This is a genomic window from Candidatus Parcubacteria bacterium, from assembly GCA_023131895.1.
GTDB lineage: Bacteria > Patescibacteriota > Minisyncoccia > Minisyncoccales > JAGMDC01 > JAGLYZ01.
In genome coordinates, this window is record JAGLYZ010000003.1 from 1 (window position 1) to 57,671 (window position 57,671).

Sequence of the window (57,671 nt, forward strand, 5' to 3'; positions counted from 1 at the left end):
GGTAAACAAATTAGGCTATCCAAGATTCGTTCAATCCATATTTCACTGGAAAGATTCTATCCTTTTTCTATCAAACACAGCAAACCTTGTCAATAGTTTTGACCCATTTTTGGAGGTCTGAAGGAAGTTTAATTTCTTGAATTTCTTGGATTTCTTTTTCAATTCTATCTGGTGTCAACTGCTTCAAAATTCCTGTAACCACAGGATATTTTTTCTGATCCGTTTTGCTAAAACCGTAATACGAAAGCAATGAATTGTCTTTCTTTGTTTTCATTCTTTAATTCTACTAAATTTTCTCTGAAATAACAATGAAAACCCTGCGGTTTCAACACAGGATTGGTTTGATTTGAAATTTATAAATAAATATTTATTTCTCGCGGGTGATAGTGAATTCGGTCATTTCCTGCAAGAGACTATTCCATTTATTCTTTGGCAAAAGCCCTAAATTACTTTTCGCTTTTTGAACATATTTCTTTCCAAATTCTAGAGACAAATCACCGGCATTTGTTTTTTTAATTATTCTAACCGCTTTTTTGATATCTTTTTGAGTAATTTTTTTCTTTTTCAAAATATTGGAAAGCTGATTTTTATCAGTAGAGTTTAGTTCTTTTAAAGCCAATAAGATGACTATATTCCCTCTCTTTTTTTCTTTAATATCTTTGCCAATTTTTTTACCAAATTTTTTCTCTTCGCCAAAAATATCTAAAATGTCGTCTTTAACTTGAAAAGCTATGCCCAAATTAAGCCCATAATTCTTTAAAGCATTTAATTGCTTATGGCTTGCTTTGGCGCAAACTCCTCCAAGCTCGCAAGTATTCTGAAACAAAACCGCTGTTTTCTTTTTGACCATATCAAGATAATCTTTCTCGCTAATAGTTTTATAGCGGTTCTCTATAATATACGGTTCATCTTCTCTGCCTGATTTTTCAAATAAAATATCTAAAATTTCGCCATCTACAATATTCTTTAAACTTTTGGCGAAAAGTTCAGAAATTTTGATTGGCGCTTTTGATTTGTTTGCTGCCTGGAAAATAGCAGCTGCATAGTCAACACTGATACATTGAGCGATTGATTTGCCAAATTTAGCCCAACAAGTCGTCTTTCCTCTTCTAACTCTGTCATTATCAATTATATCATCAATAATTAAAGAATAATTATGGAGAATTTCCAAGCCAGCAGCAGGATACAGTATATCCTTTACTTTTCCTCCAAGCATTTGACAGTTAATTATAGCTAAAGCAGGCCTTAATCTTTTTCCACCAACAGAAACTTGATAATTAACAATCTCTCTATTACTTTTACTGACATAAGAAGTTAAAATTTCCTTAACCGCCGGGTCAATAATTTTCACTATTTTATTCAAATAAGAATTTATTTCTTTTGAATTTTTCATAGAATTGATTTATAACCAAGATGCATTTTCTGTTTTACTAACTCTAATGTCTTAGCTGCTTCTTTTTCTGTTTTTTTATTTCCAGCATTTAAGACATCTTTAATAATGCCTTTTTGCTTGTTATAATAATTTCTCTTTTTTCGAATCGGCTCTAAAAATTCATTTATTGCCTTGGCGATTCTTTTTTTACAAGCAACGCAGCCGATCTCCCCTTTCTTGCATTGTTCTCTAATCTCATCTATATCTTTATTAGCAAATGCTTTGTAATATTGGAATATATTACAAACTTCTGGATGGCCTTTATCAAAAGAATGTATTCTTTTAGGATCAGTAATGGCTCTGTTAATTTTCTCCTCTACTGCTTTTTGAGAATCAGAAAGATTAATGGCATTGTTAAAACTTTTTGACATTTTTCTGCCGTCAAGACCTGGAAGACGCGCTACTTCGCTTGTCAACGCTTCTGGTATAGGAAAAACTCTGCCGAACAAGCGATTAAAATCCCTGGCTATTTCTCTTGTCTGTTCAATATGGGAAAGCTGATCTTCTCCTACTGGCACCAAATCTGCCCTGACGCAAAGAATATCAGCTGCTTGAGCAATCGGCCAGCCAATAAACCCATAGCTTGCCTTTGAAATGCCTCTGGTTTTTATTTCTTCTTTTATGGTCGGGTTTCTTTTTACTCGAGGCAAGCTCACAAACATTGAGAAAAGAAGCATTAACTCGGCAATCTGAGGAATTTTTGATTCAATAAAAATAAAGCTTTTCTTAGGATCTATTCCCAAAGATAAATAATCAAGAACAAGCCCATTTATGTTTTTCTCAAGCTCTTTTGTTCTGGATAAATGGTCTGTAAGAAACTCATAATCAGAAATAATAAAAAAGCATTCATATTTGTCCTGAAGCTTTACTCTGTTTTCCAATGAACCTACATAATGTCCGAGATGTAAAGGGCCAGTGGGCCTGTCGCCTGTCAAAATTCTTTTTCTATTTATTGTTTTTGTCATTTTTATTCTTTGATTACGCGCAGAACTTCCTCAATACTGGTAAGCCCTTGCGCCGCCTTGACAAACCCATCCTCAATCATTGTTACCATTCCATCTCTCTGCGCCTGCTCCTGAATTTGGTCAGAAGTGGCTCCTTTTATAATTAGTTCTTTTATACTTTCAGTTATAGCAAGAACCTCGTAAATGCCAATTCTTCCTTTATACCCATCCTGACAATCCTTTGATGAAATTGGCTTGTAAAACACAATGTCTTCAATACCCTGATTCTTTTTTGCTATTTTTTCTTTTTCCAAAATTTGCTGAATTTTTTCTAAATTGCAATATTTCTCTAGGTTTTTAATTTCTGACGCTTTTAATTTGTATGCCTGTTTATTGGAGCAAAACCGCCTAACTAATCTTTGAGCAATAACAACATTTAAAGTAGAAGTAATTAAAAACGGTTCTGCTTTCATATCAATAAGACGGGGGATAGCGCCAGCTGCGTTAGTAGTATGTAAAGTAGATAATACCAAATGGCCGGTCAAAGCGGCATTAATAGCTAATCCAGCAGTTTCTTTGTCTCTGATCTCACCGACCATAATTATATCCGGGTCCTGCCGAACTAAAGAACGCAAGCCGTTAGCAAAAGTTAATCCGATTTTCGGCCTTACCTGGGTCTGATTAATTCTGGGAATTTGATATTCAATAGGGTCTTCAACAGTAGAAATATTCACCTCTGGCGTGTTTAAAATGTCTAAAACAGCATAAAGGGTGGTGGTTTTTCCAGAACCAGTAGGACCAGTTACTAAAATCATTCCTACCGGCCTCCTGATATTAAACTGAATATTTTCCAAGGTATTTCCCCTTAAACCTAATGACTCTAAATTGAAGCTTTTTGATCCCTCTGGCAAAAGCCGCATAACAATCTTTTCTCCGTTAAAAACCGGCAGAATAGAAACCCTGATAGAATACTTATAGTCCTCACTCTCAATTTTAAAACGACCGTCTTGCGGAAGACGGTGTTCATCCAACTTCAAATTAGATAAAACTTTAATTCGAGCGACAATTCCAGAAGCGGCCTGCTTAGGAAGAGTCATAGCATCGTGAAGAATACCGTCAACCCTATAACGGATAATAATTTCTTTTTCTATTGGCTCAATATGAATATCAGAAGCTCTCTGTAAAATAGCATGCTTTAACAGAGTATCTACAATTCTTATCACAGGCAGCTCCTCTGCCGCTTTTTTAAGGTTCTCTTTCTCTATGCCTATTTCCTTTTCTTTGATTGATTTTATAGCTCCAAGTTTTCCCTTGCCAGTAATGGTCTTTGCCTGGCCTATTATAATATCGCCAAATTCGGCTCTCAAGGTTTTCTGATACTGCTGCAAAACCTTTTTTATACTATTAGCAGTGGTTAATCTTGCTAAAATTTTCAAACCTGCCTTTTTTTTGATAAACTCAATTGTCTGTAAATCCTCTGGATCAAGCATAGCTACCTCAAGATTGTTTTCTTTTTTTCTAAAAGCGACAATATTATGGGTTCTGGCAATTGGTTCAGGAATAATCTTTAAAACATCTATAGGAATACTCTCTTTTTCTAAATTAACAAAAGGTATCCCTAAAATATATGCTTGAAGCTTGATTAAATCGTTCTCGCTGATAAATTCTTCAGCAACTAAAATATCACCAATTTCTTGACCTGTCTTCTCAGCTTTTTTCTTAATTTCTTTAAACTGAGCTTCATTAACAATATTGGCATCGAGAAGAAAAGATTTTAATTGTCTTGCTTCCACTCTCATATTTACTCGCTGAGTGCTTGCTTTACTTTTGTTATTACTTCTTTTAAACTGTAGTTTGCTTTTACTAAATAAGTAGTTGCGCCAAGCTCAATAGCTCTGTCAACATTATCCATTGTTTCTAAATTTGTTAAAACAATAATAGGAATGTCTTTTATCTCTTCATCTTCTTTAATCGCTTTTAAAACATCAAAACCATTTTGCTTTGGCAAGATAAGGTCAAGTAAAATTAAATCCGGTTTTTTTAATTTAGCTAATTTGAGGCCAACATCCCCGTCTAAAGCTGAAATTACTTTAAACCCTTCTTCTTCTAAAATTTTTCCAAAGGTTTTTTGAAGAGCAGCTTCGTCTTCAACAAATAGAACAGTTTTCATAAAACTAAATCATTTTAACATCTTAACATTTTAACATATAAACATTCTGAATTTGAATTTTGTTAATACGTTAATACGTTAGTATGTTAATATGGTTAGGTTATTGGTATTTTAAACCAAAAAGTTGAACTTTTCCCTTCATAGGACTTAAAACCTATTTTACCGCCCATTTTATCTATTACTGATTTAGCAATAAACAAACCTAATCCGCTTCCCTGGGTTTGGTATCTTAAAGCATTGCTTGCCCTGAAGAATTTCTGAAAAATATATTTTTGGTCTTCTTTAGGGATACCAACACCTTGGTCTTTAACTTCAAAATAAATATTGTTCTGGGATTGCTTTAATTTTACTTCCACCGTGCCTGCCTTTTTAGTATAACGGACAGCATTATCTATAAAATTCTCTATAGGTAATTTAATCTGGCTAGGATCAATATAAATCATTGGCAAATTCTTCTGGCAATCAAATTTTACTTTAATATTTGAAGCATCAGCAAGGGCTTTAAATTCGAAAACAAATTTCTTGACTATTTTTTCTAAATCAGTCCTTTCTTTCTTTTCAGGTATTCCATCCTTTTCCATTCTGGAAACAATTAATAAATCATTTATTAACTCCTCCATTCTAGCACTGTTCTCTTTTAACATTTTTATAAAATTCAATAAATTTTCCTCTTTAACGTCTTCAATGCCTTCAGATATTATTAGTTCAATTCCCCACTTCAGATTAGTTAAAGGAGCTCTTAACTGATGAGATACTATGCTGATAAACTCTGATTTCATACGACTGGCTTCTGCTAATTTTTCTAAACTATGGTTGATCACAAAGGAAATAATAAACAAAACTGTTGATAATCCAAGAATAATTAAGGCTACTGTTTCTGGATTATCAAAATAACGAGTACCGATTAAATAAGTGCCAATGGCTGTAATAACAATAATACCACCCATTACCACAAAAAGAAATTGTGGACATTCCCAAGTAGCCAAACCATATTTTTTACATTGCTTGAAAATATTTAATTGTTCTGAAATCTTTTTTTGTTTTTTATACTCTGATATCATATTATTATATTATATCATAATATTTTATTCTATCATATAGTATATCAAAGAATTGACTAAAAGCCAAAATTTTATTAAAATAAAGCTATTACGGGGTATAGTGCAATGGCAGCACGAGTCCTTTGGGAGGATTTAATCCCAGTTCGAGTCTGGGTACCCCGACGCGGGTGTAGCTCAATGGCAGAGCTTCAGATTTCCAATCTGGTGATGAGGGTTCGATCCCCTTCACCCGCTCATAATCTTATATCTAAAAAACCGCGCCTATAACGCGGTTTTTTGTTGGTTATTTTACTGCTTCCTTTAAAATTTTTCCTGGTTTAAATTTAGGAACCTTAGCTGCTGGAATTTTAATCTTTTCTTTAGTTTGTGGATTAATACCCATTCTTTCCTTTCTCTTATTCACTACAAACTTGCCAAAACCAGTTAAGACAACTTCTCCTCCATTAGAAAGCTGCTTGGTAATTTCTTCCAAAACTACTGTTAAACTTTCTTCAGCATCTCTTTTTGAAATGCCTACTTTTTTGCTTATTATTTCTGTTAATTCTTTTTTATCCATAAATTTTATTTCGCGTATTCTATTACTCTTTTTTCTCTAATTAAAGTTACCTTTATTTCGCCTGGGTATCTCAATTCCTCTTGAATTCTTTTCGCAATCTCCCGCGCCAGTTTATCAGCAGCTAAATCATCAACCTCTTCCGGCCTGACAAAAACCCTGATTTCCCTGCCTGCCTGCAATGCCCATGCTTTTTCCACTCCGGAAAAAGCATTAGCAATATCCTCAAGTTCGCCGAGCCGTTTAAGATAATTCTCAACTGTGTCTTTTCTGGCTCCAGGTCTGGCTCCGGAAATAGCATCAGCTGTCTGGACTAAAACCGCTTCTATACTTTCTACCGCGTATTCTCCGTGATGGGATTTCATAGCATCAATAACTTCTTTTTCTATGCCAAATTTTTCTAAAATCTTTATGCCTATTTCAGTATGCGAACCCTCAACTTTCCAGTCAAGCGCCTTCCCAATATCGTGCAAAAGACCTGCTTCCCGAGCTACTTTGGCATTGGCTCCAATTTCCGATGCTAAGGCGCCTGCTAAATGAGAAACTTCTATAGAATGAAGCAAAACATTTTGGCCGTAGCTTGTTCTAAAACGGAGCCTGCCTAAAAGCTGAATAATTTTTGGATTTAGGCCAACAATGCCTGTTTCATATACTGCCTGTTCGCCTGCTTCTTTTATTTGTAAAACAATTTCTTCTTCTGCCTTAGATACTGCTTCTTCAATTTTCACTGGCTGAATCCTGCCATCTTGAATCAATCTATCTAAAGCTGTTTTGGCAATCTGCCTGCGGACAGGATCAAATCCTGAAATAACTACTACTCCCGGCGTTTCATCAACAACTATCTCTACTCCAGTTAAAGATTCTAGAGTTCTAATATTTCTTCCTTCTTTGCCGATAATTCTCCCTTTTATTTCATCATTAGGCAAAGAAACATTTGTTGTAGTAATCTCCTGCGCTTGAGAAATAGAGCATTTTTGAATCGCTGAAGCTAAAATTTCTTTTGCTCTCTTTTCAAATTTCTCCATTCCCTCCCTTTCTAGATTCCTCATTCTTTCCAAAATTTCCAACTCGTTTTCTTTTTCAACCTGTTTTAATAATTCCTTTTCTGCTTCCTTTTGAGATAATTTAGAAATTTTCTCCAGTTTTTCCACAATCTCTTTCTTATAATTCTCTAAATTCTCTTTTATTTGCTTCAGTTTTTCTACTTTTAGATGAAATTCCTTTTCCTTATCCTCGAAATCAGAAATTTTCCTGTCTAAAATATTTTCCCTTCTCAATAAAACCTGCTCTGTTTTTAAAATATTTCTTCTTCTTTGGTCTTCCTCTTTTTTTACTGATTCTAATATAGCAGAAGATTTTTCTTTCGCATTAGATGTTAATTCTTCTGCTTCTTTCTTGGCTTGGGCAATCTTTTTTTGGATTTTTTCCTCCAAGCTGCCAATTTGCTTTTTGGCAATTGACTGGCGCGCATAGTAACCCAAAAACGAACCAACAGCCAAGCAAACTATGCCCACTAAAAGTGAGATTAATAAAGTCATAATTTAAAATGAGAGATTGGTTATCTAACATAGTAATAAATAAAATGCGATACCAAAAACCATATTATTCTTAATATCTATAAAATCATTATAGCAAAAACTAATTTTTTGTCAAAAAAAAAACGAAGGTCGGGCCTTCGTTAATTTAGAAATTCAATATCTAAATAAATACTTGCATTGATTTTTAATGAGGTGGAATTTCTTTCCAATCAGGATAAGGAAGTTTTGGTTCAATATCTTTAGAAATAACACAAGGACCAAATCCATCTTTATCAATAATAGAAAGTATTATTTCACCAGATGAAAAAAGTTTAACCTTAGGATTTTCAAATGTTTCACTTGTGCCGCCTACAAAGATACCATCACAGTCAGAGATATCCCAAAAAAATGTTCCTCCTGAGCAGGAAACTTCTTCATTATTTATATCATAGCAAACACTCACATCTAAATCACAAAGCCCTAGTTCCTCAACTGCGCACAATTGAATAGATACATCTACTACTGGAGGATCTGGTTCCAAAGTGAAATCAGGCCATGGAGAAGCATGAGCATCAGTAAAGAAAGAAGGACCAGCCTTCCATCCTGAATCAGCTCCTTTACTATCAAAAACTTTTACCCACCAATAATAAATAGTATTATAGGTAATTTTATCTTCTACAATAGGACTCATAACTATTATTGCTTGACTATTATCAGAGCCATCAGGATTACTAAGCCCGTCAAAACTTTTATCAACCTCTGGACTTAAATCATTAACATTATTGATATTGTTCACCCGAAAATCAAACCTTGATTCAGTGTCTCCGTCAGTATCTTTATATGTCCATTTAAAACCAATTAAACCAACGCCTGAACCAATTCCGCAATAGACCTGATATTGAATTGTTTGTGACCCTAACTCAATATATGGACAATCATTATCACAAGCTCCCCAAACGCAAGAAGAACTGCAGGTTTGTTGACCGCAACCTCCATTACAATCCTTGGTCGCTCCAGGAGAACAAACGCCTTCGCCAGCGCAGGAACCCCAGATACAATCTACTTGACAGATTTGGCTACCGCAGTCCCCACAACCTTGGTTCGCTCCCGGAGAACAAACGCCTTCGCCGGTACAAGAATCCCAAGCGCCCCAAATACCGTTAGCTTGGCAAATTCTATCTTGAGTACCACAATTACCGCAGGATTGAGATTGAGTAGAACCTGGCGGATGACATTCAACTACTATAAACGATTCCTTAGAAGTTGCTGTATAATTAAAATTATTATCAGTTGCTGTCGCCTGGTATTCAATTAATGTTCCTGCTGAATAAGGTCCAATAGTAATGAAATGGGTACCGCCGGTTGGCCATTCATCTACCGGCGAATGGAGCGCGCCATTAACCCAATATTTTATTTTATGATTTTGAATACCGCAATCATCCCAAGCAGTGGAAGAAAAAGTAATAGTATTAACATCATAGACAGTATTCAATGGACTTCTGGAGAGATTTACACCATCAATAATAGCGTCGCAACTAGGCTCGCAGGCGCAATCGCTATCAGCGCAATCTGTTTGTCCGTCGCAATCGTCGTCTATGCTGTTGTGACAGATTTCGAGGGGGACGCCCACATTGACTGTGTTAGTGGCGCTACCATACCAAGATTCTATCGGAGGATCGTAAGCATCTACTCTTATTTTGGCATCACTCGCCCAATCGCAACCTAGGGTGACGGAATAGGAACAGGAGAGAGAATAACCGTCTCCTGAACAGGACATTTTTTGGAAATTCACTTTAGTGGTTCCTGCTGGAGATTCTATTGTAATGTTAACTTCGTTCGGGTCCGCTGTTCCAAACGCCTGTGTCACTGTTGCCATAATAGTATTGCTTTGATTCTTTGTCATATCACCAGAGGTTATTGAAACAACTATGGGAGCCCATGTGGCTAAGGACACATCAGCGCCAATCAAAAACATCCCCAAAAATCCTAAAAGAGTTATTGATAAAATTATTCTGGTTTTTGTTTTAATCATATTACTTTTCTCTGATGCTCACCCCGCCTTCGCCGACAGCTATAATCTCAAAAACGTCTTTGAGCGAAGCGCTAAAAACTAAATTATAATAATCATCTTTTTTTTCAAAAAGAGGAGTTTGATATCCTTTATCGGTTTTCACTATAAAAGATAAAATTTCACAATCACCTTTGGTAACTACACTTGTTTTAATTTCTAACTTGCCATTCTCGTATTTTTTCTCCAAGACCTCTGTCCATCCCTTGCATCTCTCCCTTGCTTCTTTTATTTTTTCTTTATCCGGTTTTGCCTGTTCCTTAACAATTGTTTCGTTCTCTCTGTCTTTAATTAAAATCCCGTATTTATCTCCGCAGTCATAAACACTGCAAGAAAAGAACTCTACTCCCTCGCAGAGAAAATAATAAGAGCAGTTCTTATCTAAACAGGAATCTGTTAGAAGCTGACAATTTTCAAAAGGAATCGGTTTTTCAACTGGACCAGGAACTTGCTGACCAATAAAATAAAAAACTATGAGTAATAAAATTGTAAGAGAGAAGCTAATCCATATTATTAAATTTTTTTTCTTTATTGTTGCCATATTATTATTATAAATTATTTTATTATCTTTTTTTATTATATCAAACTATAGAAAATAAAAAAGGTAAACTGTGGATAACTCAAAAACTAAAAATTGGAATTATTATCTTAATAAGCTATAATAAAATAATGAAATCAGGATTCACTTTAATAGAGCTTTTATTAGTTGTTGCTATTATCTCTATTCTAACTGCTATAGTTACAATAGATTATAGAACAGCAGGAAAAAAATTTTCCTTAGAAAGGTCTGCTAATAAATTAGCCCAAGAAATGCGAAAAACGCAGCAAATGACTATGTCAGCTGAACAAATTGGTTTACCTGGAGCAAAATTTTATCCGGAAGGAGGATATGGAATTCGTTTTGAAGAACCAGACGCTGGATCCCCCTTGGGTCAGGCATTTATTTTCGCTGATTGCGATAATAACGATCAATTTACACCCGGAAATGACATATGCAATGGCTCATTCTCTGAAAAAATTAAAGATATAGAATTAGAAAAAGACATTAAGATAAAGTCCCTTTTTCCTGTCTCTAATCTTGATATTACTTTTAAATCACCTGGCCCTACTATTATCTTTTTTTCTGAAAAAGCTGAATCGCTAGTACCTGAAGCTACAATAACCATTTCTTTTTTAGAAAACGGCAATACCAAAACTGTAAAAATCAACAAAGCTGGTTTAATAGAAGCAGAATAACAAAAATATAATTATCTTTATGAAAAACAAAGGTTTTACTATATTAGAGCTTTTAGTAACTATTTTTATTATTAGCATAGGCATATTAGGAGCTTCCGCGGCTATTAACAAAACCATGAGTTTAACATCAAATTATTCCTCTAAACTTATTGCTGTTTCTCTTGCCCAAGAAGGTATTGAAATTGTTAGAAATATAAGAGACGGCAATTTTCTTGAGCAAAGGGCTTCTCCAGCTACACCTTGGAATGATGGATTTGTTACTCCTGGAGATTATGAAGCTGACTATACAATGGCAGATGGATTAGATAATTGGACTAACAGATATTTAAAAACCAATAGCAACGGTTTTTATTTTTATAGCGATAATCCTATTTATTCAGAAACTAAGTTTAAAAGAAAAATTACTATTTCGGAAATAGCCGATATTATAGACCCAAATTCCAGAGCAATCTTAGTTGAAGTATCTTGGCTGGAAAAAGGAGATACTAAAACAATTACTGCCAAAGAATATTTATGTAACTGGGAATAGCAAGTCATACTAACATACTAACATTTTAACATTCTAACAAAATTCAATATAAAATGTTTATATGCTTACATGTTAGTACGTTAATATGTTTAAATGTTAATATGTTAAAATGCTTAAATGTTAAAATGACGAAAAGGGGTTTTACTTTAATGGAAATAATGGTTTCAGTAACTGCTTCTTTTTTGATTATAGGAGCTATCATCGGACTTTTTATTTCTATAAATCAATCTCAAAAAAGAATATTATCTACTTATGAACTTGTAAACCAAACCGGCTATGCTATAGAATATATGAGCCGTGCGTTAAGAACAGGAGAAAAAGAATCAGGACAGGGGTGTCTTGCGTCTTCAGGATTGAATTATGAAATTCCAGTTATATATCAAATTGGAGGAAATGAAAATTTAGGAACTGGCTTGAAATTTATAAATCATTTAGAGAATAATGACTGTCAGGAATTTTTTCTTGATGGAAGTCAACTAAAATACAGAAAAGGTATTGGAACCGTGAACGAACAAATATTAGCTTTAACTTCTAATGATCTTCAAATTATTGATTTTAAGTTTAAACTTTCAGGAAAAGACCATGAAGACAATATTCAGCCAAGAATAACTATGCTTTTTGTTATTCAAGCTGGTGAAGAAGGGGCAAAAATCAATATTCAGACCACAGTGTCGCAAAGAAACATTGATACATATCAAATATATTAAAATGGCAATCCAAAAATCAGAAAAAGGCGTTATTTTTTATTTAGCTTTAATAATACTGACTATTTCAATGGCTATTGTTTTAGGATTGAGTCCAATTTTAATAGGACAAATTAAAACAATCCAGCAAATGGAAAATTCAATGAAAGCATTTTTTGCGGCTGATACAGGGATAGAAATAGCTCTTTATGACAAAAGCGAACCTGAATCAAGTTATTCAGGTTCTTTAAATGGCGCAACATACGAAGTAACAGTTGTCTGCAATGAGCTTTATTTAGACTGCCCTTTTGGAATATGGGATAGTGACTGCAACGGTCATTTCTTTTGCTATGAGTCAATTGGCAGTTACAGAGAAATTAAAAGGGCAATTGAAATTATAAGATAAAAAAAACAGACAATTTTTTTATGCTTTTTTAAAAATCACCTGGTCAATGATGCCGTATTCCTTTGCGTCCTGGGCTGATAAATAAAAATCTCTGTCAGTATCCTTTTCAATTCTGCTCAATGGCTGGTTTGTATGTTTAGCTAAAATTTTATTTAGCTTTTCTTTTATTTTAATAATCTGTTTTGCGGTAATTTCAATTTCTACTGCCGCCCCGCTTATGCCTCCACCGGCAACCTGATGAAGTAAAATTTCAGAATTAGGCAGGGCAAATCTTTTCCCTTTAGCGCCAGCGGCTAAAAGAATAGCGCCCATTGAAGCAGCTATGCCGATGCAAACCGTGGAAATAGGCGACTTAACATACTGCATTGTATCATAAATTGCCAAGCCGGAAGTTACTACTCCGCCAGGAGTGTTGATATAAAGCTGGATATCTTTTTTCGGCTCCTGCGAAGCCAAAAAAAGCATCTGGGCAATAACTGAATTAGCCACTGAATCAGTAATCGGTCCTGCTAAAAAAATAATTCTCTCTTTTAATAATCTAGAATAAATATCAAATGCCCGCTCTCCATATTTAGTTTTCTCAATGACAGTTGGAATCAAATTCATAGTATTTAAATTTTACTATTTAGATTTATTAGATGTTTTTTTCTCTTTTGTCTTTTTCTCTTTTTTTTCTTCCTTGTCCGCCGTAGTCCCGCGTGGCGGGACGGGTTTTCCTTCTTCCGGGCTTCTAACATCTATTTTCCAGCCAGTTAATTTGGCTGCTAAACGGACATTTTGGCCATTTTTGCCAATAGCTAAAGAAAGCTGATCTTCCGGCACCAAAACCAATGCCTTGTTTTTCGGCATAATCTTAACCTCTAAAACTTTGGCTGGAGACAAAGAATTCGCAATATATTTTTCAGGGGCATCAGAATATTCAATAATATCAATCTTTTCTCCGCCTAATTCATTAATCACTGCTGTAACCCTTGTTCCTCTTTGGCCAACCATAGCGCCAATAGGATCCATGCCTTCTGCGTCAGAACTAACAGCAATTTTTGAACGGGACCCAGCTTCTCTTGCAATTGACTTTATGAAAACCTGATCAGTTGAAATCTCTGGCACCTCCAACTCAAAAAGTTTTGAAACCATTTTGGGATAAGCCCTGGACAAAATAATCTGCGGTCCTTTAGGCGTGAGCTCCACATTTAAAACATAAAGCCGAAACCTCTGGTTAAGACGGTAAAATTCCCCTAAAATCTGCTCCTCTCTTGGCAAAATGCCAACTGTCTTGCCAATATCAAAGAAAACTGCTCTTTGCTCAATTCTCTGGACTAATCCAGAAATTATTTCTCCTATTTTTGATTCAAACTCCTGAAGAATTGACTCTCTTTCTACTTCTTTAATCTTTTGTAAAATTACCTGCTTGGCTGTCTGCGCCGCAATTCGGCCATAATCATCCTGTGTTTCTAAAGATAGCTCTAATTCATCCCCAACTTTTATCTTCGGCTCTATCTTTTTCGCTTCTTCAAATATAATATGCTTTTCTGGATTAAAACGGATTTTTTCCTCCTTGTCCGCCGAAGCTTCAGCAGAGGCGGATTCCTTTAACTCCTCCAGTTCATCTTCAGAATAAATCATATCCTCTGAAACAACCATCTTTATCTGCCAAAATTTTACACTCCCTGTTTTTGGAGAAAGCTTAGCTTTAATAATCTGCCCTTTTTTACCATAATCCTTTTTATAGGCAGCAGCCAATGCCTGCTCAATAACCTCAATCACTTTTTCTTGAGGGATGCCTTTTTCTTCAGCAATCTGTGTTACAGCTGATGTAAATGATTTAATTTCAAACATAAAAAATTTTTAGAAAAGTCCGTTGAAAAGAACGGACTGTTTTTATAATAGCAAATCTAATAACTTTGTCAACTATTTGGTGGTGTTTGTTGGACGAAATCCGAACTTTCTTTGAGCAAAATCCAGAGGATTTTGCGGATTGAATCCCGCCCAGCGTTTCCGCCCGCCTTTGCTTCGCTACGGCGAGCAAAACAGAAAAATTTTCTAAACATTTTTTAATCGCCTGCCCCAAATTTTTTTCAATTAAGGAAAAGAAAATTTTTCTGTTTTGATATTCTACTAACGCAGAATTGCGGAAACGCTTTCCCACCCCATAGTCCCGCTTTGCGGGACTGGCAAGCTGGCAAAAATTCATTTTCCCTACACCCCTTTTTCTTTTTGCCCGCCTGTTCTTTGACTCTGTCCTGAAAATTTTTTTGGCTGGCGTCGGGGATATATTAAGAGAGAGCAAACATAAGGTTACAAACCCAGCCGTTCAATCATATCTTTTTTCAGATTTATTGCAAAATTTCTCGCATCTTCTAAATCTTTTTTATTAGGTCTGCCTTTGTTTAGTCCACCAGTAAATTTCAAAAATGGAATGTATCTATCAAAAAGATATGTATCAAACCCTCTACAAGAAAACTTCCCTACAATATCAAACCCCTTTTCTAACAATTTTTTAAAAAGTGGCCGATGATAAAACCATACAGGACCTATACCTCTTGTTGAAAAAATAAATGCCTTTTTGTTTTTCATTATAGGTAGATTATCAACAAGAGCAAGTAATGCTTTATGCTGTTTAAAAAAATAAATTCCTGAGCCAAACCCAATGAGGTCGTATTTGGAAAGAGTATTCACCTCAATCTTATTGGGTCTCAATAATTCTGCATTAAAGATTTTAGCCATTTCTTTAGCAATTTTTTCTGTATTACCATTATGTATTGATATGTAAATAATTAGAGTTTTCATATTAACATTTCTAGATTTTTAAACTCCTCTTTTGCGTGTTTTTCAAGCGCCTCTTCAAATGCTTTTGTAAGATAAAATTTTTTCAAAAGCAAATCGATTATTTTACCGAATAATCCTTTGTATCCAACCTCTATTTTATGAATTACTTTCGCGCCTGTGTTCGTAGATTCGAAAGCTAACGAAAAATAACCAGAAATAAGCGATTTCCATTTATAAAGCAAAAATCTATTTGGTTCAACCTTTACAAGTTTTCCAGTAAGTTTTAATCTGAAGTGGTTAAATTGTTCATCTAAATAGACAATACTTCCCATTTCATTGGGTGTTCGTTTAATAGTCTTCCATGCTTTATGGGCGGGGTGCCACTTCTTATATTTCTCATCATCCAAATCGAGAATCCAGTTATATATCTGTTCTGGAGTTTTGCCTTTTATCTCAATTTTCGTAATTATAATAATCATATTATCTCTCCCTCATAAGTTTATAGATTTTTTTATTTATTAGATTTTTCTAAAGCGAGGTTAGGAATTTCATTTTATTAAATCGCCAATATCAACCTTTAATGCTTTAGCGATTTTCGTTAAAGTTTCAATAGTGGGATTTGGATTTTCACCAGATTCAATTTTTACAATAGTATTATAAGCGACATCAGCAAACTTAGAAAGCTTATCTTGAGAAATCTCAAGTTTCTTTCTATAATGCTTGATATTTTTCGCTATTGTGGATAATCTTCTTGTTGACATTTGACTAATAATTTAATACTATTATAGTAGATGTTAGATATTAGATATAGTATATTTTTTCTCATTAACTAATATAATGATACTAAATTATTTTAGTAATGTAAAGCAGCAAATTTATCTTTTTCGATTTGCCCCGACGCCAGCCAAAAAAATTTTCAGGACAGAGTCAAAGAACAGGCGGGCAAAAAGAAAAAGGGGTGTAGGGAAAATGAATTTTTGCCAGCTTGCTTATTCACTCTCTGATTTAGAATTTTATTGCTCCTGATTTTTCTCTATAACGAATCGAGGATAAAAGAAATTCTGCGAGGCAGAATTTGGACGGAGCAAAGCGGAGTCTTTTATCCTCTGTTATCGGAGTCTTGGCAAGCTGAGACCGAGCCACGAAGTGGCGAAGAGTTGCGGGGCTTTAATTTTTGTCATTAAAAGTTTTTTTCTCTTCACTCAGTTGTAGGATATAAAAGTCTTTCCCCTGATGCGACTCTCTTTACTAAATCTAAATTAACAAGTCTACAAAGGTCTTCTACTTTAGATTTAGCTGAATAGAAACCTAATGGATGATTTTCCATTGGAGGTATCCAAGAATCCTTATAGATAGTAACCCTAAGTTGTTCTATTTCTTGAATTTCATCATTATTGAGTTCATGATCAAAATATAAGAAAAGTTTCATTTCGTCTGTGATATTTTTTTGCATGGCTTGCATTACAACTAGACTTTCAAATTTTTTGCTGTCTCTAATATCTTCTAGGTCACATTCAATTATAGATGGTTTTGCCTTGCATCCACATTGTTTACTGTTTTCCTCTGTAATTAAATCTGAATTTGAAATCCATGGACAGGGTTCTGATTCGTTTTTGGCTATTGCTTTACAATACTCTTCACAGTTAATTTCTCTTTTTACCGTGCATTTGTTATCAACGCAAATAGGTGTGAATTTCTCTAAATTTAGGCAGTGAGAACATTGTGGTGGTGAGTAATAAGGGCAAGTTGGCGGGCACTTTGCTTTCATCTCCTGTTCGATTTTTTCTTTACTCTCTTTATTCACAACATTTGGTGATTCTCTTTTACATGGGTCTGGAGGTGGACAACATCTAATAAAATCCAAAAATACACAATCTGAATCTTTTTCACAATATTTTTCATTATCTATGACTTTTGTCTTTTGGCTACAACAATCAAAATAACATGTCCAGTCATATCCAAAAACAAAATTGCCTGATTTCCTTTCTTTTACAGAAGAAGCTTTAATAAATTTACAATCGCGATCAATAAGATTAATATTTTTATATCTTTGCCATTCATCATACCAAACAGAGTCTTTTCCAATCTCCTTAGAGCACATCACTTGGATAAAATCCTTTAATCTATTTTCACACAATCTTTTTTGTTCTTCTGCGTTGGCTGGAGGACCTGCCTCATCGCCGGCACCCATTTCAAAGTAAATATTACTACAATCTACCTTTACCTGTTGAGTTGGTTGACTGCTCCAAAGCCACAATCCACCAACTACAACAATTCCAATTACTAAACAAACTATTCCAATTTTAATTTTCTTTTCCATAGTCATAATTTAATTGTATTAAAGTTAATAAATATTTTCAAAAGCCTCGCCATTTCCGATAACGTATCCCAGATATACGAAGTCCCGAAGGGATTTGAGCGTAACGAAGTGAAGCCGTATATCTGGTGTTAGATGTTGTAAATTTTTAGGGATTTTGCGAATCTTCTCTCCCTGTACAACAACATACCGGCATAGATAACGCTTACATTTAAAACAATTTGGGAAACTATTTCTATAAAAATTATCAATGGATTAAATCCAAAGAATATGACATAGTCAATCGTTCCATCTAATAAACCATATACTGGTGGTACCAAAAGAAATGTCTCAAGCCACATATAGATAAACGGTATCATAGCAATGCTAAATAATGTTGCTCGTCCTAACCAGTTGTTTTTTATATCAAAATGTAATGCTAACAATATGTTCAGCAGCATAAAAATAACGGGTATCCGAATTGAAGTTAATATAAAAACGAATTCTTCTAATCCCATCAGGTCCCCTAAAATATATGAGCCAAACCACAGTGTAAAGGCGGGGAATAATCCGGGATGCTCTAATGCCATTTCAGGTGTCAATGAAGATGTACTTAAAGCGTCTATAGCCCCCCATGATGTTAAAATCACAAAAAACCAGATTGGAACCCCAATCAGACCACGATATAAGTCCCACTTATACAATTTTTTAAGATTACCTTCTGGTGGTTTACTCATTAACATACTGATAAACAGAATTGTAAAGCCAGCAACAATAAATACCATTCCTAATGCGCCAATACCCGCTTGATCTTCTGTAATTTGCGGCTTTGACATTGTATCCAAAACCATGAATATACCAATAATTCCTAAAATCAAACCAATTGCAAATATGATTTTTTTCATAATTAATCCTATTGAAAATCTTTATTAATAAAACTTTTCCCGAGCAAAATCCCGTTAAGAAAATTTATTGCATCTAACATCTGGGATATACGAAGTTTTTCTGGAACGAAGTGGAAGAAAAATTTGGGTGAGGGGCGAGCCGAGCCCCGAACCGTATATCCTCTTGTTGTACGCCCCGACGACTGAAGGGAGGAGAGCGCAGCGTGGCTTGAGTTCAAAAAATATTTTTCGTTCTTATCCATCAAATAGGCTTTCGTTTATTTCTTATAAATTTGATTTTTTCCTATTTTAAAAATGGAAGAGGGGTTAGGGGTGAATTTCATTTTTTATGGTCAACCATATCATTATATTATTGATGTTTATCAAGATTAACAACTTCAAACTTTGGATAATGAACTACAAATTGCGGAACACTAACATTTGAGTCCAATAATATTTTTTTTGTCTTATCAATAAATTCATTAAACTGCGTTTCATCCACCAGTATTTGATAATTTCTCAGGTAGTTTTCTCTAAGTATCTTTTTAAATTCTCCACCAGCGGCTTTTAAATTCATCATTTCAACAATGTAGTAATCTGCAAAATTTTTTGTTTTTGAAATCAATAATTTGATATTGATTAATTCAGGAATTACTGGGGATATAAAACAAAAAGTTTTAATCCTATTATTTTTTAGAGTTTTCAACGCCTTTATTCTTTCTTCATTACTGGGAGAATGCGGTTCAAATAAATCTTTTGTATTTCCTTCAAAAGTATTAATTGTCAAACCGACTTCTATTTTTTTGAATTGTTTTAATAAATCAATGTCCCTTGTTATTAAATCTGATTTTGTTAATATTGAAAGTTCTGTGCGTTTGTCCATGCTTTGCAAAATACGGCGTGTCAACTGCAATTCTTTTTCTGCTGGCTGATAAGGGTCGGAGACAGAAGACATAATGACTTTTCCATTAACAATTTTTTTTGCGAGTTCAGGAGCATTGATTTTCGCTTCTACCCAATCACCCCATTTCCCGTGATTTTTCCACCGGCACATAAATTTTGCGTAGCAATAAGTACAAGCATATTCACAGCCAATATATTGGTTTATTACATACTTTGCACTAGGAGTTTTCGTTTTTGTAAATATACTCTTTGCATTAATTTTAATTATTTTGGCAGTCATAGTAATCACTTAGAAGCACTTGCCTTACAGAGAGATCTCATTTTGCATTGAGAGCATCCTTTCTTTCTTCCGAATTGGTTTATTATCATAATCACAATAAAACCCAATAGAGAGATTCCACCAGAAATTAAAAATTCTCTATTCAAAAATATAGCAATTGGAATAACAATAATTGGAATGAGTGTTAATAATCCCCAAGTCATGCCTGCTAATTTCATTCCGAGTTTGTAATCTCCTGATTTTTGTTTAAACTGGCATGAACTTAATTTGCTCCAGCCACTTCCGCATAATTTACCATAATAATAGCAATGTGTGCAAAGATGTTTTCTTAGGACAATTCCCAACATTACTAATGCAAATGACAAATAGAGTATGGAAATAATAGGGAATCCTGCAAATTTAAATGCCGACATTCCGTACGCCGCTAATCCAAACCATAATAACAACAGCGTGTTGGTTAAAATTACTGATGATTTTGGATAATTCTCCAATCCTTTTTCGTATAGTTTTTCCATAATTACTTTTCTCCAAAGCGACCAATAAAATAACCCATCAAACTTCCGATAATAAGATTTGTAACCAGCATTGGAACTAGTTCTTGGGGACTGCCAGCAACTACTACAATCATCATTGGAAAGGCTATTAAAAAGAAAATTAGCGTTCCTTTTAAAGTATTATTCAATTTTAGGTTTGATGTTGATATGAGAAAACCGCCGATAACACACATCAAAAATGCTGATACTAATGTGTCCCAAGTCATTTTCATAAGCATCATAGGGATTATATCAACTATACCAAAAATAATACCAATGATAAGTCCTACTTTTGTTTTGCTCATTTTTTCCATAATCTTTACCTCTTTATTAAATATAAATATCGTTATTATATAAGTTTTGTTTTTCTTTTCAATTTATAAGTTGTTTTCGTAACGGAGTGGAGAAAACACAAATTATCCCCCTCTTTTGTTTCAGAAAAAATCAAATTTATTTCCCTTTTTAGAAAGCCCGTCATTCTTTTGTCTTTTAGAAAAATATTTTTTGAATTGCGTATAACATATAGTGCTAAAAGAAGTTGTTGCGTAGCAACAATTTGGATGGAACGACCGCAGGGAGTGAAATCTTTTAGCACTTGTTAAGTGAAGTATGACGCAGCCGCCGAGTTAAAATCTATTTCATCTTCTCGAGTTCCATTATGTTGTTAGGAGGTGTGGTAGCTTCATGAACTGTTATTTTACCTGTGAAGTCCACAAATACGTATCTGCATGGGTGTGCCCAGTTGGCCCATGGAGCGTCATCAACGAAGAAGAACCAACCCTCCTTCTGTGGGAGTTCAATTGAACTGTGCCAACTTTCTATGGTTGTGCCAGCTTTCACTGGTTTGGGACCTACATATACCCATTTCCCTTCGGTACTTCCATTCAAAAGCTCTGATATGACCAGATTGTAAGCATCCGTCTTGGATATGTTTTTATCTGCTTCAAATTCTTTCCATTCCTCAACTTGATCTAGTTGTTGACTATTCCAAATCCACAATCCTCCAACTAAAACAATTACCATAATCAAAATTCCAATAAAGATTTTTGTTTTTGAATTCATAATAGTTTTCCTCATAATTTTATTGTTAGACTTATTTATTAATCTTATGAGTTTATATGCTCGGCGGCGAGTAATATTTCATTTAACTCGTTTCTATACGAATTGAATGTATAATATCGACCTTTTGTTGCATATTATACGAACTTAATGTATAATTATTAATGAAATTACTAATAATTACTTAACTAACTTTAGTTTACTAATTTTTATAAAATTATGCAACAAAAATATTTGGAACAAACAAGGCGGGAATTAAAATTAAGAAATTATAGTTTCAAAACCATAAAGGCCTATCTCGGTTGTTTAAAAGAATATTTTGATTTTAAAAAATTTAATTTAGAAAAAATAGACGAGGAAAATATAAAGCAGTTTTTATTAAATAAACAAGACAAAAATTATTCTTCACAAACGATAAATCTTTACTTAAATGCAATAAAATTTTTTTACCGCGAAGTATTGAAAATTCCCGAAAAGATAAATTTGAAATTCGCCAAGCGAAGTAAAAAACTACCGATTGTTCTATCAAGAGAAGAAATTGAAAACATCATTGAGTCAATCAAAAATCCAAAGCATAAATTAATAATCTCTTTAGCTTATGGCGCCGGCTTGAGAATCAGTGAAGTTATTAGTCTAAAAGTAAAAGATGTCGATTTAGAAGAATTAACTATCCATCTTAAAAACGCCAAAGGCAAAAAGGACAGAATCACTATTTTCCCGGAAAAAATTAGAAGAGATATTCAAGGTTTAATAGCCAGAAAAAATTCGGACGATTATCTTTTTGAAAGCGAACGGGGCGGAAAATTAACCGAGCGGACAGCCCAAAAAGTTTTTGAAAACGCACTCCGAGGAACGGGTATAAAAAAAGACGCTACATTCCATTCGTTAAGACACAGCTTTGCAACACATTTATTAGAAAATGGTGTTGATGTCAGGTATGTGCAGGAACTTTTAGGGCATCAGAATATCAGAACAACTCAAATTTATACTCAGGTAACAAATCCAAAACTCAAAAACATTAAAAGTCCGTTATGATTAAAACGGGAAAAATCAGAAGCAATAAAACTCTAAATCAGAAAGTGAATAAGCTTAGTAAGCAAAAAGAAAAAGGGATGTGGGGGAAATGAATTTTTGCCCGCCTGCTGTCCCTCAAAACGGGACTGGGGTTGGGAGCGTTTCCGCAATTCTGCGTTAGCAGAATATCAAAACAGAAAAATTTTCTTTTCCTTAATTGAAAAAAATTTTGCGAGGGGCTATTAAAAAAATGTAGAGAAAATTTTTCTGTTTTGCTCGCCGTCAGGCGAGTGAAAACGCTGGGTCGGGGTTCAAAAATCCGCTTGCGGATTTTTCTCAAAATGAGTTCGGATTTCGTCCAGCAAACACCACCACTTCGCTTTTTGTAATTATAGATTAATGTTTATTATGCTCGTGTTTGCACCACGTAGCTCCGAGGCGTAACCGAGGAGCGAAGTGGTGGACCCAGCGAGAGTCGAACTCGCGACATCGCAATGCCATTGCGATATTTTACCACTAAACTATGGGCCCTTATTTTTTTCTATCTAAAATTTTTTTGCTTTTCTTTTCAACATCCTTGCGAAATGCTGATAAAATTTTCCTTCCTAGAATAATATGCTGTTCAATAACTTTTCTCCAGATATGATTCAGGTAAATAATATTAAAAAGAACCACTGAAATAACCACTACCGCATCAAGACTGTGCCTAAGCCAATAATTATCATCTAAATGAAGCCACATTCCGAACTCGTCAAAAGCTAAAGCTAATCCAATGCCGTAAATTTTAGCTATTTTCAAGCGATGTTCTTCTTTTTCGCTTACCAGAAGCAAATAGCCGACAACAGCTAAAGTAAAAATGCCAATATTAAAATGATGGACTTCTATGCCTTTTATCATTAAAGACAGCTCTGGGATATACCCATAAGTCCAGGCATAAACTAATATTCTTACAATAACAAAAGTGGCAAAAAAATAAACCAAAACAACAAAAGGCACCTTCCTATTATGTTTTCCAAAAAGATTATAATAAAGTTTGTTCATATTACTGTGCCCTTGACAGGAGTCGAACCTGTATCAGAGGTTTAGGAAACCCCAATTCTATCCATTAAACTACAAGGGCGTCATTTAAAGAATAGCATATCTTTTTCTTGCTGACAATTGTGTTTTATGGTAAAATAAATGAATGGAAAAATCACCAATTATTAAAATAGTAAAAAAAGCCTGCCCAGCTGTTATTACTATTGTTATCTCAAAAGACCTTCCTAAAATAGATGGTTTTTACATGCTCCCTTTTGGCGGACAGAATTTTGTTGTTCCTAAAATAGAAAAGAATAAAAAAGAAAAAACAAAAATCGGAGGCGGTTCCGGCTTTATTATTTCTCCTGACGGCATAATTCTTACTTCCCAGCATGTGGTTGGCGATCCTCAAGCCGAATATACTATTGTTTTAGAGCCGGAAAAAAAATACCCTGCTAAAATTTTAGCTCGCGACTCTTTAAACGACATTGCTATTTTGAAAATTGAAGCTAAAAACCTGCCTTTTTTAAAATTAGGCAATTCAAACCAGATTGAGCTCGGTGAAACCGTTATTGCTATTGGCAATGCTTTGGGGGAATTCCATGACACTGTAAGCACTGGGGTTGTTTCCGGCTTAAGCAGGACTATTACTGCTTTTAATAATATTGCCCAGCAAGCAGAGAGCTTGCGCGGGCTTATCCAAACCGATGCCGCTATCAATCCAGGCAATTCTGGCGGACCATTAGTAAATATTAATGGCAATGTTATCGGCGTTAATACTGCGATGGTCGCTATGGCCCAGAATATCGGCTTTGCTATCCCCATAAACTACGCTAAAAAGGATTTGGAAGAAGTAAAAAAATACGGAAAAATCAAAAGGCCTTTTTTAGGAGTAAGATATATTCTCTTGAATAAAGATTTATCAGAAAAAAACAAGCTGCCAGTTGGTTATGGAGCTTTGATTGTTAGAGAAGCATTAGGCGAATCAGCAGTAATTCAAAACTCTGCAGCTGGAAAAGCAGGTTTAAAAGAATTTGATATTATTTTGGAATGCAATAATAAAAAAATCACTACTGATAATCCATTATCGGCTATTTTACAGAAACATAAAATAGGAGAAGAGGTTGAATTAAAAATCCTGCGGGACAAAAAAGAAATATTAGCAAAAGTAAAATTGGAAGAAAAAAAGTAAACTCACGATCGTGAGTTTACTGAAACATTTAAATATTTATTACCGAACTATTGCTTAGCTTAGCTAAACAATAGTCAAAGCCCCTCACAAATGCGAGAGGTTTTTAGTTTACAACTTTAGTAAAGATTAAAAATCAAAAGTTGTAAACCTGGCTGGAAACATTTAATCAAAAACTCTATAAGAACGATTCTCGTAGAATTTACTTAGGAAATATCATCGGCAGGTTTTCTAAATTCATTTTTTTTCTCATGTAATTTATAATTTCAATTATTTATTAATTTATTTCTTCAAAAAAAGAAGGGGTATAAAAATGCCCCTATGTTTTTAGTTTTTGACGTACCTTCTCCATGCTCTACAACAAGTGCTCAAAAGGTTGTTTTTCCTTTTTTATTGTATTCGGCTTCTCTTCAAAGTTTTTGCATACAAAGTAATTTCCGATTACTTTTAGTTCTATTTCATTTTTTGTGCATGTGCCTTTGCATAAACCAAATGGTATATGTAGAGTCCAGTGTATACAATCCTTTCTTTTACATTCACTTTCTATCTTAATTTTGGTATCCATTTTCTTCTTTTCACCTCCTATTTTTTATTCTCAACGAACCATGAATTTTCGTTTGTCTAAAAACGAAAACCCCTTCCTTCTCAGGAAGGGGCTATTTTGATAATTTTTAAAATATCAACACAACCCTTTCCTGAGAAAGAAAAAGTTATGATGATGAGAATCTACTACTTTATTTAATTGTTTTAAATTTATAAAATTCATTATTTTATTATCTCTTTTAATTTTTCTAATAACTCTTTTTCTTTTACTTTAATTTGTTCTCCGGTTTTCATATTTCTAAGAGTTATTTGATTTTTTATTGCTTCTTCCGGACCAATAATTATGACAAAAGGAATTTCTTTTTTATTCGCATATCTTAGTTGTTTTTCCAAACTGGTTTCAAAATCAAGATAAATTTCATTATTAATATTTTCGGAACGCAATGCTTGAGAAATTTTTATACACTGGTCTAAAAAAGATTTATCAATTATGGTAATTAAAATTTTAGTGTTTGTTGAAGAAATTTCAGGCCAAAGATTTAATTCTTGTATAGCATCAACTATTCTGTCAATTCCTATTGTTGTGCCGCACGCAGGAATGTCTTTTTCCGCGAACATTCCGATTAGTTTATCATATCTTCCGCCGCCGGCAATTGAACCAATTTTTGGCTTTTCAACAACTGCTTCATAAATAGGTCCTGTATAATAATCCAGTCCTCTTGCTAAAAATGGATCAAATTTGAGAAAATTTTCTGGCACGCTTAATTTTTTTACAAGTAATAATACCTGTTGAAGAAACAAATCCGGTTTTGCTTTTTTAATAAGCTGAAAAATTTTTTCAGCTGTTTGCGTTTCAATATTTTTTTCTATCAATTCTTGTTTAACTTGCTCAAAAGAAATTTTGTCTAATTTATCAATAGATTGTATGGCTGAAAGAATTTTGTCTTGAGATACACCAGCGTTTTTCATAATAGAAAATAGAATTTGGCGGCTATTAATGCGGATTATAAATTTTTCAAAACCAATTTTTCGCAGAACCGTATAAATAATTGCGATAATTTCAGCATCAGCCAAAGATGATTTACTGCCAATAGTGTCAATATCACATTGAGTAAATTCTCTATAACGGCCCTTTTTTGGTTTGTCTGCTCTCCAAACCGGCTGGATTTGGTAGCGTTTAAATGGTTTTGGAATATTGAGATACTGGGCAACAAATCGCGACAAAGGAACAGTAAGGTCATACCGTAAAGCTACATCGCGACTGCCTTGATCTTTGAAACGATAAACTAATTTATTTGCTTCACTTCCTAATTTACTTAGTAATATCTCAGAGTATTCCAAGCTTGGTGTTTCAATCGGGACAAAGCCATAAGATTCAAAAACATTTTTTACAATATCAAAAACCTTTTGGCGAATAATCATTTGTTCAGGTGAAAAATCACGAAATCCTTTTAAAATTTTTGGTTCAATTTTTTCCATATTTTTGGGTGGACGACGGGGAACGATCCCGCATCCCTAGCTCCACAAGCTAGTACTCTAAACCAATTGAGCTACATCCACCATAAAACAAAAAACTCCCGTTCCTCTTACAAGATAAGAAAAATCATTATAGATTTTTCCCAGAGGAACGAGAGTTTTAATATAAAATTCCCGCGGTCCCATCCTCGTTTCCTAACACCTTAAAAGGTAGCAGGACACTTGATTAAGTTAACGATGAGTGACACCGTCTCAGCTTGTATCTTCTTAGGATTTTCTTGCCGAGCTGCTCCAGAGGCGTGTTTAGAAATTTTTTAGCGCTTGGCTTTCACTACCCCAAGCTCGCTTTAGCTTATATTATATTTCTTACTATTCCTCTGTACAAACGCATTTCGTATTTAATTTTAATCTCTATTATAAAGTATATGGATTCTAAAAAATTTGTCAAGTTTTTTTGTGGGCGAACGAGGAGATTCGAACTCCCCCTTAGATCTCCACAGGATCTAGTGCTAACCACTACACTACGTTCGCCATTTATCATATGCCCTCGGGAGGACTCGAACATCCACTCTTGACCTTAGAAGGGTCCTGCTTTATCCAATTAAGCTACGAGGGCAGATTATTATATTATAAAACAAAATTATCATTCGGTCAAATTCTCTTCCTCCTCTTCTAAAAGAGAAACTTCCTCTCTTAATAAATCAGGATACTTTTTTGCATCAGCTGCATTAAATTTTACTTCTCGTTCATCCCATTTTTCTAAAATATTTTTGAAAATATTTTCTTTGAATTCAATCGGCTTTTTTAAAACCTCTGGCTGTTTTTTTTCAGCCAAAACACTATATTTATAGAATAAAACACAACCAAAAATCAAAGCAAGACAAACTAAAATCATAAAAGAACGAAAAGCGTTTTTTGCTAAGTTTCTCGGCAATTTTTTCAAAAATTTTTCCAGTTTATCTGTTTTTATTCTCTTCATGTATCATTTGAGCTTGTGCTCAACCAGGTTAAGCACAAGCCATAATCAGCTTAGTTAGCTTATTTCGTATAGGCCTTTATTGTTAAATTAGCTTGAGCGTTTTTATTTAAATCAGCAGAATCTTTCTTTATATTTAAGTTAGAGATTTCAATTAAATAAGGAGCGTTTTCCAGCTTTTCCAAAAATTTTAAAATATTAGAAAATGAACCCTCAAGAGATAGCTGGGAATTATTAAAATTCCATGCATCTAATTCTGCTTTCTTAACTGGAAGATTTAATATTTCAATTGGAAGACCGCAATCTTTAGCATTATTTTCTAAAAATTCCATAAAAGCGGTAAATTCAACAGGATCGCTTGAATTAATAAATAAAGCATCAATTCTTTTCAAATCCTGTTTATAGGTTTGATAAAAAAATTTTAATTTCTTGAAATTTGCTTCTCTTTCTTGAAGTTCGGCAAAGCTGTTTTTTTGAAGCACAAAGTTAGAAGAATTTTCTCTAATTTGAGTTAAAAGCGGATAAATAACAAGGAAAGCAAAAACTAAAGCTGCTGTGGTAAATAAACCCAAAGATATATAAATTTTTTTATTAAAATCCGTCATATTTTAAAATTAAGAGAAAAATCTATATCAACCGGCTTTGTCCAAGTAGATTGAGGGAAACTTGAATCTTTAAAAAATTCTTGTTTTTTCTTAATATTGCTTTCTAATTCAAGCAGAAGCTCGCGGCTTGGAGAAAAACCAGAAAGAGAAACTAAAAATCTATAATCTTTTTCTTTACTGGTATTTATAGAAATATTATTCAAATATATTCCATCTGGAAGGATATTTGAAATCTCTTCTGAAATTTTAATAATAGAGGTTTGATTTTCGTAAAAAAGAGCTAATTTAGAAACATTTTCATTAACAAATTTTATTTTCTGTTCTAAATCTTCAATCTCTGAAAACTTCATTTCCTTTTGAGATTGTTCAATAAATTGTTTTTTTATTTCAAGCTGGCCAGAAACGTAAATTTCTATAGAAAGCAAAATCAAACTGAAACAAAATAGAAAAAGTAAAACAAAAATTCCTAAATTAAGAACGATTTTGAACTGTTCCTCTTTTGATAATTCCTTTTTATATTCCGGCGGAAGTAAGTTAATCACAAATCATTTTAACATTTAAGCATTCTAACATTTAAGCATTTGTTTATATGTTAGTATGTTTATATGTTTTCGGTTATGCCGCGGAGAGCTAATCCTATGGCTGTAGTATATTCAAGTGATTTTTCTAACGGCATTTCTATTTCTTTTGAAATATTAATCCAAGGGTTTCCCGGCTGGACTAAAATTTTTAATTCAAGAGAAAGAAACTTAGAAATGCCCTTTAAATTTGCCCCTCCGCCGCAAAGAATAATTTTTTCCGGCTCTTTATTCTTGCTATGCGATTTATAATAATCAATATAAGATTTAGTTTGCTCAACCAAATCAGTGAGAATCGGGATTAATGCCTCAAAAATTCTTTCTTGGCATATAATTTCTTTCTTAAACCCTGCTTTATTTTTTTTACCTTTCAAATGAATTGTTTCCGGATTTTTTAACCCGTATTTGGTCTTTAACTTTTCTGCTCTTTTAATATCAACTTCTAGCGCCCGGGAAATTACTTCAGTAAACTTCTGGCTAGAAATAGGAATAGAAGCAGTAAATCTTAAAGAGTTATCGCTGAACATTATAAAAGAAGTTTTAGCCGCTCCTAAATCTATCAAAAGAACGGTGTTTAAACTTTTTTTATTTTTAAGCAATGCTCTAACAATAGAAATTGAATCAACTTCCAACGCCTTAATTTTTAGCCCGGCTTTTTTAAAGCAGGAAACATAAGGATCTACTATATCTTTAGGCATAGCAGCAAGCAAGACCTTAAAATAATTCTGTTTCTTGTTTCCGGAAGGAATAATTTGAAAATCAAGATAGACTTTATGAATAGGCATAGGGATATAATTTTCTACTTCAAAACGGATAGCGCTTTCCATTTCTTCTCTTTCCATTTTTGGCATTTTAATTACTTGCAAAAAAGCATTTTTTTCCGGAAAAGAAGCCGTAACGTACCTTGTTTTCAATTTTTCGCCTTTTATATTACTAACTGCTTTTTGAATAGCCTTTACTAATGCAAGTTCATTCCTAATTCTTCCTTCTTTTATAATGCCTGATTTTATAGATGTTTGTCCAAAAGAAGCTAAAGACAGGCCTTGTCCCGCCGTGGGCTCGCCTCGGCCCTTTTTCTTAAGTTTTACAATCCTTATAGACAAATCAGATATGTCTATGCCAAATGCCTCTGGATTTAAATTTAAATAATCTAATATTTTCATATGTTTATTCTATTTCCTTCCATTCAGCTATTTTCCAGGAGCCTGACGGCCCGCTGGAAAAGCTAGCATCTTGAAGGCCTACTTCATATTCAATTTCAGCATTATTACCAAGATAAAGCTTGTATCCAGTAGCTTCTCTAATTTTCATATTATTGCGTAAACAGATTAAGCCGTCAGATGTATAAAAAACTGCTCCTGCGGAATTGTTGTCTACATTAATAGCTGGATTAGCAGGATCTAAAGAAGAATTGGTGGAAAGAAGCATAGCATAGCTTCCCCCTGCTCCTGAACCTTGGATACTGCCGCCGTTTTTAACATCAATAAGCCCGTCAGCAATAATCACTCCACTGGTTGAGCCATATCCAGCATCCAGTTTCATAACAGCATTGTTATTAATTATAATATCTTGAATTACATAAATCGTTCCAGTCATTATTAATGTAGCATTATTTTTTATCTCTAAATTGCCAGTAATTTTTATAGGACCAAGAGATTCAGTTTCTCCTCCGCTAATTGTATAATTTCCATCAAAAACATTAACTTCCGCTTCAGTCTTCCATACACTAATTTGCGCATCAGAAATTGGCAAAGGAAGAGGATCTATCTGACTCGGCCGAGTTTTAGTTGCTAAGGCGGCAACACAACCCGTGCTTGTTCCGTCATCTCCTGGAACCCCTGTTCCTGTTCCAGAAACGAAAGTCAAAGTTCCTCCAATCTTACAATCTTTACAAGTATGAACTGTAGCATCTTTTTCAACCCACAACCATTTAATTTTTTTACCTTTATTAGCCACTATAATATCATCAGTTATATTAGAATTTGCTCCAAATGCTCCGCTTAAATTGACAACATCTCCGTTTGAGAAAACATTACCCTTAATTCTGCTATTGCTTTGCATTTCCATACCTCCATCGCCGACTTGAGCGCCATAATGGAAAGCAACGCTGACACTAGAAATAGTTATAACAACCCTTACTTTTCTGATTCTATCGTCAACATCCGCTTGGGAAATAATTTCTCTTGTTCCAGCAATAATATCCCCAATATCGCGTATAGCTGTTCCCTCTCCAAAACTTAAAGTGCTAGGATTAACAGCCGGCAGTTCTATGCCTTTGTTATTTCTTAAAAGTATATCTTCTATTCCTGCCTCAGCTAAATAATAACTTTTTAAAGATTTAGTAAAGTTCTTAGTTGTCTTTATTTCATTTAAAGCTAAAGTTCCAAAAGCCAAAGCAATGAGCAAAGAAACAGACAATACAATAATGGCTGTTATTAAAGCAGCAAATCCTTTATTTTGAGATTTATCTTTAGATTGAGCTTGAAATACGTATTTCATTTATCTTAAACTTGAGCTTGAACTCAAGGTTATTTCTCTCTGATATTTTACCTTGGGAGAACGATAACGGACAGTGATGTCAGTTTTTACTGAGTCAATTAAATAATTAAAAGTTAAGGCAGTAATCTCTACTTTTTCAGAAGTTAATGGCTGCGCATCTGCTCCTTCCCTTTTCACGCATAATATTCCATTGTCTAAATAAAAATCAACATAAGTATTTATTTCTCCAGAAGGAGGATTTAGATTAGTTTCTAAGCTAAGCTGATTCACATTGCTTGTAGGAGTATAAATACTGGAAGCATGCTTTACTTCTAAAAGAATTGTATTTAAACCAGAATGAGCATTATTTAAAACTGCTCTATTAAAACGACTGATATTATAAAATTCAATCAAGCCGAGCATAGCTGCAACAATAGCTCCAGTAACCACGGCTAAAATAGCTGAATAAACTAAAACTTCAATAAATGTAAAGCCATTTTTCATATTAAAAATTAGTAATAAGAGTTACTAATGTTAAATCTTTTGTCTCGCCTTTTTCCAGCCAGCTGATTTTTGCGTTTATCTTAAGAGAATGAGCATCTTTATTAAGAGCATTGTAGACGTCCTCAATATCGCCTGTAACAGGATCTCGAGAAATAGGTTCAAAAGTAATTTTTCGGCTAAAGCGGTTATCAACAAGACCAGGGTTAATAGTCGTCATTTCCCAGCTTGCTCCAGAAATAGTCAAATAATAAGTATTGGCAGTATTTATTTCCCCAAGACCAGTTTTTCCATCAGCTGGATCGTCCCAATCAACTTGGTTTCTAACGCTTCTAACTGCTTCTATGTATTCTTCTGCCAAATAACCTGCTTTCATTTCATTTTTTGTTTGTTCTAAAATTGTAAAAGAGAAAACAGCAGCTTGATAAAAACCAATAATAGCCACTACCAAAATAAAAATGGCAATCATTAATTCTATTACGCTAAAAGATTTTTGATAAAACATTATTGTAGTTGAGGATCGCTTGCAAAAACAGAGCTGCCTTTTGCCACTGTTCCATCTGCAGTATAGCTAATCAAAGTACCTGCTTCTCCGCTAATACTGATGGTCAAGCTTTTATTATTATATCTCCTATCGCGATGAATACAAAATTGGGTATACAGAATAGGATCATTCAGCCAATGAGTATGAATACGAATTTTTTGATCATCAGTCCCCACTGTGACTGTTCCCTCCCAATCAAATTGCCCTCCTATCATAAAATCACTAATTTTTATATTTTCAATAACAGCCCCCTCGCTAAAACTTAAAATTATTATTCCATCCGTTGTATCTATTATATTTCCATCATAAACAAAATGAATATGACGGGAATCAGTTACTCGGGGCGAGGGAATTGAAAGAGGAACAGCGGTTCCTTGAATACTTGCTTGTCCTGACGCAGCTATTTCTATAATTCTAAACTGATTAGGATCTTTTTTCAGCTCAAGTTTAACAGTGCCGAATTCAGAAGTAAAACCGCTAATCCTATCAAAAATTATTTCCGTTCCGCCTCCATTAAGAGATATGTTTGAAATTTCTACGCGCGAAGAAAAATCATGCATTTCATTATTGGGATCCAATGCGTCATAAACATCTCCTTTAAACAAAACTATTTTATCTTGTTCAAGGTGAACTCCATATTCAGAAGCTCCTTCTGAACTCAATGTTTTTGACTGTGATAATCTTAAAACGCTAAGAATTTCCTCTGAACTTGTGTTTAATTCGCTATGGGAACGAAAAGAAGAATAAACACTCGCTGTTATGCCAATTAAAATAATAATAACAGCTATAATAACCAAAACCTCTATTAAAGTGAATGATTTTGAAAATTTCATTACATTGATCCCACCATTGAATACATTGGCTGAATCATAGATACAGCGAAAAAGCCGACTGCGCCTCCAATAATGAGCATTAAAACTGGCTCTATAATAGAAGATAGGTTTTTAGTCGCGTTAGAAACTTCTTCTTCATAGAAATCAGCCATTTTTGCTAAAATATCTGATGTCTCGCCAGTCTCTTCTCCTACTTTAACCATCTCAATAATAGTTAAAGGATAAATATCTGTGTAAGACATTAAAATATCAGACAGTTTTTCTCCTTTTGCTACTTTTTTAGCCGCTTCGTTTAAAGCTTGTTTGTAATAAAAATTACTTAATGAATTAGCAGTAATTTCCAAACCGCGAACAATAGGAATACCAGCAGAAATTAAAGAGCTCAAGGTTCTGGACGTAAAAGCAGTATTTGTCTTTTGGATTAAAGAAGAAATAACTGGAATTTTCAACAGTAAACCATCAAGTTTTTTCTTTCCTTTCTTGCTTTTCAAAGCCATGCGAAAAAGAAAAGCAAAAGCAATAAGAGCTGAAATAAACAAATACCACTTTTCAACCATAAATGTGCCAAGAAAAATAACGCATCTTGTAGTAATTGGAAGCTCAATTTCTAAATCTTCAAAAACAGCTGCTAAGCTCGGCACAACAATAACAAGCATTAACATTCCAATTCCAATCATAGCGCAAAGAATTACTGCTGGATAAATCAATGCTCCTATTATTTTTGACTTCAATTCAACACTCCTTTCTATCTGGCGAGTAAGGGATTTTAAAACATCCTCTAATGTGCCTGATTCTTCTCCCGCTTTTACCATATTGCAAAAAAGTTCGGAAAATATATCAGGAAATACTTCCAAAGATTCTGAAAAGGTCTTGCCTTTTATTATCTCGCCTTTTATTTTTAATAAAGCATCTTTAAATTTCTTATTTTCAGAAACAGCAGCTAAAATATCCAATGCGCGCGGTAAAGACATGCCTGTAGCAATCATAATGCGCAGGTTTCTGGTAAAAAATAATTTCTCTTTCGCGCTCACTCCTAAAAAGGGAATGGAAATATCCATTTTTCCTTTTTTTACTTTGCCTTTTTCCTCTGCTTTAACCAAAATATAACCTTGGCTGCGCAAATCACGAGCCAATACACGCTCGTCTTTGGCTTCAGCTGTTCCAGAATGAACCTCTCCTTCTAATGATTTAGCTGTATAGAAATAATTAGGCACAATACTAAAATAATTTTTAATTTATTTCCCTATTATTTTCAGGATTTCTTTCACTTTTTCCTCAGTATTTTCTATCTCTTTAGGAATTTTAGATAATGCGTCTTTTACTGCTGCCTTAGAAAATCCCAAATTAACTAATGCTCCAAAAGCCGGATCTTCTGTCGCTCTTTCTTGTTTCTTGTTTAAAAATTCATCCTCTTTTATCTTGCCGGAAAGCTCCAAAAGAATTTTTTTGGCTTTTTTTCTGCCAATGCCTAAAATTCCTTCAAATATTGCTCCATTACCTTCTTGAATTGCTCGCTTTAATTTATCCAAAGGACCTAATGAAGAAATCTCTAAAGCCGCTTTTGGACCCACTCCGGAAATACCAATTAAAAACTCAAATAATTCGCGCTCTTCCCAGCTTAAAAAACCATATAAGTCCAAAATATTTTCCCTTACATAGAGAAAAGAGAAAAGCTTGATTAAGTCAACTTCTTTTGATATGCTGTTAAGAGTTTTTTTAGAAAGAAAAATCCTATAACCAATATTATTGACGTTCAAAATTATAAACTTTTCTTTTTTCAAAATAATTCTCCCTTGGAGGCAGCTAATCATTGTTTTATTATAACAGCTATTGATAAAAAATAAAAACATGCTACCATAAAGTAAATTAAAAAGTTTTTAATTTGAGCGATAGCGAATATGGCTATAACTAAATCAGTAAAAAAGGCAATACGCCAAAACATTAAACGTAGGAAAAAAAATCTGATTTACAAAAATAAAATAAAAGACCTTATTAAAAAGGCCAGAGCTTTAGTTAAAGAAAAAAAAGCAAAAGAGGCAAAAGAACTTCTGCCTCAAATATACAAAATCTTAGATAAAGCTGCTAAGAAAGGAGTAATCAAAAAAAATACTGCTTCAAGAAGAAAATCAAGAATCACTAAAATGATAACTTCTAATTTCTAAATTATGTTTAAGCGAAGAAAACCAATTTTTTAAATTGTAGGTGTGGGCGTGCGCCCGAGCGAAGCGAGGGTAGGGATAAGCAATTTAAAAAATTTGGTTTTCGTAGCCTTAAATCCCAGCAATCAGCAAATCAATAGCAGTAATGGGTTCTATTTTTCCAGTTTTAATGTCAAAATCTGCCTTAAAAAGTTTCCGGTAGATTTTTTTTAATTCTTCTAATTTAAATTTCTTCGCTTGAAAAAAACTTTTTCTCGCAACATATGGATGAATGCCTGGAATTTTAGGCAAACCATAAAAAGACTGCTTTTCTGGAATAAAGCTCTTTACCGCAAGTATGTTTCTAAATTGGAAAACAATCATTGAAAAAAGATATAATGGCGAATCGCCTTTATCTAAATGCTTATGAAGTAAAAAAAGAGCTGTTTTCTTATCTTTTGAAGCAATAGCATCAATTGTTTTGAAAATGTCGGTCTGAATTTTCGGCTTTACTAAGAGATTAATATCCTCAATTACAACGGCTTCCTTGTTTTTATAATTTATAAGCTTATTTATTTCATTTGACATCCGCCATAAATCCTGGCCAACATAATCAACAAGCAATTCTAATGCTTTTGATTCTATTTTTACACTGTTAAATTCTTTTTTTGCCCAGTCTTTTAATTCTAAACCATCTAATAATTTAAATTCCTGAAAGCGAGCCTCTTTTTTAAGTAGATTAAATAAACTATTATTCTTGTGGATTTCTTTCTCCTCGTAAAATAAAATAATATCTTTTAATTCTTTAATTTTCTTTATATTTTTAGAAAATTTTTCTTTGAAGTTTTGCTTCGTAAAAGCGTTTTTTAAAACAATCAACTTTTTTTCTTTCAACATTGGCCTTATTTGAAAATCATTTTCAAAATCCTCAAAATCTTGTTCTTTCATATCCAAAAACTTTAAACTTAATCCGCTCTTGTGGATTTTTTTGTAATGTTCAATTATCTCTGTCAGCTTTTGGCGCGACCTGTATGTATCTGAACCATAAAGAAAAATAATCATAAGAGAAATAAAAGTCCTTTTCAGGACTTTTTTTCTTAACTCTTGAATAGCTCATTTCTACTCCAGCACCTTCTTCACCTTCTCAATAATTTCATTAGGGGTGAAATGGGCCTTGATTAAAAAATCAATTGCTCCTAATTGCAAGCCTTTTTCTATATCTTCCTTTTGCCCTAAATTGGATAAAATAATCACTGGTATTTGGGATAATTCCGAATCCTTTTTTATCCTTGATAAAACTTCAAAGCCGTCAATACCTGGCAGAATCAAATCAAGCAAAACTAAATCAGGTTTTTCTTCTTTGATTTTTTTCACACCTTCCTCACCGTCAATCGCCGCCGGCGCTTCATAACCATCGTCAATTAATTTTTTAACGATCAATTCTCTTAAAAATTTATCATCTTCTACAATTAAAATTTTTTTAGCCATATAATTATTATGTGTTATGTGAATTATCAGCCGATTTGTTTTTTTACTTTTTCAACTACTTCCATGGGGTCAAACTCAGTCTTTATAAGCCAATCTCTTGCGCCTAATTCTTTTGCCCTGTCTAATTCTACCTCTTGCCCTGAATTAGAAATTATAACTATTGGAATATTCTTTAAATCCTCATCACTGTGCATTTCTTCCATAACTTCAAAGCCGTCTTTTTTTGGCATAACAATATCAAGTAAAACAATGTCAGGCATTACCTTTCTCATTATCTCAAGACCTTGCTCACCATTAACAGCAATGGAAACATCATACCCTTCTTCAATTAATTTCTTTTGAAGCAAGCTAAGAAGAACTTCTTCATCTTCTATAATTAATATTTTTTTCATATTGGTTCTCCCTGTTAAATAATTTTGCCTTCGGTAAAATTGCTGCGAAGCAGCATTTAATAGGGTAAACTAAAACAAAAAGTGGATCCTTGTCCTTCTTTGGATTGAAACCAAATTCGACCTTTGTGAGCTTCAACAATATTTCTAGCGATATAAAGGCCAAGCCCAGTGCCTTCTGTATTTATTTTCAACACATTAGCTCCTCTAAAAAACTTGGAGAATACTCTATCTAACTGGTCTTTAGGGATTCCTATGCCCGTATCTTTTACACAAAGCTCTGCTTTCATATTAGCACTTTTTAAAGAAATTGTCACTTCTCCATTGCAAGGAGTATACTTAAGGGCATTTTCAACAAGATTCTGAATAGCTAATGTTATCTTCTCCTTATCTAATTTAACCTTAGGAAGTTTCTCGTCTGGTTGCTGAAAAACAAGCTTAATATTCCTCTGTTTCGCCATTTCTCGAAAAGAATCAGCCACTGTTTGGCATATTTCTTGAATATCAAAAAGAAAAACCTTAAAAATATATCTTCCCTCTTCAATTCTAGTCACGTTTAAAAGATCATTAATCAAAGTGATCATCCTTTCGTTGCTCTTATATGTTTTTTCTAAAAATTCTTTTTGCTTTTCAGTAACTGCGCCTAAATCACCGTCCAGCAGCATTCTTAATGTCCACTTAATTGCTGATAAAGGCGTTCTCAATTGATGCGCAGAAATGCTTACAAATTCTGTCTTCATGTTCTCAATCATTTTTTCCCGAGTAATATTATGCAAGCTAACCAATCTGCCTGTCCTTTCTCTTCCACGCATGATAAAAATAGCAGAAACCTCTAAAACCAGATTTTTACGAATAATCAGTTCCTCTCTAAACATCTCTTTCTTTTCTTCTCCTAAAAGATCTATTAATTTCCCAAAATCCCCAAACTTATGAATCTCTGAAATATGTTTATTAACAACTTCTTCGCTTTCAACATTTAAAAATTCTTTAGCCTGGGGATTTATTAAAGCAAGGCATCTTTCTTTATTAAAAACCAGCAAGCCATCGCTGAAATTATTAATAATATCCAATGTTTTGTTCTTTTCTTCTTCTGTTTTTAATCTTGCTTCGTTTAAATAAACATTGAAACGTCTCAAACTTTTTATGGTCGCATTAAAGGTCTCTGATAATTCACCAATTTCTGTGCCAGCAAAAACAGGAATCTTAACATTCAAATTGCCTTTTCTTATTTCTTGGCATGCGAAAATAATTTCTTTTAACGGCTTTAAAAATCTATTTAATATAAAAAGCAATGATATAACAAAAAATATCAATATGCCAAAAAGCGTTATAATATCGCGAATCCATATCTCTTGAATTGCCTCATCTATTTCTTTCTCTGTAGCTTCTTGAAAAACAATATTAATTAATTCAGTTCTGCTTTGGTTTAAAGAAAAAAATATTAATCCAGAACTTATAATCGCAAAAACTAAAATGAATATTAAAACTTTAACGTATATTGAATATTTCATTATAAAAAAATTAAGGCAATCTGTTAATTAAAGTATAAAAGCTATATTTTTTCAGAACTTCAACTGCTTTTTCCCTATTATAACCTTTCCATTCACATTTTGCCAAACTAAATGCCAAAGGCACGTCTGTCCGCGCCTTTGCCAAGTCATAAGAAAGAAATACCTGATCCTTATAATCCAATAATAACTCCTTGGTATGTATTTTTATATCCCATGCTTCGCCTGCTTCTATTGTCTTATAAAGATTTTCAATGCTGCCATATTCTTGAAGCAGTTCAATTGCTGTTTTCTTGCCAATGCCAACAGCGCCTGGAATATTATCTGACGGATCGCCGGCTAAGGCTTTAAAGTCAACCACTTGCCTTGGCAAAATGCCAAACCGTTCCTTGATTTTCTCCTCGTCATAAATAACAGTATCCTTAATCCCTTTTCCCAGAGTATAAACTTTGACATATTGGTTAACGAGCTGAAGAGCATCCAAGTCGCCTGTTAAAATCATAATTTCAATTTTAGGCTCCGCCAGCTGGAGGAACTGCTTTTCGGCAAGTTTTGCAATAGTGGCAATTAAATCATCTGCTTCAAAATCTTGTTTCTCAAAAATATGGATTTGAAAACAATTTAAAACTTGCTTTATCTTTGGAATCTGCTCATATAATTCATCCGGTGCTTTAATTCTTTTCGCCTTGTATCCAGCAAATTTTTTATGCCTAAAACTTGGCGCTGGAAAATCAAAACAGGCAGCAATATAATCTGGTTCTAATTCTTTTAAGACTTTTAAAAGAATAGAAAAATATCCGTAAACAGCATTAACCAGTTCGCCTTTCTTTGTTGTCAAAGGAGGCAAGGCATGATATGCCCTGTGTACAAGAGCATTACTGTCAATGATTAATAATTTCATAAGTATAGCAGCTTATTTCTCTGATTCTTCGTTTTCAAGTTTCTCTGGGGTTTTAAACTTGCCTGATTCTAATTCCTCTATCTTGTCTTGGACATCCTGATTGCCTGGATTTAACTGAAGAACCTGTCTGAAACTTTGAAGCGCCTTGTCTGTATCTCTTTTAGAAGCATAAGCCACGCCCAGTGAATAATAAGCATTGGAATAATTTGGCATCAAAACAACTGATCCTTCAAAAAAAGTAATGGCTCTGTCTGCTTCATTATTATTGTAATAAAGCCGGCCCATTTGAAACAAGATCTCCGCATTTTCCGGAAAACTGGCATAGACCGATTCCATTTTTTTAATCGCTTCTTCTAATTCACCGTCTCTTTCATAAAATAATGCCTCCTGAATTAGCGCGGTTACATAATCGCCTTTCAATTCTAATGCTTTTGTAAATGCCTCTTTCGCTTTATCTGTCTCTCCTTTGTTTAAATAAAGCTTGCCCAGTTCAATATGAAAAGCTGGATTGGTCGGTTCTAATTCAGATGCTTTTTCAAAAGATGTAATTGCCCAGTTCAAAGCGCCTGCGGCCACGCCTTGAATATTCCTGTAAATCATAGCTAAAATCTCCCAGTTTGCTACACGATTCTCTGATATTTCCACTGCGCCTTTTATATACTTGCTTTTTAGCTCCCCGGTTTCTGCGATATAATCTATATTTCCGCCCTTGCTAAAGGCAAGGGCATATGAAATATACTTTGTAACTTCAGCTTGCGCTTGCTCCCCGTCTGCCGCGACTCTTAATGCTTGGGCAATATATGTCCTGGAAAGAACAATCCTGTAATTGGCCTCATAAGGATTCAAATCAACTGCTTTTTCCAATTCTGCGACTCTCTGATCGCTTGTAAGCTGGGATGACTTTATTGCCTGCGCATAAGCAATATCAGCAGAATAAAACCTGTAAGTAAAAAAGTAAATGCTAAACACTGCAACGACAAACACAATAAAAATAATATTAAACACCAAACCCATTTCAGGAAATTTCTGAAGAGAAATAACTTTCTCCCTGACTATGCCCTGCTGTTTTAATTTGCTCTCCGAGAAAGAAGATAAAACAATTATTAAAAGAGCCAATACCAGCCAAAAAGTAAATCCCAAAACAATGTTTTGATAATAGATAAACTGCGCTAACAAAAGCGCTATAAAAGCAAAAGCCAAAGGAAAGATATAAGACAAGTCATCAGTAAGTATTGGTTTTTTCTCTTTTTTGGCAATCTGCTGTTCCGCAATCTTCAGTTTTGTCTGCACCAGCAGCCATAAAACGAGCAAAAGCAGAACTATAATACTGAAATAGGCAAGAATGCCTAATATTCCCATAGTGGCTATTATTTCCAGAATATAGTTGCCAGGCCTGTCAAACCTTATCTGCCAAAACCTGTTTTGATTAAATTCCAATGGTTTGAACTTGGCAAAATCATAATGAAATGTTCCAATTCCTGTGCCAATAAACGCGGATTTAACACTGCTGGTAACTGCTCCTTTTGTTATTTCAAACCCTGTTCCAGCATCTAATTTATACTCTTGAATGAAATTCGCCGCGCTCAAAGGCACTTGCGCGTCTTGATTGTTTACTGGTTTGAAAGGCGAACTTATCAAAAACACCATTGCGATAATAATTATTAAAATAGGCAGAATCAAGCGATTCACATCCTGTTTAAAAATTCTTTTCCATAAAGCAAAACTGATAAAGGAAACCAGTGTAATTAAAATAATAATCCAGACAGGAGTATAATCAATAATAACTAATAATCCCAAGACGCTGAATAACAGAACAAATAAAGGAATGCCTTTCAGCTTCTTTGGTATATTCACTATTAGCAAACCTGCTGTCATTACTAAAATCACTGTTAAAAACATTGCCGCTCCTTCAATAGAATTGCCTATCGGATTAAATGTTTTCTGAATCATAACTACGGGCAGCTTTACGCCTGCCTGAATTATTTTCTGCCATATGCCTAATAAGGAAAAATAGCTCGTCAAAACTACCAAAAAAGAAGAACATAAAAGCGTTCTTATTAAACCGCGTACCGACACTATGTTTGCTTTATTGAATTGGTTAACAAGCAGGAAATATAAAAGCCCAAAACAGATGAGAACCATTAAGCCATCGCTGAATTTGCCGTAAAACCCGAATATGCTGGACATTGCGTCAACTGAAAAGACGACTGACAAGATAGCGAAAACAATAAAACCTAAAATAGGAATATCCAAAATCGTTCTTTTTATGCGGATTTCCTTGTCAATAAATATCATTTTCCCCAGCCATCCGATATAGCCGAGCAAAACCAAAACTAATAATAAATACTGCTTGTTAAACTCAAATGCCTCAAAACTAAAAGGCATAAAGAAAACAGGCAAAAGAAACACGAGCAGATAAATGCTCCACCTCGTAAGACGAGAAAATATATTTGGCATATACTTTTTATCTTGAAAAACCTTATCAGATAATCTTATTGGATAATCCTGTATCAATTAGTCAAGAATTAATTAATTATATTGAAAAGCGAAGAAAACAGATTTTTCAAATTAGGTTGGCAAGGATTTTGAATTTTCCGAGACGCGTAGGGCTCCAGCTTCAGCGGGATAAAGCGCGAGGAAAATTATTCATATAATCCATATATTTTCTGAACTTCCAGAGAAGCTGGGAATAACTCTCGGTCTGTTGGTATTCGGTCTGTTGGTATTTGATACCAACACACTGTACTGTGCTACTTTTTACTCAAAATTGGATTTTATTTTATCTTTTTGGTTGTAGTTTTGGCTTTTTTAATTTGTGCTTTGGGTTTGCATAGATTAGAAATTAAAAATTTAAGTCATACTCCGTCTTCGGAAGGCGTGGTTGTGTCAACTGGAGGAATATCTGGAACATCTGGAACATCTGGCTCGCTCCCTTCGACTTCAACACACTCGCCGAGTTGCTTTTGCCATTCGCCATTTTCAATCCAGGTACACCAAACATGGCCAGTAGCTTTATCCCGCATCTCCATTTGCTCAGCCGCCATTGTTTTTGTCTTTAATTTTTGGACCTCCAAAGTACCGTATTCACTGACGATTAAGCCGAGATTAGATAGATTATTGATAATTGATAATTGATCATCATTGAGAATATTATCGTTCTCGTCAGTAATAACTGCCAAATCCTGGCCCTGCCAGCCAACATTAACCAAAGTCATCACCTTGCCGATTTCGCTTTGTACTACTTCACAACTTTCAGGTTCTATATCTTCTCCTTCTTCGTTTTTAATAAAGCTGATTTCACAATTAGTCACTGTACCGTCAAACGGCTCAAAGGCCTGACCAATAATCCTGCCAGGGCCAGTGGCTTTCATAGCCACCCCTGGCTCAGAAGAAGAAGTTAAAAAATCACCGATTTTAATAGGCCCGTTTTCCAGATTAACTTTAACCGGCACTCTACCAACTAAAGCAACCGGAACCTGGAAAGGATAATCTTCGGTATTACAACCGCTACCTAAAATTAAACCTGGTTTAGTTGAAATTACACCAATTATTGTTTGTTCGTAAGAACTTACTGTTTTTTCAACTAAGTTTGATTCTTTAATTCTGACTACATCTCCTGGTTCAAGTTCTTTGTTTGAGAAAAATAATTCAGCGACATCAGATTCGCCGCTATGAGCAGTGCCATAATAAATATCTCCGGCTATATTGCCAGCGCAATCATTACCGTCTGCTCTTACGCATAACGCTCCTACAACCTTTAATTTAGCAGTGGGCGTTGTGTCGCCAATACCAACACTGCCTTCAATGATTACTCCATCAGTGGGTGAAGTAGTGGTCATATAGCTAGAGCCGAAAGCAGCATTACCGGCTACGGATAACATTGCTAAGGGCACGGTTGTGCCAATGCCCAGGTTGCCGCCAAAATAGGCATCTCCTTTGCCAGAGATATTGCCTGCGCTGAACAAACCACCAGAACCGATATTGACGCCGCCGCTAATCTGGAGCTGGCCCTGAGCGATAATATCATTTCTTACCTGAAGACTGCCAGCTTCCAAAGAATGAGCCATAATTGATGTTGCCTCAATTCCTTTAATATCCACCACTACTACTCTGGCTGGGGATGTACATGTTAAAATATAGGCGTATCTTCCTGAGACAGCAATGGAATAACCATAGTTTTCACCCGTATCCAGGATGACTGCGCCAATTCGGATTGGGCTAACAGGATTAGAAATATCCACCACTACTACTCTCGCTGGAGATGTCCATGTTAAAACATAGGCATATCTGCCCGAGACAGCAATGGAATAACTAATGTTTTCACCCGCAGCCAGGGTGACTGCGCCAATTCGGGTTGGAGAGGCAGGATTAGAAATATCCACCACTACTACCATGGCTGGGGATGTGTATGTTGAAACATAGGCGTATCTTCCAGAGACAGCAATGGAATAACCCCAGTCTTCACCCGCAGCCAGGGTAACTGCGCCAACTCGGGTTGGAGAGGCAGGATTAGAAATATCCACCACTACTACTCTGGCTGGGGATGTCTCTGTTGAAACATAGGCATATCTTCTCGAGACAGCAATGGAAAGACCTTCGTCTTCACCCGCAGCCAGGGTGACTGCGCCAACTCGGGTTGGGCTAACAGGATTAGAAATATCCACCACTACTACTCTGGCTGGGGATGTGCCTGTTGAAACATAGGCATATCTTCCCGAGACAGCAATGGAATAACCATAGTTTTCACCCGCAGCCAGGGTGACTGCGCCAACTCGGGTTGGGCTAACAGGATTAGAAATATCCACCACTACTACTCTGGCTGGGTTTGTAAATATTGAAACATAGGCGTATCTTCCCGAGACAGCAATGGAATAACCAGTGTTTTCACCCGCAGCCAGGGTGACTGCGCCAATTCTGGTTGGGCTAACAGGATTAGAAATATCCACCACTACTACCCTGGCTGGGGATGTGTATGTTGAAACATAGGCGTATCTTCCAGAGACAGCAATGGAATAACCAGTGTTTTCACCCGCAGCCAGGGTGACTGCGCCAACTCGGGTTGGAGAGGCATCAGCATTGGCGATATTTTGAATATTCCCCACAACATCCAATTTTGTTCCTGGCGTTGCTGTTCCTATTCCGACATTGCCATTTACAAAAGCAGCTGCATACTCTGCACCTGCTCCTGTGCCAGCATCTACATACAGGCCATAGCCAGTTGTTCCTGATGCTGCTGTAATTGTTGAGTATAATCCATAGATTGTATCTGCTCCTGATGCAGTGAAGTAGCCAGCAATATTAATGGAAGTTGTGCCAGTATTGGCAACTGAAGAATATATACCATAAGCTGTATGGGACGCATTAGCATTGGTGCCAGAGCGAGAGAGGTTGAGAAGCTTTGAGGTCCCGCTTGCTCCGCCAGCAGTGGAAGTAGAAGTAATATCTAAACCAGTTCCAGTTATTAAGCCATTAACTGAAAGAGCCATTCCAGTGCCGGAGGTAATTGAGTCGCCAGTGAGATTTACAATATCACCAGTGCCGGCTTGGGTCACGGTGAGAGCGGTGAGAGTGGCATCTGAATCTGTCTCAATTACAAATAATCCTTCCCCTGCGGCGCCGGTGCGGTTGCCGGCAATAGAAGTAGCGGCGCCAACAACAGAAAGCCCGTCGGTTGTTTTATTGCCGCGAAGGTCATTATCAGAAATAGTGTTGTAATTTGAAGAGCCTGTCTCTTCTATTCCATATTCCTGTGTCTTTGTCCCCTGAGTATCAGTACAACGATTATCGCTAATGATATTATATGTGGAATCGTGAATTTTTATTCCATCGTCATCATTTAGATAAATACCTGTTGGGTCTTGCCCATTATTTATACAAACATTACCGGAAACAGTATTATTATCTGAACTATGAGTAAGCCAAATTCCTTCAAAATTATTTTTATAGCAATTATTATTATTCACTACATTTCCATCAGAATATTCCAAAGCAATTCCGGCTTTCTGATTTTCATAACAACTGTTGCCAGTAATAGTATTATAATGAGCGCCATCGCTTCCAATACTTTTCTCAAGCAAAATCCCAGCGTCAGCATTATTATAGCAAACATTTCCTTCTACTATATTATAATTAGCGCTGCTGTAAAGAGTTATACCATCTGTGCCGTTATTATTGCAGGTATTACCTATAATTTTATTATTATCTGCTCCATCAATAAAAATACCTCTACTGCTACAACTATCAATTTCATTATACGAAATAGTGTTAAAACCAGAAGAAACATAAACACCGTACACGCCGGTTGTGATCCTATTTTTTATCACAATATTATAATTACCTCCGATTTCAATCCCATTACCAGCGCCAGAATCACAATAGTTATTCTCAATCTTGTTATAATTTGATGAACTTAAGGCGATATTTGTCGGTGATCCTGTAATGACATTGTTGCTGAAAACATTATTATCTGATGAATTTAACTCCACTCCGTTGGCTGAAGGAGTTCTACCTATAATAGTATTGCCAGAGATTATATTTTTAGAGCAGGATGTTACTTTAAGATAATATATGTATTTGTTGCCGCGTATTATGTTAGAATTTGATGACGTCAAAATCATATACCCTAGATTACCGAAATAATTATTAATGATGGAATTATTCGATGAAGACAATATTCTCATTAAAGCATTAAGTTCGTTATTCTCAACTAAGCAATTAGATGAAGAATCTAATCCAAGAGTTGCACCGCGATTGAAACTGCAACTTGAAATATTAGATTGCGAAGAAGATTTTAATAAAACTCCAAAGTCCTGTAAACTATCTAAGTAATTAGGTGAGGTAAATTTAATTTTTTCAACCGAAACCATACTTCTATTTTCAACATTTATAATGCCATCATATAATTGCTTAACATAATTATCATCTGGATATGGTGGATCCCCCGCGGAATAGTTATTTTGAAGATTATCCACCATTGTAAGAATATCATTTGATATAGAAGCAATTGTATTGATTTCACTTGTTTCTCCTTCTTCCATAGAATAGATATAAACTTTTTCACCTACATAATATTGAGATGCATCAAGAACTTCTATATCCGGCTGACCACTGGAAGCACTAGCCGCAATGCCTGATTTATATACTGCGGCATTTAGAATGGTCGCTCCTTTTGCCGCACCTGTTATCACAACATTATTTTTATTAACCACAACTGGTTGTTTCAAATTGTAAGTTCCTTCTAACAAATAAACCAAACCGCCGGCAGAAGGCAAGGCAGTTATCGCCGCATTTATCTGAACATCATCTGCTGTTCCATCGCAGACATAATCCGCTTTTTCTTTGTTTTGGGAGTCGCTGGCTGCCACGATTTTGGTTGCTGTTGTTCTGTCTGTGTGCCAGCGAGAATCACCCGCGTCATAAACATAGAGTTGATTTTTGTCAGTGGCAAAATATATTTGGCCTTCAACTGGAGCAGGCGAACTCGGCAGATTAGCGTAAGTGCCGGAATGAATTACCGGTTCAATAATCTGGTGCTGGTTCATATCCAAATTAGCGCCAGCGAAAATTACTCCTGCGCCAGAAGGAGTTATTGTTATGTCTTGATTTGTTCCTCTGGCAGTAAGGTCAATGGCGCCATTGGCATCAACAGCAAGAATTGCTTCGGTGCCTCGTTTTAATTGATAGACACCAGTAGCGGCAAAAACATTATAAAGGGAAGCCAGAGAAGTAAAAGTAATATTTCCAGAAGAGCCGCAAGCCACTGTTAAATAATTAGAAGCGTCATATCCAACCGTGAGTTGAGGAGTTGAAGTAGAAGTAATTGTTGTTTGGCCGCCATTGGCAATAATAAAATTGTCTGCGCCGTCTGTCTGAAAGCGAACAACATTGCCTGCACCTTGCTGATTAACTAATAAACCGTCTGCTGACGAAGTCACAGTAAAAACAGCGGCGCCGGAATAGGTCTGGGCGCCGGTCACAGTAAAATCGCCGCCGACAACAATATTGCCGTCTGTATTAACATTGCCGCTTGTGTCTACTGTAAAACTTGCATCGCTGCCTGTTTCGCCTATGGTTAAAGTATTGTTAATAGTTACAGGCGCTCCAAAATTAGATGTGGCATTAACTGTAAGGGTATCAGTTTTGTTAGTTCCCAAAACAGTATTGTCGGCAACATCCAGATATTGGAAACCGCCGGCAGAAACACCTAATGAAGTAACAGTGCCTGTTCCGCCAACGCTAACTGTGCCAGAACCAATATAAGAACTTGGAAATGAAGCAATGTTTGATTGGAGATTTTTAATATTATTTTCTGCTTGAGCTAATTGCGATTTTATTTCTGTTAATGACGCGCTGTCAAGAATTTTTATTTCTTTGGTAATTTCTTTGAGCGGCTCTATCTGGGTTATTTTTTGAACCTCTTTTATAATTTCTTTTTGCGGCAGTCCTTCTCTTTCCATTTTTTCAATCTTTGCCTGAAGCTCTACTAAAGCTTGTTCTAATTCCTTATCTATTTTTTCTTTTTCAACAACAATTTCTTCTTTTTCTTCCGGCCATTCTGGTTCTTCTCCCCAAAGAGACCTGTATGCTTGACTTAATTTTTCTTCAACAAAATCATTGGCATTTTGATATTCCTGTTTAAAAGCAATACTAGTATTCATTATTTTCTGACCGATATTTGACGGTGCTTCTTTTATTATTTTACTTACAACAAGAGCCTGCTCTCCATACCATCGGATAAATTTCTGAAAGATATTGAGGCTGTATTTAAAGTCATCGTCTGTCTCGCCAACCACTTCTGCTAAAAAGGTTTTGGAATTCACAATGGAACCACCGATTATTGTTGTTAATTTATCTAAAGAAATAACTGACCAAATAGCATCTTTACTAAAGACGATACCGGTAAAAAGTAAAGAAAAAACCAAAATTCCAGCTAATGCGTATCGGAAAGCATATCGGAATTTTGGTTGTTTAAATGAATTTGAAAACGATATTACTGGTTTTTTAATCTCTTTGCATTTCTTTGAATTGCTCTTTAAATATTCCTCCAACCATTCTTTTTTAGTTACCCATTTCTTGCCGAATTTAACTGACTTTAACTTTCCTTGTCTAGCTCTCAATGACAAATATTCCTGTGAATAATCACAGTATCGGGTTGCTTCTGTAAGAGAAATATAATCCTCATTCATATTATTTTATTTTCTCATAAGTAAACCTGCTGTCAAATATAAAACTGTGGATAACTATCGGATATTAAATACCCATCAACTCTATTTTTTAATTGTAATTGTACTACATTACTCTTTAGTTTCAAACTTTACTCCTTGTTCTCTCAATATTTTGAGTTTTTCTAAAAAATCTCCTAATTTTCTTTCTAATCCTGGATTAAATTCAATCGCTTTTTCCAAATATTCAATAGTAGCATCAATATCAAGCAATTTATTAAAGGAAAAAATCGCAATTGCCAAATAATAACGGTCATTGTAAGCTATATCTTTATCTGCTTCTTCTTTTAATCCTTGAATTATAGCTTCATAATCTTGTTTTTGAGCATATCTTAAGCTATTAAACTTGCTGTGCGGATAACCTGACCCCACTGCTTTAACGATCCAATTAACTCCTTTTTCTTGATTAGACACAGCAAAATAAAATTGGCCTAATTCCCAGCGAGTACGGTTAAAGTCTTCATTTAAATTTAATGCTTTTTGATAAAAAGCAAAAGATTGATCATACTCTTCCTGCATTAATTTAATATCTGCTATTTCTAAATACGGTTCCGCTCTGTTCGGGGTTAATTCTATAATTCCCTGAAAAACCTGTTCTGCTTCATTATAATACGTCGAGTCGCTCATACTTAAAAGCCTATATTGAAGCCCTTGTGTAATTCTCCATTTCATTTCTTGAGGATGTTTTTCTATATTTTTTTCTAATCCATTAATATTAAATTTAACCAATTTTTCAGTCCTTTCTTGCTCTATTTTAGAATATCCTTGGATAATAAGATTGGCTGAAATATATCTGATTTCATCTGAAATAAAAGTATTATAATCAAATGTCTTGTTAAACCCTGAAAAAACTTGTTCCAATTCTTTGCCTAAAACCATATAATCTATAGCAGTTTTCCCTTGGCGAGCAGCTAAAAATGGCCGTAAAGTGCCGAAATAAACCATGCAACTGATTCCTGCTGCGGTTATTATTATTAATAAAATTTTAGAAAATTTATTCATATGTTGATGTAATGTGATAAACTACGCCTAATGTTGCGAAAAACATAATATACGAACTCAAAGTATCAAGCATTAATTGATTCTGAAAAAAGTAAGCAAAGAGCAAACCAATAAGACAGGAACAAGATAAAACAATAACTTTATTATCCTTATTATCTTTTATTTTTTTAAAAAGCTTGAATAATACTGCTCCAAAAATTGAAAGATAAGCCAATAAACCTAAAATTCCTGTATTAACCATTGTTTCTAATGTCTTATTATGCGGTCTGTCAAACCATTCATTAGAATAAGAAAGAATTTTAGGATTGTAAAACTTAGAAAAAACAATTGAATAATTTTCTGTCCCCCAGCCCAAAATCGGTTTTTCTTTAAATCCTTGGAAACCAATCTGCCAGGACTGAAGCCGGCTTTGAAAAGAACTGCCCTGTGTCATATTGCTAAACCGGGCTAACAAAGGCTTTTCTTTTAACCAGGGCTGGTCTTTATTTAAATATAAAAACCCTAAAAAAGAAAAGAAAATCAATAAAAAGATTAAAATAGCAATCTTACTCCACTTACGAAATTTTTCATTACCAGAGAAAAAACTATAAATTCCAATAAAAATTAAAACGCCAAAAATCACTCCTAAAAACGCGCTTCTGCCGCCAGTCAGAATCAAAGTATAGCCGATTAAAAGAAAACAAAAAAAATAAGACAAACACCAGTAATGATTTTTGAGGATGGACGTATCTAGGTCAGACCTCGACAGTTTTTCTTGTGAACTTGTCCAAAAAAAGAGGAAAATGCTTAAAAACAAAGGAAAAATTAAATAACCGGCTAAAAGGGCAGAATTGCCAATTGGTCCTGGAACCCGAATCGGCGTCAACCCATAATCAATGTATTCTTGAATATGCTTTAATCCTAAAAAACCGAATTTCTGGCCAATACTATAAATGCTTACAAAGGCTGCTGAAATTAAAGCAAATCTCAAAAACCACAGCCACTCTATTTTGGTCTTAAAAACAGAAATAATGATAATAAAAAATACTAAAAGATGGAAAAAGCTGAAAAATCCTTCCATCCTCTCCATATTGCCCCAAAAACTGTGATAAGAATCAACGCTAAAAACAGTAGCAATGCCTAAAACCGCAAAAAATAAAAAAACAGTTAATGTGATTGAATTTAAAGAAGGCAGAAATCTTTTTTCTGGATAATCCAAAATCAAAAGAATAAGCCATAAAATTAACAATACGCCAATCAAGGATTGGAAAAACACTGCCTTGCCTACTATAAAAGGAAAAGGAGTAATGCGCAAAATAACCAATGGCGTAAATAAGGCCAAAACTAATCCGCCTTGAATAATTCTTAAAATATAGCTTTGAATCATAATTTTAATTATGTAATGCTTTCATAATGCTGAATACGGCTTAATTTATGATTCTGGTCTAAGACCACGCAAACAGCATCTATGCGATATTGTCCTTTCCATCTTTTTATCGCGCTGTAAGCATCAGCGCTTCTTATCAATCTTCTGATTTTCTCTTTATTGATAGTTTCTTCAGGCGAACCAAACCTTTCACTGGTTTTTGTTCTCACCTCTATAAAAACAAGAACATCATCTTTTTTAGCAATTAAATCAATCTCTGAGTATCTGGTTTTACAGTTTTGTTCTATTATATCATAACCCTTATCTTCTAAATAATCTCTGGCTATCTCCTCTCCTATTCTGCCAATTTTAATATTATTTTTCATACATTTTTACTGGCTGCGCGTATTGCAATGCCTCTGCCATATGGGAAACTTGTATCTCTAGCGAGCCTTCCAAGTCAGCAATCGTTCTGGCCGCTTTAATCATTTTGTAATAAGAACGGGCGGAAATCTGAAGCATTACTCCTGCCTGATGAAGTATCTTTTTCACTTCTTTTGATAAGGGACAGAATTTTTTTATCTGATTGTTTTTCATTTCAGAATTAGTATAAATGCCTTGGCCTTGGAATCTTTGCACCTGAATTTTTCTTGCCTTTGCCACTCTTTTCCTTATATCTATTGATTTTTCCAAGGACTGCTTTTCCTGTGAAAGTTCTTGTATATCAACTGGCGGAACTTCTGTAAAAAGGTCAATTCTGTCTAAAATTGGGCCGGATGTCCGCTTCCTATATTTAAAAACTTCTCTGGGACTGCAAATGCAGGCCTTCTTCGGATGGTTTAAATAACCGCAGGGACAGGGATTGCTGGAAGCAACCAGCATAAATTCAGCAGGATATTTGACTCTTGCTTTGGAGCGGGCGATAGAAACAATTCCATCTTCCAAAGGCTGCCTCAACGCCTCTAACACAGAACGCGGAAATTCATTAAATTCGTCTAAAAACAGGATTCCGCGATGAGCCAGACTTATTTCTCCGGGACTGGGATTGGTTCCGCCGCCGATCAGTCCCACCTGCGAAATAGTGTGATGAGGAGATCTAAACGGACGTATTCTTATCAAAGAGCCTTGGGCAGGAATATTACCTGTAACAGAATATATTTTTGTCACTTCCAAAGACTCTGGATCCTGAAGAGGCGGTAAAATTCCCGGCAGAGCCCGGGCAAGCATTGTCTTGCCAGCCCCAGGACTGCCAACCATAAAGATATTATGGCCTCCTGCAGCAGCAATTTCCACTGCCCTCTTTGCCTGCTCCTGTCCTAAAATTTCTGACATATCAAAATCAACTCTATTCTCGTCTAATTCAAAGCAAGCAGAGTTATTATATTTTGCCGGCTTTAAAAGTTTTTTGTTAAGTAAATGATCTAAAAGTTGGGACAAGCTTTCCACAGGATAAACTTTAATTTCTGGGACAATGGCTGCTTCATTGGCTGACGCTTTAGGAATAAAAATCTGCTTAAACCCTGCCTCTTTGGCAAAAAGAGCTAAAAGCAATGCTCCTTTTGTATGCCTTAAATCCCCGTCTAAAGAAAGCTCGCCAAAGAAAAGGGATTTCTTTGGAACAGAAAAGCCAATTTCTGCGCAAAGAATACCTACTGCAATAGGCAAATCATAAAATGATCCCTCCTTGGGAACATCAGCAGGAGCCAAATTAACTGTTATTTTTCTTGCTGGAAAATCAATATTTGAATTTATAATGGCTGTCCTCACTCTTTCCTTACTTTCATCAACTGCCTTGCTCGGCAAGCCGACAATATCAAAACCAGGCAGTCCTCTGCTTGCTACGTTTATTTCGCAATCAACTGCCATAGTATCCAATCCTATGTTCAAAGCTGACCCTATTTTAATCAACATAATATTTATTGCCTTGTTTGGAAATTATGCCATGTATTTGCATTAAAGAAAGAACAGTTCCGAGCTTGGCGATTGGGACTTTTAAATTTCGTGAAAGAATATCTATCCCCAATGGCTCTCTTTGAAGATTTTCAATGATTTTTCTCTCTAAATTTCTTTCTAGGAGAGCAGGATTATGGCTGTGAATGGAGGGGTTAGGGTGCGGCGAGGCCGAAGGCCGAGTAGGGAGAACGGAATGAACAGCCATATCATGCTCTCTAATATAATAACGTAAAACATCTTTCGCTGAAATAGCCATTTGAGCGCCTTCCTTAATCAACTGCAAAGTTCCTTTTGAATTCTCGCTTGTTACTGGTCCAGGAACAGCAAAAAGCTTTCTTTTATATTTATTAGCAAGCCTAGCAGTAATTAAAGAACCGCTTTTTTCTCCTGCCTCAACCACCAAACAAGCTTGCGACAAACCAGCCACAATTCTGTTTCTTTTTGGATATGTCCAAAGAGCTGGAGCTAAATCTTTTTCAAATTCAGAAACAATTAAGCCGTTATTATTTAAAATCTCAAAGTACAAATCTTTCTGGTATTCCGGGCTGATTATATCTATTCCGCATGGCATTACTGCAATTGTCCGTCCGCCTGCCCTTAAAGCAGCCCTATGCGCTCCAGCATCTATTCCATACATAAACCCTGAAACAATCGTAATGCCAGCCATAGCAATTTCTGTAATAAATCTTTCCACAACCTGCCTTCCATAAACTGTCATTCTCCGAGAGCCCACAACTGCCAAACAATTTTCAAAAATCTCTGAATTCCATTTTCCCTTATAATACAACTGCTTCGGCGCATCGCTGATTTCCTTTAATGGCCTTGGATATGCTTTGTCATCTTTTAAGATAATCCCTTCTTCCATAATTTGTATCTAATATTTAATTGAAAATTAGAAATTGAAAATTAACATCAAATTGATGAAAATTATAAAAATGGGTTAAAATATAATTTTTAGCAAAAGAAGCTGAAGTTTTTACTGTTTACCAAGCCAGAAAAATCCTATTTTCAATAAAGTCGTTTGCGTTTTGATAATCCTGCCTAAAAATAATACCAGTATTAACTATTTTCTGACCTACAACAATGGCTTGCTCTTTATACCACTGCGTAAATCTCTGAAAAACACTAAATACATATGTAAGGCTATCTTCTGCATCAGCACCTGCTTCAGCTAAAAAAGAATGAGTATTTTTACTTGTTAGTAAAATACTTGCTCCTAAATTATAAAAGTAGCTTTTTGTTTCTGCTTCTAATTCATCTGACCTCGCTATTACTCCTTTTCTCCATTCATATACTGAGTTATTTATCTGTATTAAAGCTTGATTGAGAAATGGTTTTGAATTTACTATAGAACCGCCTATTATTATTGTTAATGTGTTTAAGAAATCATCTGTTTTTTGAGAGATAAACGATATTCCTTTAGAACTGTTTTTAGCAACAAAATTTATAGTGTCTTTGAAATCCTGTATCGGATGCAGTCCTGAAAAAAACAAGGATATCTGTTGTTTTTTTGCTGTTATATTTATAGGAATAGAAAATTTAGGAATTGATATGGATGCTTTCACAACACCGAACATAGTATCGGAAGCTGTAATAGATAGTTCTGTGCCAGTTTTTATTAAAGTGTCTTTTATTGACCAAAAAATGTCTTTATTAAAATCAAAAACAACCCCTGTTGTAAGCAAACAAAAAACCAAAACTCCTGCTATTATATATTCTAAAGCATATCGGAGTCTTGGCAGAGATATCTTTTTATCCAATGCTTTTTGGAAAATTACTCTTTTTTCTTTATTATTTTTTCTGGAATTAGTTTTTAAATATTCATCCAGCCATTCTTTCTTTGTTACCCAATTCCTGTCAAATTTAACTGCTTTTAGCTTTCCCTGCCTGGCTCTCAATGACAAATACTCCTGTGAATAATCGCAGTATCGGATCGCTTCTGTAAGAGAGATATAATCCTCATTCATATTGCTTTATTTTCTCATAATTAAAGTTACTGTCAAATTTAAAACTGTGGATAAATATCGGATATCAAAATCCCGCACCACTTTTAATAAAAGGTGGTGCGGGATAATTAACTAGGATTATCTTAGCTAATGATTATTTTTCTCGTGTTTTTGTCAATAAATTTGAATTTTATTTTTATGATATTTTTTGGCAGGATTTTTTTGATTTTTTCCGGCCATTCTATAGCAACAATATTGTTCGGATTAGAAATAATTTCTTTAAATCCGATACTTAAAATTTCTTCTGGCGTCTGAATGCGGTAACAATCAATATGATAGAAATTTTTAAAATTTTTTAAAATTACAAATGTCGGGCTTGTGATTTTTTCCTTAATACCAAGGCCTTTGGCAAAGCCCTGGATAAAAGTTGTTTTGCCTGAACCCAAATTTCCCTCCAGAGCAATAATTCCTCTTGAGGTTTTTCGGGCCAGCATTCCTCCCAGTTTTCTAGTTTCTCCAGCACTGTTGGTTTGGTATATTTTTTTCCACATTGACTAGATTGTTTATTTAAGTTAAGTTGTAATAATATTTACTTATCTCTATAATATGAATAAAAAAATAACTGGTCAAATTATTATATCACCTCAGACCATTTCTAATATAGAAAAGAAAGTAAAAAATCTTTCTGGTTTCAAAAAAAACATTGAATCAGTTTTAGAAGAAAACATAACTGAAGTTTTAGAAAATATTTTAATAGGCGCAATTAATTTAAATGCTTCAGATATTCATATTGAACCAAGGAAAAAAGAAATAAAAATCAGAATAAGAATTGACGGAATGCTCCAAGAGATTATCTCTTTAGATAAAAAAATATTTGAATCTCTTCTCTCTAGAATCAAACTTTTAAGCGCTCTGAAGCTTAACGTTTCTGACCGTCCGCAAGACGGCAGGTTTTCTATTATTTCAAAACAGGAAACTATAGAAATTAGGGTCTCTTCCCTGCCGTCTGAATACGGAGAGTCAATTGTTTTAAGAATTCTAAATCCTAAATCATTAATTGAGGTTGAAGGATTAGGATTAAGAAAAGACCTGCTTGAACTCTTTTTAAAAGAAATAAAAAAGCCGAATGGAATGATTATTGTAACCGGTCCGACCGGCTCTGGAAAAACAACCACACTTTACGCTTTTCTTAAAAGAATTAAAAGCCCGGAAGCTAAAGTTATAACGATTGAAGATCCTATTGAATACCACCTCAAAGGCATCTCACAAACCCAAGTAGAGCCGGAAAAAGGATATGATTTTTCCAATGGACTTCGTTCTATTATGAGACAAGACCCAGACGCAATTCTTGTTGGAGAGATCAGGGATACAGAAACAGCTAAAATTGCCATTCAGTCCGCTCTCACCGGCCATTTAGTTTTGACTACCTTGCACACAAATGATGCTGCCGGAACTATTGCCCGTTTAATAAATTTAGGCGCCAAGCCGGTAAATATCGGACCAGCAGTGAATATGATTATTGCGCAAAGATTAGTAAGAAAAATATGCAAGAAATGCGCTAAATTAGAGAAAGCGTCAATACTGGAAGTTGAAAAATTAAAAAACGGGTTAAAGAGCCTTTCTAAAGAAATTAGTTATAAAATTGATAGTGATTTAAAAATTCTAAAGCCAAATGGATGCAAGGATTGCAATAATACAGGATACAAAGGAAGAACTGGAATTTTTGAAGCAATTTTAATTGATGATGTAATGGAAAACTTTATTTTAGAAAACCCTTCAATCTCTGCTTTAAGGAAGGCAGCATTTAAAAAAGGAATGGCAACAATGAAGCAGGATGGTTTTCTAAAAGTTTTAAATAAAGAAACCACTATAGAAGAAATAGAAAGAGTGGCTGGCGAATAGCCCGGAGCCGGGGACAGGACTTTAGCTTGAGAACTTAAAGTTCAGAATCTCTTTGAGGAATAAGCCAGCATTACCTGAATTATCCATTAACTGAAAGAAATTCCTATATCCCCGGCTCTGGGCTATCTTTAGCTTTAATTATAATAAATAATATGAATTTGTCAACCCCTACATATGATTATATCTAAAAAAAACAATTGTATTCTAAAAAAAGATAAATCCTGCAAAGATGACGAAATTTTAGATAATGCTTTACGGCCAAAAAACTGGGAAGAATATATCGGCCAGGAAAAATTAAAGAAAAATCTAAGAATAATTATTCAAGCAGCCAAGCAAAGAAAGGAAGCTCCTGACCACTTGCTTTTCTACGGAAGCCCTGGACTTGGAAAAAGCACAATTTCCCATCTCATTGCTAAAGAAATGGAAGCTGATATTAAAACTACCTCTGGCCCAGCCATTGAAAAAGCTGGCGATTTAGCTTCTATTCTAACCAATCTTGAAGATGGTGATGTTCTTTTCATTGATGAAATCCACCGTTTAAACAAGGTCTGCGAAGAAATATTTTACCCGGCAATGGAGGATTTTAAACTGAATCTTATCTTGGGAAAAGGCCCAATGGCAAGAACAATGGAAATGAAGCTGCCCAGCTTTACTTTAATAGGGGCAACAACCCGTTTAGCTCTTTTATCATCGCCTCTAAGAAACCGTTTTGGCGCTATTTTCCAAATTGATTTTTATGACTCCAAAGATATTGAGAAAATTGTTGAGCACTCCAGTAAAATTCTAAACATAGCGATAGAGCCA

The 57,671-nt window shown here is 34.8% G+C and carries 58 protein-coding genes and 7 tRNA genes (1 of these 65 running past the window's edge); 11 read left to right on the plus strand and 54 right to left on the minus strand.

Going from position 1 to position 57,671, the window contains the following annotated elements; translation table 11 throughout:
• Window positions 1–70: 70 nt before the first annotated feature.
• The 6 genes from KAT95_02625 to KAT95_02650 form a co-directional block, all read right to left on the minus strand.
• Window positions 71–274 (minus strand): hypothetical protein, encoded by a 204-nt coding sequence (locus tag KAT95_02625; protein ID MCK4520741.1) that lies wholly within the window; start codon window positions 272–274, stop codon window positions 71–73.
• 93 nt (window positions 275–367) lie between these two features.
• Window positions 368–1,393, minus strand: a complete 1,026-nt coding sequence (locus KAT95_02630; protein MCK4520742.1) for a polyprenyl synthetase family protein — start codon at window positions 1,391–1,393, stop codon at window positions 368–370.
• Complete coding sequence (gene trpS / locus KAT95_02635) at window positions 1,390–2,397, minus strand: tryptophan--tRNA ligase (GenBank protein ID MCK4520743.1); 1,008 nt, start codon at window positions 2,395–2,397, stop codon at window positions 1,390–1,392. Before trpS ends, KAT95_02630 begins: the two co-directional genes overlap by 4 nt.
• A gap of 2 nt (window positions 2,398–2,399) precedes the next feature.
• Complete coding sequence (gene tadA, locus KAT95_02640) at window positions 2,400–4,175, minus strand: Flp pilus assembly complex ATPase component TadA (GenBank protein MCK4520744.1); 1,776 nt, start codon at window positions 4,173–4,175, stop codon at window positions 2,400–2,402.
• A gap of 2 nt (window positions 4,176–4,177) precedes the next feature.
• A complete protein-coding gene (locus KAT95_02645; GenBank protein ID MCK4520745.1) occupies window positions 4,178–4,546 on the minus strand; it encodes a response regulator in 369 nt (122 codons plus the stop codon).
• Between the two features lie 95 nt (window positions 4,547–4,641).
• The gene (locus KAT95_02650) at window positions 4,642–5,607 is read right to left on the minus strand and encodes a HAMP domain-containing histidine kinase (protein ID MCK4520746.1); all 966 of its coding nucleotides are present in this window, start codon (window positions 5,605–5,607) and stop codon (window positions 4,642–4,644) included.
• A gap of 91 nt (window positions 5,608–5,698) precedes the next feature.
• Between KAT95_02650 and KAT95_02655 the strand changes: the two genes are divergently transcribed.
• Window positions 5,699–5,769, plus strand: a tRNA-Pro gene (locus KAT95_02655).
• Window position 5,770: 1 nt separating this feature from the next.
• Window positions 5,771–5,841, plus strand: a tRNA-Gly gene (locus KAT95_02660).
• Window positions 5,842–5,890: 49 nt separating this feature from the next.
• On the opposite strand, the gene KAT95_02665 is transcribed toward KAT95_02660, so the two are convergent.
• The 4 genes from KAT95_02665 to KAT95_02680 form a co-directional block, all read right to left on the minus strand.
• The gene (locus tag KAT95_02665; protein ID MCK4520747.1) at window positions 5,891–6,163 is read right to left on the minus strand and encodes an HU family DNA-binding protein; all 273 of its coding nucleotides are present in this window, start codon (window positions 6,161–6,163) and stop codon (window positions 5,891–5,893) included.
• Window positions 6,164–6,168: 5 nt separating this feature from the next.
• Window positions 6,169–7,698 (minus strand): ribonuclease Y, encoded by a 1,530-nt coding sequence (rny, locus tag KAT95_02670; GenBank protein ID MCK4520748.1) that lies wholly within the window; start codon window positions 7,696–7,698, stop codon window positions 6,169–6,171.
• A gap of 184 nt (window positions 7,699–7,882) precedes the next feature.
• The gene (locus tag KAT95_02675; protein ID MCK4520749.1) at window positions 7,883–9,709 is read right to left on the minus strand and encodes a hypothetical protein; all 1,827 of its coding nucleotides are present in this window, start codon (window positions 9,707–9,709) and stop codon (window positions 7,883–7,885) included.
• A 1-nt stretch (window position 9,710) separates the two neighbouring features.
• A complete protein-coding gene (locus tag KAT95_02680) occupies window positions 9,711–10,286 on the minus strand; it encodes a hypothetical protein (GenBank protein ID MCK4520750.1) in 576 nt (191 codons plus the stop codon).
• 128 nt (window positions 10,287–10,414) lie between these two features.
• On the opposite strand from KAT95_02680, the gene KAT95_02685 reads away from it, so the two are divergent.
• The 4 genes from KAT95_02685 to KAT95_02700 all read left to right on the plus strand — a co-directional run bounded on the left by KAT95_02685 (window position 10,415) and on the right by KAT95_02700 (window position 12,599).
• On the plus strand, window positions 10,415–10,981 hold the full coding sequence (locus tag KAT95_02685; protein MCK4520751.1) for a prepilin-type N-terminal cleavage/methylation domain-containing protein: 567 nt from the start codon (window positions 10,415–10,417) through the stop codon (window positions 10,979–10,981).
• Window positions 10,982–11,000: 19 nt separating this feature from the next.
• Window positions 11,001–11,510: a prepilin-type N-terminal cleavage/methylation domain-containing protein gene (locus tag KAT95_02690; GenBank protein ID MCK4520752.1), complete on the plus strand. Its 510-nt coding sequence runs from the start codon at window positions 11,001–11,003 to the stop codon at window positions 11,508–11,510.
• A gap of 101 nt (window positions 11,511–11,611) precedes the next feature.
• On the plus strand, window positions 11,612–12,217 hold the full coding sequence (locus tag KAT95_02695; protein ID MCK4520753.1) for a hypothetical protein: 606 nt from the start codon (window positions 11,612–11,614) through the stop codon (window positions 12,215–12,217).
• Window position 12,218: 1 nt separating this feature from the next.
• Window positions 12,219–12,599 carry a pilus assembly PilX N-terminal domain-containing protein gene (locus tag KAT95_02700; GenBank protein MCK4520754.1) on the plus strand — a complete coding sequence of 127 codons (381 nt, stop codon included), beginning with the start codon at window positions 12,219–12,221 and terminating at the stop codon, window positions 12,597–12,599.
• 18 nt (window positions 12,600–12,617) lie between these two features.
• On the opposite strand, the gene KAT95_02705 is transcribed toward KAT95_02700, so the two are convergent.
• The 12 genes from KAT95_02705 to KAT95_02760 all read right to left on the minus strand — a co-directional run bounded on the left by KAT95_02705 (window position 12,618) and on the right by KAT95_02760 (window position 21,323).
• Entirely contained in the window at window positions 12,618–13,205 is a 588-nt protein-coding gene (locus KAT95_02705; protein MCK4520755.1) for an ATP-dependent Clp protease proteolytic subunit, read from the minus strand.
• Window positions 13,206–13,220: 15 nt separating this feature from the next.
• The gene (gene nusA, locus KAT95_02710) at window positions 13,221–14,435 is read right to left on the minus strand and encodes a transcription termination/antitermination protein NusA (GenBank protein MCK4520756.1); all 1,215 of its coding nucleotides are present in this window, start codon (window positions 14,433–14,435) and stop codon (window positions 13,221–13,223) included.
• Window positions 14,428–14,745 (minus strand): hypothetical protein, encoded by a 318-nt coding sequence (locus KAT95_02715; GenBank protein ID MCK4520757.1) that lies wholly within the window; start codon window positions 14,743–14,745, stop codon window positions 14,428–14,430. The genes nusA and KAT95_02715 overlap by 8 nt, the downstream gene beginning before the upstream one ends.
• Before the next feature lie 149 nt (window positions 14,746–14,894).
• Window positions 14,895–15,386 carry a flavodoxin family protein gene (locus tag KAT95_02720; GenBank protein MCK4520758.1) on the minus strand — a complete coding sequence of 164 codons (492 nt, stop codon included), beginning with the start codon at window positions 15,384–15,386 and terminating at the stop codon, window positions 14,895–14,897.
• Window positions 15,383–15,844 (minus strand): SRPBCC family protein, encoded by a 462-nt coding sequence (locus KAT95_02725; protein MCK4520759.1) that lies wholly within the window; start codon window positions 15,842–15,844, stop codon window positions 15,383–15,385. The genes KAT95_02720 and KAT95_02725 overlap by 4 nt, the downstream gene beginning before the upstream one ends.
• A 69-nt stretch (window positions 15,845–15,913) precedes the next feature.
• Complete coding sequence (locus KAT95_02730; protein MCK4520760.1) at window positions 15,914–16,126, minus strand: helix-turn-helix transcriptional regulator; 213 nt, start codon at window positions 16,124–16,126, stop codon at window positions 15,914–15,916.
• 437 nt (window positions 16,127–16,563) lie between these two features.
• The gene (locus KAT95_02735; protein MCK4520761.1) at window positions 16,564–17,685 is read right to left on the minus strand and encodes a hypothetical protein; all 1,122 of its coding nucleotides are present in this window, start codon (window positions 17,683–17,685) and stop codon (window positions 16,564–16,566) included.
• 128 nt (window positions 17,686–17,813) lie between these two features.
• The gene (locus KAT95_02740) at window positions 17,814–18,566 is read right to left on the minus strand and encodes a hypothetical protein (protein MCK4520762.1); all 753 of its coding nucleotides are present in this window, start codon (window positions 18,564–18,566) and stop codon (window positions 17,814–17,816) included.
• A 349-nt stretch (window positions 18,567–18,915) separates the two neighbouring features.
• A complete protein-coding gene (locus KAT95_02745) occupies window positions 18,916–19,728 on the minus strand; it encodes a radical SAM protein (protein MCK4520763.1) in 813 nt (270 codons plus the stop codon).
• 5 nt (window positions 19,729–19,733) lie between these two features.
• On the minus strand, window positions 19,734–20,243 hold the full coding sequence (locus KAT95_02750; GenBank protein ID MCK4520764.1) for a hypothetical protein: 510 nt from the start codon (window positions 20,241–20,243) through the stop codon (window positions 19,734–19,736).
• A gap of 2 nt (window positions 20,244–20,245) precedes the next feature.
• A complete protein-coding gene (locus KAT95_02755; GenBank protein MCK4520765.1) occupies window positions 20,246–20,566 on the minus strand; it encodes a hypothetical protein in 321 nt (106 codons plus the stop codon).
• Window positions 20,567–20,894: 328 nt separating this feature from the next.
• Window positions 20,895–21,323, minus strand: a complete 429-nt coding sequence (locus tag KAT95_02760) for a hypothetical protein (protein MCK4520766.1) — start codon at window positions 21,321–21,323, stop codon at window positions 20,895–20,897.
• A gap of 216 nt (window positions 21,324–21,539) precedes the next feature.
• Between KAT95_02760 and KAT95_02765 the strand changes: the two genes are divergently transcribed.
• Window positions 21,540–22,355 carry a tyrosine-type recombinase/integrase gene (locus KAT95_02765; protein MCK4520767.1) on the plus strand — a complete coding sequence of 272 codons (816 nt, stop codon included), beginning with the start codon at window positions 21,540–21,542 and terminating at the stop codon, window positions 22,353–22,355.
• Window positions 22,356–22,791: 436 nt separating this feature from the next.
• Here KAT95_02765 and KAT95_02770 read toward each other — a convergent pair.
• From KAT95_02770 to KAT95_02780, 3 genes are all read right to left on the minus strand, one after another.
• Window positions 22,792–22,865 (minus strand) — tRNA-Ala (locus KAT95_02770).
• Entirely contained in the window at window positions 22,866–23,375 is a 510-nt protein-coding gene (locus KAT95_02775) for a hypothetical protein (protein MCK4520768.1), read from the minus strand.
• Window positions 23,376–23,382: 7 nt separating this feature from the next.
• Window positions 23,383–23,454: transfer RNA gene (locus tag KAT95_02780), tRNA-Arg, on the minus strand.
• Between the two features lie 63 nt (window positions 23,455–23,517).
• Here KAT95_02780 and KAT95_02785 point away from each other — a divergent pair.
• Window positions 23,518–24,543, plus strand: coding sequence for a trypsin-like peptidase domain-containing protein (locus KAT95_02785; protein MCK4520769.1), 1,026 nt, complete (start codon window positions 23,518–23,520; stop codon window positions 24,541–24,543).
• A 352-nt stretch (window positions 24,544–24,895) separates the two neighbouring features.
• Here the strand turns inward: KAT95_02785 and KAT95_02790 are convergent, their stop codons facing one another.
• The 15 genes from KAT95_02790 to ruvA form a co-directional block, all read right to left on the minus strand.
• The gene (locus KAT95_02790; protein ID MCK4520770.1) at window positions 24,896–25,105 is read right to left on the minus strand and encodes a hypothetical protein; all 210 of its coding nucleotides are present in this window, start codon (window positions 25,103–25,105) and stop codon (window positions 24,896–24,898) included.
• 200 nt (window positions 25,106–25,305) lie between these two features.
• The gene (gene hisS / locus KAT95_02795) at window positions 25,306–26,562 is read right to left on the minus strand and encodes a histidine--tRNA ligase (GenBank protein ID MCK4520771.1); all 1,257 of its coding nucleotides are present in this window, start codon (window positions 26,560–26,562) and stop codon (window positions 25,306–25,308) included.
• A gap of 7 nt (window positions 26,563–26,569) precedes the next feature.
• Window positions 26,570–26,643 (minus strand) — tRNA-His (locus tag KAT95_02800).
• Window positions 26,644–27,018: 375 nt separating this feature from the next.
• Window positions 27,019–27,090 (minus strand) — tRNA-His (locus KAT95_02805).
• Between the two features lie 11 nt (window positions 27,091–27,101).
• Window positions 27,102–27,175: transfer RNA gene (locus KAT95_02810), tRNA-Arg, on the minus strand.
• Window positions 27,176–27,202: 27 nt separating this feature from the next.
• Entirely contained in the window at window positions 27,203–27,538 is a 336-nt protein-coding gene (locus tag KAT95_02815) for a hypothetical protein (GenBank protein ID MCK4520772.1), read from the minus strand.
• A 59-nt stretch (window positions 27,539–27,597) separates the two neighbouring features.
• A complete protein-coding gene (locus KAT95_02820; GenBank protein ID MCK4520773.1) occupies window positions 27,598–28,140 on the minus strand; it encodes a hypothetical protein in 543 nt (180 codons plus the stop codon).
• Window positions 28,137–28,682: a hypothetical protein gene (locus KAT95_02825; protein MCK4520774.1), complete on the minus strand. Its 546-nt coding sequence runs from the start codon at window positions 28,680–28,682 to the stop codon at window positions 28,137–28,139. The genes KAT95_02820 and KAT95_02825 overlap by 4 nt, the downstream gene beginning before the upstream one ends.
• Window positions 28,683–28,741: 59 nt before the next feature.
• Window positions 28,742–29,881: a type IV pilus assembly protein PilM gene (gene pilM, locus KAT95_02830; protein ID MCK4520775.1), complete on the minus strand. Its 1,140-nt coding sequence runs from the start codon at window positions 29,879–29,881 to the stop codon at window positions 28,742–28,744.
• Between the two features lie 4 nt (window positions 29,882–29,885).
• Window positions 29,886–31,217 (minus strand): hypothetical protein, encoded by a 1,332-nt coding sequence (locus tag KAT95_02835; GenBank protein MCK4520776.1) that lies wholly within the window; start codon window positions 31,215–31,217, stop codon window positions 29,886–29,888.
• Window positions 31,218–31,700, minus strand: coding sequence for a prepilin-type N-terminal cleavage/methylation domain-containing protein (locus tag KAT95_02840; GenBank protein ID MCK4520777.1), 483 nt, complete (start codon window positions 31,698–31,700; stop codon window positions 31,218–31,220).
• A 1-nt stretch (window position 31,701) separates the two neighbouring features.
• Window positions 31,702–32,202, minus strand: a complete 501-nt coding sequence (locus KAT95_02845) for a hypothetical protein (GenBank protein MCK4520778.1) — start codon at window positions 32,200–32,202, stop codon at window positions 31,702–31,704.
• Entirely contained in the window at window positions 32,202–33,074 is an 873-nt protein-coding gene (locus KAT95_02850) for a hypothetical protein (protein MCK4520779.1), read from the minus strand. Before KAT95_02850 ends, KAT95_02845 begins: the two co-directional genes overlap by 1 nt.
• Complete coding sequence (locus KAT95_02855) at window positions 33,074–34,288, minus strand: type II secretion system F family protein (protein ID MCK4520780.1); 1,215 nt, start codon at window positions 34,286–34,288, stop codon at window positions 33,074–33,076. The genes KAT95_02850 and KAT95_02855 overlap by 1 nt, the downstream gene beginning before the upstream one ends.
• A gap of 21 nt (window positions 34,289–34,309) precedes the next feature.
• Window positions 34,310–34,885 (minus strand): Holliday junction branch migration protein RuvA, encoded by a 576-nt coding sequence (ruvA, locus tag KAT95_02860; protein MCK4520781.1) that lies wholly within the window; start codon window positions 34,883–34,885, stop codon window positions 34,310–34,312.
• 87 nt (window positions 34,886–34,972) lie between these two features.
• Here ruvA and rpsT point away from each other — a divergent pair, with 87 nt between their 5' ends.
• Window positions 34,973–35,236 carry a 30S ribosomal protein S20 gene (gene rpsT / locus KAT95_02865; GenBank protein ID MCK4520782.1) on the plus strand — a complete coding sequence of 88 codons (264 nt, stop codon included), beginning with the start codon at window positions 34,973–34,975 and terminating at the stop codon, window positions 35,234–35,236.
• 108 nt (window positions 35,237–35,344) lie between these two features.
• On the opposite strand, the gene holA is transcribed toward rpsT, so the two are convergent.
• The 14 genes from holA to tsaE form a co-directional block, all read right to left on the minus strand.
• On the minus strand, window positions 35,345–36,274 hold the full coding sequence (gene holA / locus KAT95_02870) for a DNA polymerase III subunit delta (protein MCK4520783.1): 930 nt from the start codon (window positions 36,272–36,274) through the stop codon (window positions 35,345–35,347).
• 57 nt (window positions 36,275–36,331) lie between these two features.
• Complete coding sequence (locus KAT95_02875) at window positions 36,332–36,700, minus strand: response regulator (protein ID MCK4520784.1); 369 nt, start codon at window positions 36,698–36,700, stop codon at window positions 36,332–36,334.
• A 26-nt stretch (window positions 36,701–36,726) separates the two neighbouring features.
• Window positions 36,727–37,092: a response regulator gene (locus KAT95_02880; GenBank protein MCK4520785.1), complete on the minus strand. Its 366-nt coding sequence runs from the start codon at window positions 37,090–37,092 to the stop codon at window positions 36,727–36,729.
• Between the two features lie 56 nt (window positions 37,093–37,148).
• A complete protein-coding gene (locus tag KAT95_02885; protein ID MCK4520786.1) occupies window positions 37,149–38,600 on the minus strand; it encodes a HAMP domain-containing protein in 1,452 nt (483 codons plus the stop codon).
• A gap of 10 nt (window positions 38,601–38,610) precedes the next feature.
• Window positions 38,611–39,498, minus strand: a complete 888-nt coding sequence (locus KAT95_02890) for a hypothetical protein (protein MCK4520787.1) — start codon at window positions 39,496–39,498, stop codon at window positions 38,611–38,613.
• A 12-nt stretch (window positions 39,499–39,510) separates the two neighbouring features.
• Window positions 39,511–41,955: a tetratricopeptide repeat protein gene (locus KAT95_02895; protein ID MCK4520788.1), complete on the minus strand. Its 2,445-nt coding sequence runs from the start codon at window positions 41,953–41,955 to the stop codon at window positions 39,511–39,513.
• Window positions 41,956–42,353: 398 nt separating this feature from the next.
• Window positions 42,354–48,683, minus strand: coding sequence for a right-handed parallel beta-helix repeat-containing protein (locus KAT95_02900; GenBank protein MCK4520789.1), 6,330 nt, complete (start codon window positions 48,681–48,683; stop codon window positions 42,354–42,356).
• 108 nt (window positions 48,684–48,791) lie between these two features.
• On the minus strand, window positions 48,792–49,721 hold the full coding sequence (locus KAT95_02905; protein ID MCK4520790.1) for a hypothetical protein: 930 nt from the start codon (window positions 49,719–49,721) through the stop codon (window positions 48,792–48,794).
• Window positions 49,714–51,087 carry an O-antigen ligase family protein gene (locus KAT95_02910; GenBank protein ID MCK4520791.1) on the minus strand — a complete coding sequence of 458 codons (1,374 nt, stop codon included), beginning with the start codon at window positions 51,085–51,087 and terminating at the stop codon, window positions 49,714–49,716. Before KAT95_02910 ends, KAT95_02905 begins: the two co-directional genes overlap by 8 nt.
• Before the next feature lie 8 nt (window positions 51,088–51,095).
• Window positions 51,096–51,452, minus strand: a complete 357-nt coding sequence (locus KAT95_02915) for a YraN family protein (GenBank protein ID MCK4520792.1) — start codon at window positions 51,450–51,452, stop codon at window positions 51,096–51,098.
• Window positions 51,442–52,977, minus strand: coding sequence for a YifB family Mg chelatase-like AAA ATPase (locus KAT95_02920; protein MCK4520793.1), 1,536 nt, complete (start codon window positions 52,975–52,977; stop codon window positions 51,442–51,444). The genes KAT95_02915 and KAT95_02920 overlap by 11 nt, the downstream gene beginning before the upstream one ends.
• Window positions 52,967–53,884, minus strand: a complete 918-nt coding sequence (dprA, locus tag KAT95_02925; protein MCK4520794.1) for a DNA-processing protein DprA — start codon at window positions 53,882–53,884, stop codon at window positions 52,967–52,969. Before dprA ends, KAT95_02920 begins: the two co-directional genes overlap by 11 nt.
• 118 nt (window positions 53,885–54,002) lie before the next feature.
• A complete protein-coding gene (locus tag KAT95_02930; protein ID MCK4520795.1) occupies window positions 54,003–54,986 on the minus strand; it encodes a hypothetical protein in 984 nt (327 codons plus the stop codon).
• A gap of 122 nt (window positions 54,987–55,108) precedes the next feature.
• Window positions 55,109–55,516 (minus strand): tRNA (adenosine(37)-N6)-threonylcarbamoyltransferase complex ATPase subunit type 1 TsaE, encoded by a 408-nt coding sequence (gene tsaE / locus KAT95_02935; protein ID MCK4520796.1) that lies wholly within the window; start codon window positions 55,514–55,516, stop codon window positions 55,109–55,111.
• A gap of 55 nt (window positions 55,517–55,571) precedes the next feature.
• Here tsaE and KAT95_02940 point away from each other — a divergent pair, with 55 nt between their 5' ends.
• Complete coding sequence (locus KAT95_02940) at window positions 55,572–56,867, plus strand: type II/IV secretion system protein (protein MCK4520797.1); 1,296 nt, start codon at window positions 55,572–55,574, stop codon at window positions 56,865–56,867.
• A gap of 174 nt (window positions 56,868–57,041) precedes the next feature.
• A protein-coding gene (gene ruvB, locus KAT95_02945; GenBank protein MCK4520798.1) for a Holliday junction branch migration DNA helicase RuvB crosses the window boundary here: on the plus strand, window positions 57,042–57,671 show its 5' portion. Its footprint extends 402 nt past the window's final position; only the first 630 of its 1,032 coding nucleotides appear in the window; its start codon is at window positions 57,042–57,044; its stop codon lies off the right edge, out of view.

Coding starts and splice junctions, on each gene's coding strand:
- KAT95_02625 (MCK4520741.1), bottom strand. CDS start 274: ATGAAAACAAAGAAAGACAATTCATTGCTTTCGTATTACGGTTTTAGC.
- KAT95_02630 (MCK4520742.1), bottom strand. CDS start 1,393: ATGAAAAATTCAAAAGAAATAAATTCTTATTTGAATAAAATAGTGAAA.
- trpS (MCK4520743.1), bottom strand. CDS start 2,397: ATGACAAAAACAATAAATAGAAAAAGAATTTTGACAGGCGACAGGCCC.
- tadA (MCK4520744.1), bottom strand. CDS start 4,175: ATGAGAGTGGAAGCAAGACAATTAAAATCTTTTCTTCTCGATGCCAAT.
- KAT95_02645 (MCK4520745.1), bottom strand. CDS start 4,546: ATGAAAACTGTTCTATTTGTTGAAGACGAAGCTGCTCTTCAAAAAACC.
- KAT95_02650 (MCK4520746.1), bottom strand. CDS start 5,607: ATGATATCAGAGTATAAAAAACAAAAAAAGATTTCAGAACAATTAAAT.
- KAT95_02665 (MCK4520747.1), bottom strand. CDS start 6,163: ATGGATAAAAAAGAATTAACAGAAATAATAAGCAAAAAAGTAGGCATT.
- rny (MCK4520748.1), bottom strand. CDS start 7,698: ATGACTTTATTAATCTCACTTTTAGTGGGCATAGTTTGCTTGGCTGTT.
- KAT95_02675 (MCK4520749.1), bottom strand. CDS start 9,709: ATGATTAAAACAAAAACCAGAATAATTTTATCAATAACTCTTTTAGGA.
- KAT95_02680 (MCK4520750.1), bottom strand. CDS start 10,286: ATGGCAACAATAAAGAAAAAAAATTTAATAATATGGATTAGCTTCTCT.
- KAT95_02685 (MCK4520751.1), top strand. CDS start 10,415: ATGAAATCAGGATTCACTTTAATAGAGCTTTTATTAGTTGTTGCTATT.
- KAT95_02690 (MCK4520752.1), top strand. CDS start 11,001: ATGAAAAACAAAGGTTTTACTATATTAGAGCTTTTAGTAACTATTTTT.
- KAT95_02695 (MCK4520753.1), top strand. CDS start 11,612: ATGTTAAAATGCTTAAATGTTAAAATGACGAAAAGGGGTTTTACTTTA.
- KAT95_02700 (MCK4520754.1), top strand. CDS start 12,219: ATGGCAATCCAAAAATCAGAAAAAGGCGTTATTTTTTATTTAGCTTTA.
- KAT95_02705 (MCK4520755.1), bottom strand. CDS start 13,205: ATGAATTTGATTCCAACTGTCATTGAGAAAACTAAATATGGAGAGCGG.
- nusA (MCK4520756.1), bottom strand. CDS start 14,435: ATGTTTGAAATTAAATCATTTACATCAGCTGTAACACAGATTGCTGAA.
- KAT95_02720 (MCK4520758.1), bottom strand. CDS start 15,386: ATGAAAACTCTAATTATTTACATATCAATACATAATGGTAATACAGAA.
- KAT95_02725 (MCK4520759.1), bottom strand. CDS start 15,844: ATGATTATTATAATTACGAAAATTGAGATAAAAGGCAAAACTCCAGAA.
- KAT95_02730 (MCK4520760.1), bottom strand. CDS start 16,126: ATGTCAACAAGAAGATTATCCACAATAGCGAAAAATATCAAGCATTAT.
- KAT95_02735 (MCK4520761.1), bottom strand. CDS start 17,685: ATGGAAAAGAAAATTAAAATTGGAATAGTTTGTTTAGTAATTGGAATT.
- KAT95_02740 (MCK4520762.1), bottom strand. CDS start 18,566: ATGAAAAAAATCATATTTGCAATTGGTTTGATTTTAGGAATTATTGGT.
- KAT95_02745 (MCK4520763.1), bottom strand. CDS start 19,728: ATGACTGCCAAAATAATTAAAATTAATGCAAAGAGTATATTTACAAAA.
- KAT95_02750 (MCK4520764.1), bottom strand. CDS start 20,243: ATGGAAAAACTATACGAAAAAGGATTGGAGAATTATCCAAAATCATCA.
- KAT95_02755 (MCK4520765.1), bottom strand. CDS start 20,566: ATGAGCAAAACAAAAGTAGGACTTATCATTGGTATTATTTTTGGTATA.
- KAT95_02760 (MCK4520766.1), bottom strand. CDS start 21,323: ATGAATTCAAAAACAAAAATCTTTATTGGAATTTTGATTATGGTAATT.
- KAT95_02765 (MCK4520767.1), top strand. CDS start 21,540: ATGCAACAAAAATATTTGGAACAAACAAGGCGGGAATTAAAATTAAGA.
- KAT95_02775 (MCK4520768.1), bottom strand. CDS start 23,375: ATGAACAAACTTTATTATAATCTTTTTGGAAAACATAATAGGAAGGTG.
- KAT95_02785 (MCK4520769.1), top strand. CDS start 23,518: ATGGAAAAATCACCAATTATTAAAATAGTAAAAAAAGCCTGCCCAGCT.
- KAT95_02790 (MCK4520770.1), bottom strand. CDS start 25,105: ATGGATACCAAAATTAAGATAGAAAGTGAATGTAAAAGAAAGGATTGT.
- hisS (MCK4520771.1), bottom strand. CDS start 26,562: ATGGAAAAAATTGAACCAAAAATTTTAAAAGGATTTCGTGATTTTTCA.
- KAT95_02815 (MCK4520772.1), bottom strand. CDS start 27,538: ATGAAGAGAATAAAAACAGATAAACTGGAAAAATTTTTGAAAAAATTG.
- KAT95_02820 (MCK4520773.1), bottom strand. CDS start 28,140: ATGACGGATTTTAATAAAAAAATTTATATATCTTTGGGTTTATTTACC.
- pilM (MCK4520775.1), bottom strand. CDS start 29,881: ATGAAAATATTAGATTATTTAAATTTAAATCCAGAGGCATTTGGCATA.
- KAT95_02835 (MCK4520776.1), bottom strand. CDS start 31,217: ATGAAATACGTATTTCAAGCTCAATCTAAAGATAAATCTCAAAATAAA.
- KAT95_02840 (MCK4520777.1), bottom strand. CDS start 31,700: ATGAAAAATGGCTTTACATTTATTGAAGTTTTAGTTTATTCAGCTATT.
- KAT95_02845 (MCK4520778.1), bottom strand. CDS start 32,202: ATGTTTTATCAAAAATCTTTTAGCGTAATAGAATTAATGATTGCCATT.
- KAT95_02850 (MCK4520779.1), bottom strand. CDS start 33,074: ATGAAATTTTCAAAATCATTCACTTTAATAGAGGTTTTGGTTATTATA.
- ruvA (MCK4520781.1), bottom strand. CDS start 34,885: ATGATTAGCTGCCTCCAAGGGAGAATTATTTTGAAAAAAGAAAAGTTT.
- rpsT (MCK4520782.1), top strand. CDS start 34,973: ATGGCTATAACTAAATCAGTAAAAAAGGCAATACGCCAAAACATTAAA.
- holA (MCK4520783.1), bottom strand. CDS start 36,274: ATGATTATTTTTCTTTATGGTTCAGATACATACAGGTCGCGCCAAAAG.
- KAT95_02875 (MCK4520784.1), bottom strand. CDS start 36,700: ATGGCTAAAAAAATTTTAATTGTAGAAGATGATAAATTTTTAAGAGAA.
- KAT95_02880 (MCK4520785.1), bottom strand. CDS start 37,092: ATGAAAAAAATATTAATTATAGAAGATGAAGAAGTTCTTCTTAGCTTG.
- KAT95_02885 (MCK4520786.1), bottom strand. CDS start 38,600: ATGAAATATTCAATATACGTTAAAGTTTTAATATTCATTTTAGTTTTT.
- KAT95_02890 (MCK4520787.1), bottom strand. CDS start 39,498: ATGAAATTATTAATCATTGACAGTAATGCTCTTGTACACAGGGCATAT.
- KAT95_02895 (MCK4520788.1), bottom strand. CDS start 41,955: ATGCCAAATATATTTTCTCGTCTTACGAGGTGGAGCATTTATCTGCTC.
- KAT95_02900 (MCK4520789.1), bottom strand. CDS start 48,683: ATGAATGAGGATTATATTTCTCTTACAGAAGCAACCCGATACTGTGAT.
- KAT95_02905 (MCK4520790.1), bottom strand. CDS start 49,721: ATGAATAAATTTTCTAAAATTTTATTAATAATAATAACCGCAGCAGGA.
- KAT95_02910 (MCK4520791.1), bottom strand. CDS start 51,087: ATGATTCAAAGCTATATTTTAAGAATTATTCAAGGCGGATTAGTTTTG.
- KAT95_02915 (MCK4520792.1), bottom strand. CDS start 51,452: ATGAAAAATAATATTAAAATTGGCAGAATAGGAGAGGAGATAGCCAGA.
- KAT95_02920 (MCK4520793.1), bottom strand. CDS start 52,977: ATGTTGATTAAAATAGGGTCAGCTTTGAACATAGGATTGGATACTATG.
- dprA (MCK4520794.1), bottom strand. CDS start 53,884: ATGGAAGAAGGGATTATCTTAAAAGATGACAAAGCATATCCAAGGCCA.
- KAT95_02930 (MCK4520795.1), bottom strand. CDS start 54,986: ATGAATGAGGATTATATCTCTCTTACAGAAGCGATCCGATACTGCGAT.
- tsaE (MCK4520796.1), bottom strand. CDS start 55,516: ATGTGGAAAAAAATATACCAAACCAACAGTGCTGGAGAAACTAGAAAA.
- KAT95_02940 (MCK4520797.1), top strand. CDS start 55,572: ATGAATAAAAAAATAACTGGTCAAATTATTATATCACCTCAGACCATT.